This window comes from Paenibacillus piri (genome assembly GCF_004354045.1).
Classification (GTDB): domain Bacteria; phylum Bacillota; class Bacilli; order Paenibacillales; family NBRC-103111; genus Paenibacillus_S; species Paenibacillus_S piri.
In genome coordinates, this window is sequence record NZ_SMRT01000004.1 from 1 (window position 1) to 57671 (window position 57671).

A 57671-nucleotide genomic window follows, 5' to 3' on the forward strand; every position below is an offset into this window, starting at 1 on the left:
TACCATTTTTACCATTTTAACCATCGTACATGTCTTGTTAACGCGAAAACAAGAGTACGAAGAGCTTGGCTTTGATTACTTTGACAAGCGAAAGCGCGACACCTTGATAACCAATTCGGTCAAGAGATTAGAATCCCTTGGTCTTACGGTTACCATTCAAGAACAAGGCGTGTAAGTCATTTTTTAAAATTTTAAAAAAGCAATTACTGGGGTCTAGTTTCCTATTGCCAAAAACGGCTCTAATGGTACGCCGGTTCGGCGTTCTAACGATACAACGACGTATTAATTTTCAGGGCAGAATTTATATGCTTTCAGCGGAGCTGAACCATTCTGATATTGCAAGAAAAGCTACATCTAAAACACGAATGTATCTTCTTCGGAAGGGCTTCGGTCAGAAGCTTTACTTATAAGACTTCATATAATCGGTGACTTCGGCTTGCAGCAAGTCCATTACCTTTTGCGGATCCGCCTTTGGATCGTTGTGCACCGTCTCAATCGCTTTGACGATACCGGACCATATGAGCGCATCGGCCGGATGAATGCCTTCTCCCCGCAAATATTGGGTTTGATCGATGGCAACCTTAAAGTTCGGATCCTTCGTTAAGTGCTCCTTGAAATCGGGCAATTCGTAGGCTGCCTTGTGAACCGGTATATACCCCGTACGCATAGAGTTTTTGGCAGTAATATCCGGGCTCGTCAGAAAGGATACCAGCTTCCAGGCCGCTTCCTCATGAGCTTTATCGGATTTGAATATGCCCAGACCGTTGCCTCCAATGGGTACCCATCGTTCGCTTACCTTCGGCAAATACGCGACGCCAATTTCGAATTTGTCCCCGACCTGTTTTTTCAACGCGGCAAGCGATGCTCCGGAACGGAACAGCATGGCCAGCTTGCCCGCTACGAAATCCTCGCCCGATGTTTTAATTTGATTTTGCGGCATAATTTTGGTTACGTGAACGGCATCTTGAACCGATTTCAGTGTCGCAACCACTTCTTTGCTATTGACATTAGGCGTACCGTCCGGCTTGATCAATTGCCCGCCGCGATTCCATACCATAGCTTGGAAATACCACGGACTGTCGCTGTTCAAGTTTAGTCCCCAATTGCCATTACCGCTCAGCTTTTTACCTGTTTCGATCAGCTCGTCCCAAGTATCCGGCACCTTCAATCCCTGCTTGTCCAGCATCGTTTTATTATAATACATGACCGGGGTGCTGCTTTGAAAAGGAATGACCCATTTCTGGCTTTTATACGTGTACCGCTGCCAAAATCCCGGCAAGATTTGACCGATCTCTTCCTTGGACATAAAGCTCTCGATCGGCAAAAGTCTTCCGCTGTCCGCGATTTGCGGTATCGCATGCCTTTGGCCCAATTGTACGACATGAGGGAGGCTGTTGGATACGATTCCGGCTTGAACTTTTTTGGCCATTTCATCGTAATCGCCCATGAACTCGACTTCTACCTTAATATTCGGATTCGCCGCTTGGAACGCATCCATATAGCCTTTCAGCAAATCTTGTTCCGTCGACCACAGCTTGAGCGTAATAGGCCCGTTTGCAGGAGGTGATCCTTGTGCAGATCCTTGCGCAGCTTCCTGTGAGCCGGTGCCTCCCTGCCCTCCGCAGCCGGATAAAATAGCCAATAAAGCCGCCACCGTCAATACTAAGTTCTTTTTCATACTTCTCTTCCTTTCATTAATGATGTTATTATTTAATATAATTAATTATATAAAAATCATAAAATTAACCCGATCCTCCGCCTTGACTAGTTACTTCAATCCGCTCGTGACCATACCTCGAACAAAATATTTTTGCAGGAACAAGAACAGCGCCAAAATCGGCAAAATAACAAAAGTAGATGCAGCGAGCAGTTGGGGCCACTGCGTCCCTAACTCCTTGTCGATCATATATCTGAGGCCAATTTGCACCGTGCGCATCTGCGTCGTATTCGTCACGAGCAGCGGCCACAAGTAGTTATTCCACGAATGAATAAAAGCAAACAGACTGAGCGTCGCCAAAATGGTTTGAGACAAGGGCAGCACAATTCGGAACAATACCGTAAAATGCGAGCAGCCATCGATTTTGGCCGCATCGAGCAAATCCTTCGGGATCGTTAAAAAGAACTGCCTTAGCAAAAAGATGCCGAACACACTCGTCAAACCCGGTAAAATAAGCGCCAGATGCGTATTGATCAGCCCCAGAGACTTGACCACAAGATAAGAAGGAATCATAGTCGACTCGAAAGGAATCATCGTTGTAGCAATGAATACGAGAAACCAGCCATGCTTTCCTTTGAAATCGACGCACGCAAATGCGTAAGCCGCCATGCTGCATGTAATTAATTGACCCGCTACCGTAGAGACGGAGACCACTAAACTGTTTATAAAAAACCGGTCGAACGGTGCTCTGTGCCATGCTTGTACGTAATTGCTCCAGTGCCATGCGCTCGGCAAGCTCAAGAGTCCCCCGCCGAATATTTCATCCGGCTGCTTCAATGAACTGATAAACATCCAGATGAATGGAAATGCCATGACGAGCGACGCGCCAATCAGAAGCAGATGTTTAAAGATCGACGCTAAATGTCTTACGACCATGGAAGAACTGCCTTGAATGCCTTTAATTCGATTGCGGGAAGCGGATAATCGGCTTATTAGCCCGGTCGAACCATTCACTTGTTTTCCACCTCACTCGTTTATTGATAATGGACCTTGCGGCCGACTAATCTCATTTGCACCCATGTCAGTAAAAGAATAATGCCGAGCAAGACCATGGCAATGGCTGAAGCATACCCCATCTGGAACCGCTCGAACGCATAATTCCACAGATGCATGACAATAAGCTCCGTGCTTCCGGCCGGTCCGCCTTTCGTCATGACATCGATTTGAGTAAATGTCTGCAGCTGCTCAATCGTCAAATAAATAAGAAGAAAGAAAACCGTCGGCGTCAACAATGGAAGCTTGATGCTCAATAAAATGCGAGTAAGGCCGGCACCGTCCATCTTTGCCGCTTCTTCGATATCGGTCGGAATCCCTTGCAGGCCTGCCAAATAAATAACGACACAAAACCCGATATGCTTCCAAATGGCCATAATGGCCAAAGAAATCAAAGCCGTCCTGGAATCATTCAACCATCGCAGCGGCTCCAGTCCAACCCATTTCAACACTGCATTAGCCATACCGTAATCGGGGTGATAAATAAACATCCATACGACAGAAATGGCTACTGTAGAAGTGACAATTGGCGCAAAAAACAATGAGCGGTATATCGAAAGCGCCAGACGGAGTCCCTTATCGAGCAGCAGAGCGAATCCAAGCGACAAGATCATGGAGGCCGGAACCGTCATGACCGCATAAAGCAGCGTTCGAAGCAGCGAGTTATAAAAGCTTTTGTTTTGAAATAAGTTCATGTAATTATCCAATCCTATAAAAAGGGGCGACGGCCTCATCATGTCCCATGAAAACAGGCTTAAGCCTGCACTGTAAAAAATCGGAACGATTACAAACACAAGCAAAATGAGCAGCGAAGGAAGCAACAGGACGTATCCCGCCGTGTTCTCCCTCAGCTTCGCAGCAGACATATCATCACCTCAAATTTGTATAATGCTTTCTTCCATAAAGAACAAACGGCCAAAAATGCTGCGATCCGATCCATGGAGGACATAATTACAAGCAATTAATGCACTCCCGCATGTTAGCTAAGCTCCGTCGCCCTCGAGTGCGACCAAAGTTCCCATCTAACAGCCCACAACCTCTCCTATTTCCTCCGTCTCTCCTTTCACGTGAAGTATACATTTTTATTATAAGTCATTATTTCCAGACGTCGAGTTAACATTTTGTAAATGGGGAAATGTAAATATTATATGTTTAAATGTCGATTCCAGACATAAAATCATCATTTTTTAACAGTTAATTGTAAATATTTTGTTTTATTAATGCATATTGATCTCTTCAGGATAATTTTATACAATATACCTATAACATTTAATTATAGGAATGGTGAGAGCATGCAATTACGCGATATTCAGTACGCGCTAACCGTAGCCAAAGAATTAAGCTTCTCCAAAGCCGCTCAAAAGCTTTCGATCAGCCAGCCTGCATTGAGCCAGTGCATTAAAAAATTGGAACAAGAGCTGCACGCCCCCTTGTTTTTCCGGGAAAACAATACCGTCAAGCTGACAAGCGCCGGAGAGCTGTTTATGAAAGAGGGCAGCGAGATTATGAATAAAAGCATGCGCTTAACGCAGGAAATTTCCGCACTCGCCAATACGCGAGAGGAAAACTTGCGGATCGGGATTTCGCCGTTCTACAGCTACCACTATCTCCCCTGGATCATACCCGCATTCAATAAGCAGTACCCAACGGTCAAGCTGGACATTATGGAGAAGCATTCCGCCATCCTCGAGCAGCTCATCATCAACGACGAAGTGGATTTTTGTATGATTCCGCTCCCCATTTCCCATAAGGAGATTGAGTATCAGCCTATTTACCAAGAGCAAATTCTTTTTGCCATACCTAAAAGCCATGGGCTTAACGCATATTTGACCCCTGCCATGTCCGAGGGACTGCCATTTATCGATTTAAGGCTGGCACAGTATGAACCGTTTCTCTTTCTCAAAAGCGAACAAAAATTTACCCCCATGGGAATGCGCCTTTGCAGCGAAGCCGGATTTACACCGCATATCGTATTCGAGACGATGAACTGGGATACGATAAATGCCTTGGTCGCCACCGGCATGGGGGTTGGGTTTGTACCCGAGATTCTGGTTGGCTCCTCGACCCCGGGCGAACAGCCGACCTATTGCCGTATTATGGCCGAGAATACGACTCGCAGCTACGTTGCAGCTTATAAAAAAGGAAGGAAGCTTTCGAACGCCGCCAATCATTTTATACGCATTGCGAAAAATTCGCTGCACTTCAAAAAATAAAAGCCCGATTTCTCAAGCTTTCCATTCGAAAAAAACGAAAAACTGCCCGAAAAAAAATCGTCGGGCAGTCCTTTTATTAGCTGTCTTTCCGGTTGTTAGCAAAACTACAAACCCGCGCGACGCACGGGTCAAAAAAGTTGTGTCCTTTTTTGCATTATTCCACATTATGATATACCTGCTGCACATCCTCCAAATCTTCCAAAGCATCGATCAACTTATCGAATTGGGCTTGTCCTTCTTCAGGCAATGCGACATTGTTTTGAGCCAACATCGTCAGTTCAGCAATGGCAAACTCCGTAATTCCTGCCTGTTTGAACGATTCCTGAACGGCATGGAACTGCTCCGGATCGGCGTATACCATGACGACGCCGTCTTCTTCGACAATGTCGCGAACGTCCACATCCGCTTCCAGCATAATTTCCATGATATCATCGACGCTCTTGCCCTCAATACCGATGACAGCTGTTGCATCGAACATGTAAGCGACGGATCCGTTCACACCCATATTGCCGCCATTTTTACTGAAGGCTGCGCGTACGCTTGAAGCTGTACGGTTCACGTTATTCGTCAGGGTGTCCACAATGACCATCGCACCGTTAGGTCCGAAGCCCTCATAACGAAGCTCCTCATAAATTTCATCCGAGCTGCCTTTTGCTTTATCGAGAGCGCGGTCAATAATCGCTTTCGGTACATTATAAGTTTTGGCCCGTTCGAGTACAACTTTCAAAGCGCGATTCGCTTCAGGGTCCGGCTCACCCTTCCTTGCCGCTACATAAATTTCAAGTCCGAACTTAGCATAAATTCGACTTGTATTTGCATCTTTAGAGGCTTTCTTCTCTTTAATGTTATTCCACTTACGTCCCACGATTAATCCCACTTTCTATTTTTATTTCACTCTACAATATAATAACCGATTTTTTTAAATGGGAAAACTATATACAAATGACAAAATCTCCGCCAAGTCAATCGGCTAGCGGAGATTCATCAAAACTTCCTATATTCTGAGTCTAAAGTTTAAAGTTCGAATCCTCGGCCAAATTCAGCAACGTGTCGATGAACAGGTACAATTGATGAACAATGAGGGCGTTTTGGCGATCAAAATGCTCCATAGCAATCTGGCTGCCAAGCCATTCGCGATTTTGGATCGTATTATGTTTAAAATAGAGCACGCCGGTATCCTTAAACAAGCCAAACCCGCCGAGCGGAAGTTGGATGTTGATTTTAACTATTTCCGTCATCAGCTTGTTATGAGCTTCGGAAGGAACGTTGTTCTTGATCACTGCAAAAGATTGTAAAATATAAATCCCTTCCTGGGAGAACGATTCGAGACCCGGCAAAAAACAAAGCTCCAGATCAATTAGGGAGCTTCGCTCGCCAATCTCATCAAACCGTAAAATTAAAGAAGGATAAGGCGAATCTTGGGTCGGCTCGGCCCAATGGTTTACGATTTTGCGTTCATTATAGTACTGCTGAAACTGACGGAGAAAAGAGATTGGATAATCGTAAAAGGACGCCATGAAAAATACCCCCTACCGAATCTTGTGTTACGTGTGCAGTTTTTTGGCGATCAGATCTTTTCCCGGCTTTTTCTTGGCCTTATCGACCTTAAGTCCAAGACCTTCAATTACGGATTGGCACTCTTCATCCTGGCCGAGAACCCCTCCTTCATACAGCATGGAAGCGAGGTCGGTTACGAGCTGCGCGTAGCACTGGTCGACATTGTTGAAGCCCTGGGCCTCAAGCAATTGTTGCCGTACCTGCTCCTTTTTAAGTCCCGCATGTTCCGGCTTGGCCATTTCTTTATCCAGATTCAGCGCTTTATCGACAAAAGCTTCCTTACGTTTCGATTTCTTGTAAAATTTGACGAGCGCCCCGATCCCGCCGATAATCGCTGCTGCCGCCAGCAGGATAGGTCCGGCCGGCGACGCCGCTGCAGCCAACAGCACGGCGCCTCCTGCAATCATAAGAGCTCCTTTGGCGGCCGTAGTGGCGCTCTTGCTCTTATTCATCGCCTGGGTGGAGCCGCCGAGATGTGCAGCCAGACTCAGATCCCGCTGATGCTGATCCGTCTCGGATTTGGAATTGAATTTATTTTCAAGGTTATTCAGGTTCCTCTGGTTTTTGCCGCTTTCTATGTAACCTGCAACTCCGCCCGCCAAATAAGCGGCGCCTCCGATCACCCCGGCCGTGCCTGCCGCAATAGTGGCCGCTCCACTGGCAGCCATGCCGCCCAACGTTCTTGCGCTGTTCACCGTGCCTGCCGAAAATCGGGTTAGATCGGCTGCGCCCCCGGAAGCTTCGGTACCGGCCAACTGCGCTTTTTCGACTGCAGACAGGCTGGAGTCGTAATTTTGCGAAGCGTTATAAATTTGCGATATGGAAGCTACACCGCTAAGCGCGCCTGCCGCGGGTGCAACCGAATTGGCTACGCCTAAGGCTCCGCCGGCCCCCAGACCGCTGCTTATCGTGGCGCTTCCCGATACTCCGCCCGCCGCCGCGGAGGTTCCGATTGCGGTATAGGAGGCATAATCGCGCGTACCATCGGCGTTATAGTTCTTAATGTTTTTAGCTTTCGCTTCACGGCTGATTTCAGAGAACCGGTCCCAATCCAGCGTCTTAGTGAAAACACCGGTCAGCATGGTGTCTCTCACCTTCTCAATACTGGGAGAGCGCTCATTGTTGCACATAGCTTTAATCGCGAACATTTTTTCACCGGCAGAAAGATCGTCAAAATATCCGAACAGCCCGCTCTTCTTTTCCGTTTCCGCCCGGGCCTTCAGCCATTTGTAAACTACATGATAGTTGGAAAAATTGCTCAAATCCTTGGGAGACTCCGGTCGCGCCTTTGCTTCGGCAGAAGCTGCAGGAGCTGCAGGTCCCGCAGCCGCTGGTCCAGCCAATGCCGGCCCGCCAGATCCAAGTTCAACATCACCCGAAACTACGGCCGGGGCTGCCTCGGAAGCATCCGTTGTCAAAGGAGGGGCGGCGACAGCAACAGGAGCTCGTTGAATAGCTGACTTGTCCGCACGATGCGAAGGGGATAGCATTCGCTGTACAGCCTGATTGCCGATAACCCGATGCATATACAAAACGTTTTCATTGGACAATGCCATTGGCCTCATCCCTGAAGCGCTGCCCATTGCCGCCATCTCCTCGGATCGCTGCTGTTGGGCAGGGCCCCGGCCGGTCGTCGTATTTTTTGCCGTACTGTTTGTTTTGGAATGCTCGAGCATAACGATTTTTTCGCCCCCTTGGGTACACCTCATTTCATAATAGCATTTCCAGGAGAGAAAATAAGAGAATTGATGAATATTTTATGAACGAACCAGCATAGGGCAACTAAAGATTAAGTTTCCCGAAAGCAACCGCAATGTTCCATCCATCCCTGCCTCGCATTAATTGATTTGCAGCTTGGGAGCATATTCAAGCTTGACGAATTAGCCTAACGCTCTCTATCATGGAACTAACGGTTAGGGTTTTCCCTTATTTTCATTATTTTTCCATTTTCTTGCATGAAGATTGGAGTTCGGTCTGCGTTTGAAAAAAATGGCGCGATTTCGCAAAGGGAGGAATGGAGGATGGCTGAAGCCCGATATCATCGAGGAAACTACGGCATCGACGCTCCAAAAGTTGTCCGCAACCTGGCGCTCCTCGGAATTGGCTTTCTGATTATCGGCATTGCGGCGTTTTTTGTTTTTCCGGAAAGATTGCACTGGCTTGGCGCGACAATCGGCACTGTTCTGCTGATCTCGTTCCTGGTCGTAATCGTCGAATCGCTGTATATGATATGGAGCAGTAAAATTGGGAAATACCGTATGCGGGAGAAATTGCTCGACCTCGTTCAGCTTCGCGGGGACGAGTTGCTGCTTGACGTCGGTTGCGGCAGAGGCTTGGTCTTGACCGCGGCGGCACGCAGATTGCCGATGGGGAAAGCGTACGGCATCGACATCTGGAACAAACAGGACCAATCGGGCAACGACCCGGAAGCGACCAAGGAGAACGCCCGGCTGGAAGGGGTAGCCGAACGCGTTGAAGTGGTGAACGGCGACATGCGAGCCATTCCGTTTCCCGACGCCCATTTCGACGTGCTCGTTTCCTGTTTGGCTGTCCATAATATTTACAATCGTGAGGAGCGGCGTAAAGCATTAAGCGAAATGATGCGGGTATTGAAACCGGGAGGCCGGGTGGCGATCCTCGACTTCCAACATTCGCGGGAATACGCGGATGCTCTCTTTGAGCTCGGAACGTTCGATGTCCGAATATCCGGTCCATATTGGACGATGTTTCCTCCAGTGCGGATCGTTACCGGAAGCAAAAGGACGAAGCAAACATCACTGTGAGGAAAAGGAAATTTAATAGCTGTAGCGAATAATAATTTTTGAGAGGCAACTATATAAGTTGAACTAATGGTTTCGTTTCATTGGAAAGGATTTATTCCAAAGCAACGATTGAGAAAGGATGATAGGAAAAACTGCCATTGTACATCTTTTCTTCTGCTCATCAATTCGCGTGATTAAATTCCTGAGAAACTGCATGTTTTCTCCGCTTCCGCTTCTGATCGATCCATAATCCGTGAGAACACCTGCATATTTGCAGGAATTCCTTATGAACAAGTCATTTCGATAAAAAAAGCCTGCATTATTGTAGGAATTTCGTTTTACTGGAGCAAAATCATCTGCTGGATTATGTATGTTCTATTGCTTTACACGCACGTGGGTTTCTTTGGTTCAACTTATATAGAGGGTTAAATAATTAACGGAGGGAAGGTTATTTATGCTCGAAACAATTATGTTCAATAAAATCCCTGCAGAAGCCATTCAAAAGCCATTGTCTTGGTACAAGAATACATTCGGTATAACATTCAGGTTCTCACGGGTTACACCATGAAAGATATGAATTATTACGGTACTTTTATTGAAGTTGCCGAAGACTGCCCTGTCAGAGTGGCTGAGCTCCCAAAAGCAAAAGGTGACGCTAAGACCATACCTCTTTTGGAGTACGAGATGATTGCGAATCATCCCTACCAATACACGCAGGAAGATGTGCTATTTGGCGTATTTGCTCAGCGCAACAAAATAATGGAGGCGCAAAGGCAAGCCGCGCGTGAGAAGTTTTTCTCCAAAGGGCAGCCCTGTCTTCGTGCCTCGTCTTTGTGCAAGCGTTACGGTTGGGGTATTCATCATGATGCGCAGGGCAAAGTGGCGCTCTATGCAGTCGAATCAGATGAATATAAAAAATTCATGAACGACGCCAGTATAAAGCATTTAAAGGCGATGCGCTCAAGTCGCGCGTAGTTTATCCGATTACGACTTTATCGGGCTAAGACCCCCGCCTCTAAGGTGGGCCTTGAATCAGGTGGGGTAGAGTCCCCATCTGATTCCCCGATGTTCAGCAAAGCTGAACGAGTTGAATACGGGTATAATTCCCTATTTCCTTGTGACGTTCAAACCACCTTCTTTACGCCGGGAATCCGCCGAATGAGTGATGCTGCCGTATAAGAAAGCATGACTGCGGCGCAACCGACCAATACGAATTTCACGATCGGACTCCAGGCCAGAAAACGAAGCGCAAAGGCTGTATAGGTCACAAAAAACGCATGAATGATATAAACGAGAAACGCATTGGCGGCCAGCCATCCGGTTAACCTGTTTGCCGGTCCGTTCCAGCGCTCGCGAAACCACACCAACAGTGCGTAGGAAATCCCCAACCCCATCAACGGATCGATTATGGAATAAAAAGCCGCTTGCCAATGCATTCCTCCCATGAACAATGAAATATCGCCCTCCATTGCTCCTCCAAGCGCCATCCCCGCAATCATCAGGACGATCAGTATAATGGCCGTCCATTTCCATTTCCGGGCCGCGTCTGCGGTGAGCTGCTGCAGCCAGTTCCCGCGATAGGCAGCAATGCCCGCCATGAATAAGCCAATGTAGGCCGGAAAATAGGCCAATTGCAGATTCAACACTTCGGTTCCGACAGGATATACCAAGCGCACAATAAAATTCGCCGCGGTAACGGTCACAACATAACATGCTACCAGATGCGGCGTTAAGGCCAGAGGTTCGCTGCGGAGTTTGCCATTGATCAGCAGACGAAAACCGGCATATCCGGTGAAGAACAGCAGCAGTGCGACCAAGTACCACAACGGTCCGATTGCAAATTCGATTATACCCCGAAGCGGATGAAGGATAACCTCCTCTTTTATGAATTTCCCCAGCGAACCTTTATAGCCCGTGGCTACATACCGCAGAAGCGGAGCGATCACCAGCATAAAAAACAACAGCGGAATACCGAACCGAAACAGGCGCGCCTTAAGGAAACGGCTAACCCCTTGGCGATCGTAGGAAGCAGGCGTCACAAAACCGGAAATGAAAAAGAACAAACCCATAAAAAACGATTGGTTGACAGCCGTAAAGATCGTCAGCAGCGTGTTAACCGCAATATTGTCCTGATGCTCGTAATAAGACCAGCTTCCCGACCCGCCATAAATGATCGCCGTATGGTGAAGCACAACCAGCGCCGTCATGAATACTTTTAACCGATCCAGATAGATCAACCGCTTCATTTTGCATCCCCTTTTCGATCGTCATGCGTCTATCGTAACATGGCGATTGCAGGAAGCTCACCGAAAGAACGAGGAAAAACCGCGCAAAACTTTTCTTCGGTACCGAAGGATGTTTTTTCGGTCTCTCCGGGAACAGTTGCGGTGTCTCAAAACGACCGGTATGGTATAATAAAGTAATTCTCAAGGGAGTGTCATGTGGGGGAATCCGTTGTGAAACATATATTATTGGTAGACGATCACCGGACGTTTTTGGCAGGAACCGCCATCATTCTCGAAAAAAACGGCTTCCATGTGACGACCGCGTCAAGCGGAACGCAAGCGCTTGGGTGGATGGATCAATCCTCTTTCGATCTGTACGTGTATGATCTGAAACTGCCGGGGATGAATGGCTTCGAATTAACGGAAGCTACCTTGCAGCGCGACCCGGACGCGACGATCGTCATATTGACCGGCGAGGACATCTCGGAGCATTACGACCGGCTGATCGAGCTGGGGGTAACCGGCATCGTAGAGAAATCTCTCGGCGAACATGAATTCATCGTCAGTCTTCAATTGGCCCTACAGCAACTAACCGTTATTCCCGTTCATCTCGCCAGACAGTTGAGAAGCAAAGAAGGCCGCTACTTCGACCCGTACTTGGAAGCCAAGGGCGCGAACCGGACATTATCGGATAAAGAAGTCGCCGTCTTGAAGCTGATCGCTCAGGGATATAAAAATAAAGAGATTGCAGACCGGCTTTTCATGAGTCAGCGCAATGTCGAATATGTGATCTCCCATCTGTTCGAGAAACTGGGTGCGGCCTCCCGCCAGGAAGCGGTCATGAAGGGGATCGAATTGAAGTGGCTGAACCTGGATGCATAGTTCGTTAGCGTGTATGCTGAATGCTGCCGGATTGCAGCCAAACCGGCCGTTACAGCTCACGGTTCAACGCAATAGACCGGTACGGAACATCGGACCATGACCCCACGACCGGGCTCCGACTGTACCGACAGTTCCCCTCCGATCATACGGATTCGCTCCGCCATGCCTCTTAATCCGAAACGATTCGTGGACGCGAAATCGATATCGGGCTCCATGCCTTTTCCGTCATCCGAATATCGGATATGCAAAACTCCTTCCTGCTGCCCGACCTCCAATGTCACCCGGCTAGCTTCCGAATGCTTCATCGCGTTATTGATGAGTTCCTGTACGACTCTATAGATCGCCGTTGTTTGCTCGTCACTGAGAGATGCAGTTATCGGCAGAGCATGGAAATCCAACTGAAAATCGGCCCGCAGGCGAGTCTGCTCCATCAGCTTGGAAACTGCGTGCAGCACGCCTTGATCGGATAAAAAAGACGGCATCAGCTCGCGGCATGTTTCCCGGATCATGAACTCGGCGTTATCCAAACCGAGCCTTATCTGTTCCTTGTCATCCTGCGACCATTGTCCGGCCGGCGTTCGATCCAATATTCGGCGGATATGGAGCAATTCCTGCAGCGCTTCGTCATGAAGATCGGAAGCCAGCCGTTTCCTTTCTTTTTCTGCCATCTGCATAAACAGCTTGGACAGCCAGGGTGCCCGTTCCGCCTGCCTTTGCTCCATTTCCTTTAATCGGCCCTCAAGCAATTGAAAGTATTCATAAAAGATCGATACATATTTAGACATGAGCAATAAAGCGAATTTTTCTCGTTCTTCAACTAAGATCGGACCGCCATCCGCTGAATACACCGCCAAAAAAAGCCTCGTCTCATCCGTACCTCCCGCCGACCCCAATACCATGGAGGGAGTAATAATCGCCTCTCCGGAGGAAACCCGATTCCGTTTTGAACGAAGCGTCTCGCCAATGTCCTCCTCAAGGGAGACAGGTCCGTCGGCTCCTTCAAAACCGACAAAACCTTTTGCTTCGTCGTACTTCACCAATGCAAAGGTATGCGGCTGGAAATATCGTTGTCCTTCGCGGATGATGCATTTCTCCCAATCGGCGACCCGGTAGGTCCGCAGCAGCACGGACAGCAATTGATCTAAACGCTGCCGGGTATCCACTTCCTGTTCCAGGGCGGCGTTCTTCGCCCGAATTTCTTCGGAAACGGACCTATTGTCTTTAATCGTCTGGACGAACCGGCGGAAAAACAATGTTCCAAACACAGCCAACAGCGCCAGCAGCGCCCACGGGAATGTGTCCTCCAGACATTGCTCCCAATACACCATACGATAACCGAGACTGTGCCCCTCGATTTCCTCCAGCAAATCTTTCACCGGATCAGGCAGCAGAACGATCGAAAACAAGACGAACCCGGCCGCAATCCGTCCGAGTTCCGGTTGATCTTTTTTCCGGCGTAATAAAGATAAAAATTGCGTTAAGCAGAGCGCCATGTTTATGAAAACGTAACCCAGGAACAGCAGGTTTAGGACGACGAGCATGGAAACGTCAACTGCCAACAGCAAGGCTGCAAAAACTGTTGTCCAAAGCACTCCGCCCGCCCACAGGAACATACGGGTGATCGGTCTATTTGCGGTTTCCAGCAGATAAGCGATAAAGGAGAAGGCCAGAAAAGCGATACCGTACTTGATAACCAACGAGCCGTAAGGAATTTCCGGAAAAGGGCCGAATAACAACACTTTGTCCTCCCAATCCCAAAACAGCTGCAGCGATGTCAAAAACGAGATCACGCCAAGATCAAGATAACCGCGCTCCCGGGGGAGAACGGCAAACATCGCCCAGAAGACGACCGCTATGAATATAAACAACAAAATGAATACGGCATCGTCCAAATGGGAGCGAAAACGGTTGAACGTATCCGACACGCCGTCAAGCGGCTTCATCAGTGTATAGTTAATCAAACCGTTCATCCCGAAGAGGATGAGCGCTGCCACTGCTACCTTTGCCATAGTTTTCATTGTCATATAAATGTTCTCATTTCTCCTGGTCTCAAAACTGTTTAACAAGTTGTTTCCTGAACACGTCAATCGGCTGGGCATAATCAATCGGTTTATATATAAAAGTGTTGTTCCATTTATTTCTATCATTCATGTTGGCAAATTCCTTATGTATCTCTTTTGATACTAGTACAATTTCGTTCATCGTACTTATCACGCTTCGATTATTTGTAGATGTTATGATCATTTCTTTACCATTATTTAAGTAGGACTCTATCAGCCGTTCATCAATTCCTTCACTCAATAAATAGTGCCGTAATTCCTTGAAAAATATATCATTTAAATTTTTGTATTGAGTGCTTCTAATACCCGTTACCATCAGACTTAATCGCGAAAGATCATTCATAAATACGATACACTTTCTTCTATTCAGCATGAAGATGTTAGTATGCCAACTAAAAAACGGGTCAGAGATATCAATGCCGGTTGGATTTATTTTCAATTCTTTTAATAAGTTTTTTGTTGCCCGAATGACAATCACAGTATAACCCCTTCTTTATTGATGATTTTATAATTGTTAATTATTCATTTGTTTGCTTTACAGTTCCAGGTATCCCATTCTTGCTATTGTCTTTATTATAATTCAGATTCGACCCGAGTGTTAATAATTATTGTCTGTATAAGTTGAACCAATAAAGCGTGTCCATTGCATTCCAAAAGGGATGGCCTTGCAGCTTCAGGCATCTTGTTTTGAGTTTCCTTGATCTTATAGGCCTTCGGCTAGAAGAAACTCAAAGCCAAAACTCGCCTGCAAGACCATTCCCTTTTTCCATTTCATTTGGTTTATCTCGGATGTTCTTTGGTTCAACTTATATTATATAAGAAAACCTCTATCGAGGCCTTTCCACGATGAGCGACCGCGATTTAAGATAGAAAGCTTCAGCTCAGCTGAAAACTTATACTTTCATTATAAAAAAAGATCAAATCCCTTTTTGTAAGATGCGGGACTTGACCTTATTTCTCATGTTATCGTTACTTTTCAATATGCCTAAATATTGTTTCCACGGCCCAACGTCCTCCCTGTATCTCTCGGCCATTACACGAACGATTTGAGCCGTATGCGTTAAATCATGTACAACCCACGTAGAAAGCAATTCTCTAACCTTCACTGCACCAAATGCAGGGTGCACGCCCGTCAATTCAAGATGCGATTCCAGTTCAATAAGAACCTTAAGTTTGCTAATATTCTGCATTATGAGAGCTTCTGCGGGCGGAGCAGATCGATGCAGTGTTCTCTGTCTCCACTTTGGAGGAGCTGGGGGGCATAATCGGCGCGTACTTATTTCACTTATTGTCCGTGACCCGGGAATTAAGAAATTCAGGAAACAACGCCGTCGTCGAAAAAACGAAAGATTTCATTCACTCGCATTACAGCCGGAATATTACACTGGACATGATCGCCAAGGAAGTTTTCGTTTCTTCTGTGTATTTGAGCTTCCTATTCAAGCAGGTGGAGTCGATCAATTTAACCGATTACTTGACCCACGTCCGTATGGAGCAGGCCAAACGGCTCCTTCAAACCACTGCGCTTAAAACTTACGAAATCGCCGGCCAGGTCGGTTATCATGACGAGAAATATTTTAGCCGGATATTTAAGAAGAAATTCGGGCTCACACCTACGGAGTACCGGAATCAGTTTTAAGGCATGGAAACAGGGGCGATCCCAAGGTCTAAAACCTGGGGATCGCCCCTGTTGCGTCATACGACATATTTTGACAAAATCATGGCCGCAGCTTTGAATACTGCTGTAGCTGCTTGTCCGGACTCAGCCTCAAGAACCGGCATTCCTTCCCTGTTACAGCAGCGACATGGCCGTCTCTTCAGTGGTAATGAGAACATTGACGAGTTTGCCTTGCAGCGCCCCCGCAATCGCATTCGTTTTCTCGCTTCCATAGGCAATGCCAATCCGAAGCTCGATGGCCATAAAATCGGCAGGAGAAGCTCCTACCACACGTTGACTTAACCCGGGATTCGAAAATTGACCCTGACTATTATAAAAGTGAAAAATAACATCGCCTACGCTTGTTTTGGATAACTCGCTGCTGTCCAGTCCAGGCACGAGATTCGACGAGATGATGGTGGCATCCTCGCCCGTACTGCCGATTCCTACTACGGCAACGTTAACATTGCTTAGCTCCTTGAATATGTCTTGAATGTTCGGATCGCTCAAAAAATTCGCCTTGCTTTCAACGGTTGAAGCGACAGCCGGCGCCGGAAAAAACACCGCTTTGGCTCTGAGCGCCTGGGCCCACGTTTGAATAACCGAGGCTGCGGGCACCAAATCTTCTTTGGCTCCAGACCCCCCGGATAGCTGAACAATCTTCAAGGCCGGCCTGGCATCGCATAAATGCATCTGGACGCCGACATTAAACACGGTTTTTCCCCATCCTAAGCCAATCGCGCCATTGGAAGGCAGTACGGAATCCAAATATTGGCTAGTAAGGAACTCAAAAGAATTTACCGCATTGTCTTTTCGAAAGACTACGCAATCCTTCAAGCCGAATTTGGTCAGCAATTGATTTTCTATGGCCGAGCATCTATTATTGTCCAGATCGGAACGTATTTTAAACTGGATAATTCCTCTCTCCCGCGCTTCATTTAAAAAACGTGCGATAGATGAGCGGCCAAAATCCAGCTGCTCCGAAATCTCCTGTTGACTTAAGCCCAACACATAATACATGCGGGCCACACGTTCTAAAAAACTATCCTTCAGCTGTGTTTCTTCATTTGACTTTTTCGCCATAATAACCCCGCCACCGAAAAAATGTTATTTATCTGTTATTTAACATGATCCAACAGAACTGGAAAAGAGTCGGATCTATAATGAAAATTATATCAATAGGCAAGTTCGTTATCAAATTGTAGAAGCCGTCTTGATTGGACCGTTATTGTTTCACGGTTTTGTTATATTGCTGAATTTTTGACGTTATCGTTTTGGCTGTAGCATCAAGCGCTTCCTTCGGCGTTTTCTTGTTATTCAGCACTTCCTCCACCGCTCCTTCCACCAGCTGTCTTGCTTCCGGAAACACTCCCATAACTCCTCCTTGCGTTGCGAGCGTCAATTTGGTTTGATGCAGCTGATCGACAGCGGTTTGAAATTGCGGGTACTTTTTCATATTATCCTTAACGCTCTGCTCATCATAAGCCTTTACAGTGACTGGGAAATAGCCTGTGCTGATGTGCCAATAAGCCTGCTCCTTGGGGCTGGACAGAAACTTTATAAATTCCCATGCCGACTGCTGCTCGCTATCCGAGCGATTATTCATCATCCATAAGCTGGCGCCGCCTACCACGATACCTCCGCCTTCTTTGACATCGGCCGGTTTCGGTAAAAACCCGGTGCCCACTTCAAACTTGCCCGAAGCATCTTCGACGATCCCTTTCAGCGCCGCGGTCGTATCCAGCATAATGCCTACTTGACCGCTTGCAAATGCTTTTCTGGTATCGCCGGCATTACGTCCAAGGTTGATTAATGCTTTACTGTCCAGCATACTCTTCCACCAGGTCAATACTTTTAAGCCCGGTTCCGTGTTCAAGAGCGATTCTGTTGCCAGCGACTTTCTTCCGTTGCCGTTATTCACATACTCCGCATTTTGATTGGCAAAAAGCTGCTCCATAAACCATCCATTAATCTGAATGGTGATCCCGTTGGCTTTACCGGATTTGGCAATAGCTTCAGCGGCTTGCTTTACATCCTCGAATGTTTTCATAGGCTTTTCCGGGTCCAGACCAGAAGCCTTCATAATATCTTTATTGAAATACAGCAGCGGATTCGAGGTGTTGAACGGCATGGAGTAAAGTTTATTATCGATCGTATAATATCCGATTATATTAGGCTCCAATTGGGATACATCGTATTTATCCGCATCAATAAACTTTTGCATCGGCGTAATCGCTTTTGAATCGATCATGAAACGGCTTCCAATTTCATACATCTGGACAACAGTCGGACCTTCATTGGAGCCCATCGATGTCTTCAGTTTGTTAAGCAGCTCATCGTAGGTTCCCTGGTAAATAGCCTCCACCTTCACTTTGTTCTGGGAACCATTAAAATCCGCTACCATTTGATCGACAACTTTCGTATTCGCCCCGCCCATAGCGTGCCAAAAAACAACCTTTTTAGGACCTGTAGAGCTTTCCGCCTTGGCTCCTCCCTGTTCCGGAGCGGAACCTCCATTGCACGCCACTGCAAAAGCCATTACGCTTGCCAGCATCAAACTTGCGACCCCTTTTTTCCTCATCATTCCCATTCATCTCCTTCATACAATTTGTTTTTATGATAATGATAGAATCTATAAGTTTTCAGCGGAGCTGAAGGATTCTATCATTTCAAGTAAAGTTACCGCTATAACACGAATGTATCTTCGTCGAAAGGTCTTCGATCGCATGCTTTACTTATAATGATAGAATCTATAAGTTTTCAGCGGAGCTGAAGGATTCTATCATTCAAGTAAAGTTACCGCTATGACACGAATGTATCTTCGTCGAAAGGTCTTCGATCGCATGCTTTACTTATAATGATAGAATCTATAAGTTTTCAGCGGAGCTGAAGGATTCTATCATTTCAAGTAAAGTTACCGCTATAACACGAATGTATCTTCGTCGAAAAGGCTTTTATCCTTTCACAGCACCCGCTGTAATACCTCTTACCAGCTGCTTTATACCGAGTGCAAGCAGTAGAAAAGAAGGCAGCAATACTAAGGTGGTGCCTGCAAGAATCATATTCCAAGCCATGACTTCCGCATGCTGAAGCATCGCTACCCCGATTTGAACGGTTCTCATCGAAGGGCTGTTCGTAATTAAAAGCGGCCATAAATAATGATTCCAGTGGGTGAGGAAAATATACACGCCTAATGTAGACAGCGCCGGCCTTGAAAGAGGAAGGACAATCGCTGTGAATCTCCGCAAATGACCGCAGCCGTCCATTTTGGCCGCATCAAACAATTCCTGCGGCAGCTGCATTAAAAACTGACGGAGCAGGAAAATGCCGAACGCACCTGCCATAAAGGGAACAATCAAACCTTGATAGCTATCCATCCAGCCCAACGACTTGATTGTCAAGTAATTGGGAATAATCGTCACTTCCCACGGGATCATCATGGTCGCCAAAAAAAGCAGGAAAATGATGTTTTTTCCGATAAAATTCAAAAATGAAAACGCATACGCGGCCAAGCTGGAAGTAATAATCTGACTGAGCATAATTATCGAGGAAACAATAACGCTGTTCGCAATAAAGCGGATAATCGGTATCGTTTCAATCGCTTTTGCATAATTGCCCAAATAAAACTGTGACGGGATTAACGGCGGCGGAAAGCTCGCTACCTCGTTCTCGGTCATAAAGGATGAAAACACAGTGAAAATTAGCGGATACAGGACAAGGACGGCAAAAAACACAAGCAACAAATAAAGCAGAGCATCCGACATTTTTTTCAGGCTCATTGATAATGCACCTTCTTCTCCAAAACGGTAAACTGCAGCAAGGTTAAAGCCAGTATGATCGCAAACAATACCAACGCCTGGGCGCTCCCCGTACCAAATCGGAAATTAACGAACGCGTCCTGGTATATGGAATAGACGATCACGTTGGTTGAATTCATCGGGCCGCCTCTCGTCAAAATATTGATTTGGCCAAAAGCTTGAAAAGCCCCGATCACCGATACAATCAGCGAGAAAAAGAGGGTGGGCGATAACAATGGCAAAACAATTTGAATAAACGTCCGCACCGGTCCCGATCCGTCTATTTTCGCGCTGTCGTATACTTCTTCCGGGATTCCCTGCATGCCGCTGGACAACACGATGTATAGAAACCCCATATTCATCCATATAGTCATTAATGAAACCGAAATAAGCGCCCATGAAGGATCTGTCAGCCAATGGATGGCCGGAATGCGGGCCAGGCTCAAGAAGTAATTTAACATGCCGACCGTCGGGTGAAACAACAGCCCCCAAATGATGGAGCCGGTACCTACGGAAATGGCAAGCGGAAGCGAGTAAATAAATTGAAATGCCTTTGTATAGCGAAGCTTGTTATGCGTAAGCGCTGCTAACAGCAAGGACCAGAGTATAGTCGTCGGGACGGTAAGCAGTATAAATAGTAAGGTGGTCCATAAGCTCGAATAAAATTGGCTCGTTTGAAACAAATCGAAGAAATTTTCCAAGCCTACAAACTCGATGACATTTCCGCGCGGATCTGTCAGCGTCATGCTAAGGTAAATGGAACGAATCATCGGATAAAATAAAAAGCTTATGAATAAAATCAACGCAGGAGCAAGCATTCCATACGCAAGCACATTTTCGGCCAGCCTGTTCCTTCGATTAATGGCAGCTCGGTTTGAAGACAATCGGCATCGTCCTTTCCTCGGTCTTTGTTATCGGCCATTCAAATTTATTTCCAGGTTCAAGTCGCCTTGCTCGCCTTCAGCTGATGCTGTCGGCTTGAAATGACTCATCTTCCCTGTAATGAACTCTGCCTGCTGAAGCCAAGTCTCGTTCTTTACATGCAACATCGAGACTTTAAGCTTTTCATCCTTCAATTCAACCATCCGAAATGCCAAAATATCGAGGAACGCAGCGGTTTGAATGAAATGCCACCGGTCCTTCTTGACAATCGAATTCACATGATTGTGTCCGCAAAAATAATAGCCTTCTCCTTGCTTCTTGCTTAATACGGACCACAAGTCGCACTCCGGATCGATCCTATGCATCGGTTTATCCGACAATCGCGTCGTCCAGGGCAGAGGATGATGACCGAACACAAGCATCGGTTGATTGCCCGAGGCGTCAATCAGCTTCTCCAACCACTCCAATTGCTCCGTATCCACGGTTCCCCCAAAGTCCTCTACATTCATCTCTTTGGTTGTATCAAGAAATACAAGCAGCGCTTGTTCCGTCTGAATCGAGTGGGTGCGCTGCCCGGAAGTGATGGCCGTAATATCCGTTTTGGCCAGCGAGATGGTATCATGATTCCCCAGTATATGGATAAAATTTCTATGCGTTGTCGAAGCCTTTATGGCATGATAGACAGCCCGCAGCTCCTCAGGACGCCCTTCATTCGTTAAATCGCCCATTGATATATGGTAGTCGCCTTCCGCCTGCATAAACGTATCTATGATTTCTTGGAAAAAGGTATCCCGAGCCTGCTTCAGCTCTTCGTCTCCGTCGGGTAATCCCGGATAATGAAGATCGCCCATGATCACTAATTTCATATTGAGCTCATCCCGTTTCTTTATAAAGTGGTGTGCAAAGAATGAAAGGTCATATTGAAATGATGCAGTTCTACCTGGCTTTCGGTCATTTCCAGCACGGTCACTCCGGCATTGCTTTTCTTCAAGCGTCTATAATGCTGGAAGGGCATCTCTAAAATACCGGCAATAAATAAGCGAATGGCTGTGTTATGACCCACTGCCAAAACCAGCTTGTCCGGATGAAGCTGTGCCTGCTCGCGAAAGAACCGATACATGCGGTCGAACACCTCGGCCGCTGTTTCGCCTGTCCCCCCGGCTCTCACGTGGGTCGGGTCCGATAGCCACGGATTCCACAAAGATGGGAATCGCGATCCGATCTCCTTGCCCTGCACCCCTTCCCAGCAGCCGAAATCGATTTCTGTCAGCCGTTCGTCCTGCTCAATCGACTGTGAGCGGTTCATTGCAATAGGCGCGCAGGTTTGCAGCGCTCTCTGCAGCGGCGAGGAAAACAGAAGATCAAAGGTTGTATGCTGCAAATAGTCAGATACAAGCTCCGCTTGCCTCTTCCCGGTATCGGATAACGAAATATCGGACCGGCCGCAATATCGATTCCCTTCCCGGTTCCATTCCGTCTCGCCGTGCCGGACCAAATAGAATAAAGTCATATGCGTTCTCCCCCTCCTTCCGCATGCAAGTAACCTTTATCTCTAAGCTGCTGTTTAAACTGAAGATAATTGTCATCATATTGCCGGCAAATCGCCTCGCTCATCGGCTCGATCTGTTCCTCCAGCCGCAGCATTGCCTTACACGCTTCCTCCAGATTGCCGTACAGCGTTTGAGAAGCGGCCAGAACGGCGGCTCCGACAGCACCTTCCGTATATCGCATTTTATTTATCGGCCTCCTCAACACACTGCTGCGTATGCTTAACCATACCCCGCTGTTGCTCCCTCCTCCAGCCGTATAAAGATGGTTTACGCGCTCACCCGATAACGACTCAATCATTTCATAGGACAGCCGTTCCAAATAAGCGACCCCCTCCATACGCGCTGCAAACAGCTGCTCCGGAGTCAGCCCTTGCGGATCGAAGCCACGGGCAAGATCGGAGTGAAACGGAAATCGCTCCCCCTGCTGCAAGAGCGGATACGAAATCCATGGAGTTGGAATGACGGCTTCGGCAGCTGCGTTCAGCGCATTTAAATCTGCCTGGGCATAATCTGCAGCGATCCAGTCTCCTCCGGTGTTGCTGGCTCCCCCCGGCATCCAATAACCTTGAGGATGCTTATGGTTATATAATCTCCCCAGCGGATCTTCGATTGCATGTCTTGTCACTCCTTTGACGACCAGCGTCGTACCGATGGTTGTGCTCCAATCGCCGGGGCTAATTGCCCCTGAAGCGATTTGCGATGTGCAGCCGTCTGTCATGCCGGCAACAATCTTGAGCGTTCGCGGCAAACCGGTCAATGCTGCCGCAGCGGTTGAGATTGTCCCCAGAACAGTACCCGGGACTACCACTTTCGGAAACCACTCGCCCGGCAAATTCAGCTTCTCTGTAATATAACCGGGCCACTGACCATGAATGAGATCATAGCCGGATTTCAAGCTGTTGGAATAATCCGTTATCCCCCATACATCGCTTAGCTTCCCGATAATATAGTCGGCCGCATGGGCCCAAATATGGATTTTTTCGGCGAGCTGCGCATGCTGTTCAATAAACCAAACAATTTTGGGAAGTCCCGAAGACGAATTAAACGCTGTATATCCTGCGGAGTCTTCGCTCAAGGCCGCTGCCCTGCATCTTGCAGCCTCTGCCTTGGATCGTGAATCGCTGTACATAATCGCCGGGCTAAGCGGCTCCAAGTTTTTATCGAGCGCAATCATCGTGCCCGATGTGGAAGTTACCGACAAAGCTTCGACCCGGGCATGGGGATAGCGCAGCGTGATATCTCCCGCCAGTTGGTTCAGGCAGGATACCAATGCCGACCACCATTCAGCCGGCTGCTGTTCCTCCCTCGCTCCGCTCAGCGGAAACTTCGACGACCTGGACGAGACCAGCTCACCCGAATCGTTTAAAGCGATCGTACGGACCCCTTGCGTCCCTACGTCTACCCCAATTACAACGGACTGTTTATTTTGCATATGTCTTCCCCCTACCGCCGTCTTGTCCTGTTTCGAATCCTTCATGTCCCCGGTACAACGATTCGGCTTCTCCAATGAAGCCATTGGTCGTACCTGTGATACATATCGTCACGATTCATTTCATTCGAGGCTGTTGCGGCATAGCCGCTATTAACGGCTGTATCCGAGCCGAGACCCAGCGACTCCGTACACAATAAGGCAGCGCCCAGCACCGAGGATTGCTCGTAGCCCGGCTTGATCCGAATTTCTTTGCCCAACAAGGAAGCGAGCATTTTACGGTAATATATACTCTGAAAGCCGCCGCCGCAACCCCATATATAAGCAGGCTGGGCTCCTCCGGCGTCATCGATGACCTTCATTGCCGATTTGATCATACAAGCATTATCCCAAATGCAGGCCAACATAAAATGCGCTCGGCTCAGTTGCTGTGCAAGAGGAACCTTGAAAATCATTCCTCCCAGATCGGAATTGCCCCAATCGGTATCCGTTCTTATAGTCCCCATGCAGGCAATGACTTCCTGATGCTCGACCGAGTGCAGCTCCCGTTCCATAACGTCGTACGGCTCGGACGGGTAAAAAACCCGCTTTAAATGCTGGTAGTTAAGCCCGGTCACTCCGCAATTCGCCTCAAGAATCCATCGATTGGGAGTTACATGGGAATTCGTCCATGATCTATGGAGAGCGTCAGCCCGGTAAGTATCGCATATTTGAACTACCGGCGTCGTTGTTCCCGATACGATGATTACATCGTCAACCCGAGAGGACGTATGATATATGGCTGCTTGCGTATCGGCAGCGCCTACGGTGACACTAGCATCTCTCGAAATCCCTAATGCCTCGGCAACCCCCTTCCTGATTGGTCCCAGAACAGTGCCCGCTTCTTGCAGCGGAGGCAGTATATGGGACGGAAGACCAAGCAAGTCGGCCAGCTCCGTACTCCATTCATTTCTCCGCACATCATACAGCAGCGTTTCTGTTGCCTGAGAAGGCTCGTAAACAAGGCGCCCGCTCAACATATACCCGACCCAATCACTCATACTGCAGAAAGATTGAATTCGCTGCCATAAATCCGGTTGATGCTGAAATATATAAGCCAGCTTGCTGCCGGAGAACAGAGATGAGGGTGTACGCGCTGTACGCTCCTGAATAGCATGCATCACTTCCGCCGAATAGTTGTTTACTATAGATTCGGAGCGGTGATCGATATTGGGCATGCCGTAAAATGGATTTCCGGCTTGATCCATGAGCACAATACCTTGTCTCTGGCTGGTCGAAGTGACAGCAGCAATAGGCACTCCTCCTGCCTGGGCGACCGCTTTTCTCGCCAATCCCACAAGTCTCTCCCAGACAACGGCCGGTTTAAAGTATAATGACCTCGGTATAAACTGCTCTGTCTCATAAATGATATCTTCTCGTTGTACCGCATACACTTGGCCATCCGTATCCGTTACGGCAACCCGCAGATTGCCGGTTCCCAGATCAAACACAAGAATATATTTCTTCATTCGTTGGTCACCTCTCATTTGCTTCCTTAGGCATTAGCTTGAAAAATGTTTGTCGGACAGGATCGATGGATTCACTAATTGCCGTATGGAATGGTTATTCCGTATAAAAAACTCATGAACCGCTTCATTCATAATGACAGCGCCATAATGGTCTACTTCATAAGAAGCGCCGGCAATGTGCGGAGTCGCATACACATTCGGCAAGCGGATCAGCTCATAATCAGAAGCCTGTGGAGGCTCATGCCAAAATACGTCCAGTACCGCACCCGCAATCCTGCTCTCCTTTAAAACGGAATACAGTGCGTCCCTATCCACCACGGAGGCCCGTGCGCTGTTAACCAGAATGGCATCGGACTTCATAAGTCCCAGCAGTTCATGACTGATAATCTTTTCCGTTTCCTGCGTAGCAGGCAGATGGATCGATACGACATCACTTGTCGAAAACAGCTGCTCCGCTGTGCATCGCTTGTATTCCGGATCCGGGTCCTCAGTTAGATAAGGGTCGAAAAACTGGATGTTGCATGAAAATTGCTTCAATAAATGGGCAACTTTTCGACCGACACCGCCAAACCCGACAATCCCTACAGTTCTGCCGCACAATTCATGACCGCGAAAATTCAAATAGGATTCATGTGCGTCCGCCTTCCAGCTCCCCTCCTTCAACCAAAGCTCGCTTTCTCTCATTTTCCGCAAAAACACGATAATGCCGGCCGCCACCATTTCAGCAACCGCCTGCGCATTGCGCGCCGGAGTGTTAAAAACAGGAATGCCCAGACGGGTAGCTTCCGCGATATCGACATTGGATGGAGTTCCTCTGCACACGCCAATAAAGCTTAGCTTCGCTGCATTCATAACTTCAGCATCCACATGATCATGCTCCGTAATTAAGGCATCGGCTCCGGTTTCTTGAAGAAGCTGAATCAATTCCTTGGCATAATAAGCCCGTCCATGCGGTTTCCAGGGCCGAAAATGGATGTTCCCGATAGGATCGAGTCCTTTAAGCGTTGCTTCTGTATAAGGGGCTGTCACTAAAATATTCATGCATTATTCACCTTACCCTTGTTATTCAAACTACGCCGAAACGCAAGCGTGTTTATCAATTGACCTCAACCGTCCAACCCGAAAGGCTTGAAGGGCTTGCCCTCAACGACTATGGGCTTTATCATCTCGATCTCATAAATCTCCGGCATAGCCGCTACTTTATCCATAGCTATTGTCAGCAGGTCGATGCTGCTGGAACGCAGCCTCATATTTAATTCAATCGCAAGCAAGGTTCCATCCTTTTGGGGCGAGTCATCCGTTTGCGTCATTTGCACATTTTTGATTTGAATGCCAAAACTGCTCAGCTCTGCGGCAATTTGTCCGAGGATACCCGGCCGATCGACGATTTTAACTCTTATTTCCTGAGTCCGCCGGTGCAGCATCATATGCTTTTCCCACTTGTTCAGGACGAATAAGCAGATCCATACTAATGTGGTGGCAAGTACGGCAGGATAATAAAAACCGGCTCCTACGGAAAGCCCGATTGACGCTATCACCCAGATCGAAGCCGCGGTTGTCAAACCGCTTACAAAGCTGCCGGTTCGCATAATGGCGCCTGCACCCAGGAAGCCAATCCCGCTGATGACCTGGGCGGCAAGCCTCGCCGGGTCCACCCGGACATTTAATTCATTAACGAATTGATTGAACCCGTGAATCGAGAGCAGCATGATGGTTGCGGAACCGATACAAACCAAAATATGCGTGCGAAGTCCCGCAGCATGGTTATTCAATTCCCTCTCCAGACCAATAACCCCGCCCAATATCATGGATAAACATATGCGGAACGTCAGTTCCAAATGGGTAATATGCCATACGCTTTCTGCCACTTCAAACATCCTTTCACACAGAAACCGGAATAAAAGATTACCGTGTTACAGCAGTGACGGGACTGGCAATCCGTCTCTACAAAGCAATTTTTTGCAGCTGCTTTTGTCTGAAATAAACCCAATGATCGAACCCGATTTCTTTCAGCTTGCTTCGTACCTGCTCAAAATCATCGCCTACCCGCTCCGGCACATGCGCATCGGATCCGAAAGTAACGGGGACACCGAAATATAAAGCGCGCTCAAGTATCGAATCCGACGGATACCATCCGCCGCAATCTTTTGTTTTCCCCGACGTGTTAATTTCTATCGCAACCTGGCACTGTCCGATCACCTGAAGGGTTTGATCGACTGCATTCGTTGGAATGTCGGATATTTCCGGACAAAAACCTTTTAATGCATCGATGTGTCCGAGTATTTCAAACATTCCGCTTCGGGCCGATTGTGCAATCAATCCGAAATACGCCTCCTTTTGCTGCCGCAATTGTTGTTCGTCCAATCCGTCCCAACGGCTTCTGTCGAAAATGGATGTGTCGCCAAGCCAATGAATCGATCCGATCCTATAATCAAAAGGGTATTTATCGTAAACAGCTTTATAAATCTCTGCATGCTCTGCAAAGAAATCCGATTCCACGCCGAGCAAAACTTCGATTTTATCCTTATACGCTTCCTTGAGCTCCAGCACCTCCCGGATATACCGGGGAAACTCGCTTTTGGCCATCGAAATGCTCGGATGCAAATGATCGGAAGCGCTTCCGAAGAACGGAGAATGATCCGAAATCCCAATGATGGATAATCCGCTGCCGATTGCCGATTCGATATAATCCCGAATTTCCCCCTGCGCGTGACCGCACCTTGCATGATGCGTATGTAAATCAAATCGGGTCATGTTCGCCACTCCCATTTAAAGTTCGTTTTCGACAATCGATTTATATAATTCCAAATGATTGGTAGTAATGAGTGCAGAAGGGAATCTCTTGCGCACAAGCCGCATATCTTCCTCGGTATCGATGGGCCATGCAACGAGAATGCAGCCATTATCCTCCATCATTTGGTAATATTCATCGGTTATATAAGGAAGTTTCACAGACATATATTTAGCGTTGATTTGCTTCATATAATCGAATATGTAAGGCATACTGCCTATAAACGAAACGCCCAGAGCAACATCTTTGGACAATTTGCGAAAATTGTTTAAGCAAAAATGGTCTAATGACAGAAGATATACCTGATCCATCATGTCTGTTTTATGGATGGCATCAAGCACGGCCTGCTCCAGGCCACTGTAAAAATTTCCTGTTTGTTTAATGTCAATGTTTACTGCCATTTGCCCTCTGACCAAGAGCAGGGCTTCTTCCAGAGTAGGAATCGTTTCCTCGCCGATTCTAAACTGCTTAAGCTCCTTTAACGTATAATCCTTAATGTAGCCGGAACCGTCCGTCAAACGGTCGAGTGTTGCATCATGCATGAGAACAGGGATGCCATCCTTGCTTAAATGGACATCCAGCTCAAGCTGGGTAAACGAAAGGTCCAGGGCAGCCTGATAAGATTGCAGAGTATTCTCATTATATTTCGCCGGGTAACCTCGATGCGCAATCGCATTTATCTTCACTGGTTATTCTCCTTATCCATAAAAATATCAATCTATTGAATCCGACACTGTTTGTTCTACAAATGAAAGCGATATCAATTCCGTTGTAAACAGGTTTACCTTCGTCATGAACTATTAAAAATAACGGCCACCTCCCATTGTATTCGTGAACAAATGTCCATATATAAGTAATTTGCTCTCGTTTTCCATATAGTAACATGAATGTGTCTACTTTTCAACAACAATTCTAGACCGTTTCATAGTGACATTTTCACTGACGATTGACGCAACATTCTAGTGCTTAACATTCTAGTGCTTAATTACTGTGTTTTGCTTCGGATTAACCCTATGCCCGCTTCCTAATGAACAGGATCGACAACCCTAAGAGCATCAGCGGGACCGCCGCTCCCATTAAGATGTTAAGCGGCACGTATACGCGGAATAGAAAATCCCTGATCTCCTCATGGTTTCTTACGAACAGGAGCGAGCCTACCCCGACCAACCATCCACAAGGTACGACCAAATAACGATATGTCGTCAGCTTAAGCATCTGTGCGGTTCCAAGACAGAGCCCATAATAAAATATGGATATACGGAACATCAGCCCTACGGTCCAGAACAATATGGCAATAGCATCGAACCGATTCAGGATTTCGCCTATTTCAATATATCGAACCTCGGAAAATGTCGGAAACGTCATTTTGGCCGCTTCTAAAGGTCCGAATGTTGCAATGGGACCCGTAATCGGTCCGAGAAAGAAAATCAGATTGACGAAGGCTGCTGCAACGTTTACTTTGAGAAGCTTGGCAGGCTGTTGAACATAAGGAAGCACCATTCCCATGATTGCAAATTCTCCCAACCATCCCATCACCGACAACGCTCCTAAACCGACGGGTGCGGCGCCTCTGCTCATGATGGGAAGCAGATTGGAGTAATCCTTGCTGCCCATTGTCATAAATGCTACAAACATGGCCGTGACAACCAGTATAGGCAGCATGATTTGATTCATCCTCGCTATCGTCTCGAGCCCGAGGAATACGGTGTAAGCGCATAGAAGAACAATGACGACGATAAAAGCGGGCAGCGGGGTTTCCACCATGATCAGTTTATAGGTTTCCGCAAAAAGACGTACTGCCAAAACGGTCATGATCCAGAAATACAACAAGTAGATTGCGGCAGCTATTTTGCCGGGCCACGAAAAGCGGAGGCACAAAATTTCTACTATCGTAAGCCCGGGGAAGCGCTGTGACAGTCGGGTCAGCCCGATAATTCCGAGGAGTCCGAGCAGGGTACCTATTATCCCTGCAATCCAGCCGTCCTGTCTGCTCTGACTGATGACCAAGGTCAATATAATTAAATGTCCCATAATAGTAAGACTCGTAACGGTCAGCATGGCGGATTGGTTATTACTGATTTTACCGGACTCAATCATAGCTGGGCTCCTCCTACCAGGGAATCAACGATAACATGATCTTTGCGACAGATGGAACGGGAAAGCGATAAATGACGGCGACAGCCCCTGTTACCGCCAGAGCGGTAATGAGAGCTTGGGCAAGCACCGTTTTGAATTGTTTGTTTTGAATTAAAAGACGGCAATGCGTACCTGCCGAACCTGCTGCAAGTATAACAACGAATGTGCATAATACCAGTTGCATAGGTCACCTCGACTCATCCGTCTGCAGAGGGTCCGTAATCAAGCCGTAACGTCCGATAGCAGCCGAGATTTTCACATGAACCTTCATGTTTTTTAAGCCGTCTTCTCTCCAGTCAAGCTTTAGCCTGTCCCATTCCCGGGGATATTTCTTGTAGATGACGTCGCCGAATTGAAAAATATCGGCGCCCCACTCCTTTTGGCCTTTTTGCAGCGCTTTATCAATATTCTTCCTTATTTCTTGCTCCAACAAGCCGTTCCATATTTCGATCTGCTTGGAATTCAAATGAATGCCAGGGCAAGTGATTTCATCAATTTCCGCATTGGCGTTGATCGTTACGTCCATTTCCAGGCTTCCATTGACGATTTTCGGCGACTTCCGTGACAATACCTTCGTAAATTGCAGGTTGACCGTACCGGCTTCGTTTTTCGTGCAAGGGATCTCCACGATTCCTCCTTTTACTTTATCGAGTAAAAACAATACGCCGCGGGTTTCTTCCTTGTTCATCCAGCCCGCAAAACGGTTCTGTCTAAAAACGGCCGCCCCTCTTATGCTCACAGCGGGGGTTTTCTCGTTGTTTTTCCGAATTTCCACTCCTTTTTCTATGGAAGGGCTGATTTCACCCGTTATGTGATCCCTCGTCTCGCTGGACATGTCTTGAGCGAAATGCGCGACATCGTTGACGAGCGTCATCGCTGTTTTTTGACTCAATCTGATGATGCCGCGCACTTCGGCCCCCATACTTCCTTGCAGGTTAGGCTTCAATGCAATAATTTCCGACGCTTTTCCTTTGGTGACAAGCAACTCTATATTGTTGCGGAACTCGTGCTGTCTCAGCATAATATCGAGGGCTGGCACCATCTTCTCCTTTGCCGCCTCTTGCCCGACAATAATCGCCTGCAGATGCGACCAATATATTTTTTTAGGGAGGGCGCTCGATAGTTTGCGTATCGAATCGTACAGACCTTTCCCGGTTGAAGTAGCTACCAGCACAGGAGGCTCCATACGTCCGGTCCCCTGCATCCCTCCTGAGGAAACCACCGGTTGAACGATCAATGCACTCACATGAAAATTGCCGGACGCGTCAAGATCAATCCCGAGCATCGTAATGATCGCCAATTTATTGATTTCGTAGCTGCTCCAGCAGCCTGTAAGTAAACTGATGATAAGCAAGAGGGATAACAAGCCGGAGCAGGAACGAGTACGGAGCAATCGTTTGTTCATCTATTACCTCCATCTAGAGCCGCCTTTACGGCTCGGGCGGTAAAGGCGGCTCGTTATTGCTTCGCTGCAAATTATTGTCGGCCAAGACAGGGTTTCGTTTTTTCATCGACCACCAGGGGGCACGGATAAGCACGTCCTTCCAGCCTTCTTTGGCGCTAGGCGTTACCGGAGACAAATACGGAACGCCGAAAGATCGAAGACTGCACAAATGCGCCAGAAGTAGCATGAGTCCGACCAGAATGCCCATTAGACCGAAAAGTCCAGCCAATATGAGCATGGGGAAATTGCCGTAACGGAACACCTGCATAAAGGAGTAATTCGGCAGGATGAACGTAGTCAAGGCTGTGAGAGCGACGACGATAACCATCAGCGCCCCGACCAATCCCGCTTGTACGGCGGCTTGACCGATGACGAGCGTTCCGACGATCGTGACGGCGTTGCCGACCGCTTTGGGCATGCGCAACCCCGCTTCCCGCACCACCTCGAAGGTTAGCTGCATGAACAGCGCTTCTATCATAACCGGGAACGGCAGATCCTCTCTGGAGCCAGCCACGCGAATGAGCAGAGGCGTCTGCATGACATCCTGATGTATCGTCGTGACGGCGACATAAAAAGCTGGAAGCAGCATCGCGATGATAGCTCCGAATACCCGGATGAGTCGAATAATGGAAGCGGTATAGAAGCTATCGTAGTAGTCCTCGTTCGACTGAAAAAATTCTACAAAAAGAGCCGGCACAGTCAATACGAACGGAGTGCCGTCCGTTACTATGGCGACTTTGCCTTCCAGCAAGTCTCCGCAAACCCGATCCGGACGTTCGGAATTATAAATGGTCGGGAAAGGAGAATACGGTCCGTCCGCGATCAATTCTTCGATATAGTTGCTTTCGAGGATGGCGTCGATATTAATGTCGGTCAAACGCCGGCGCACTTCCTCAACGATGCTTTCCTCGGCAATATCTTCAACATAGACGATAGCCAGTCGGGTATGCGATTGCTTGCCTACCGTCAAATATTGGACTTTTAAGGAAGAAGATTGTATTCTTCGCCGCAATAACAAAATATTCGTGTCGATCCGTTCGACGAACCCTTCCCGTGGACCGCGTACGACTTGGTCCGTGTTCGGCTCTGCGATGGATCTCCCGTTGCTATTGGCTGTCGGGAACATAAAAACGGAGTGACATTCTTCCAAAAGAAGAATGGCGCAGCCCGATAAAATGCCGCTGATTACCGTCCGGGCGTCCTTGACATCGGCAACCTTGCCCAGCAAAAACCGGGTGCTTAATACGTTCAGCAGATGGGTCGGATCCGGTTTCGCCGCTGATTCCGACAACAGTTCGAACAGCACCCCCTGAACTTCTGAAAGAGCTTCATTAGAGGCTATTTCCTTCAAAAAAACAAGCGTTCCCTTACCATATCCACGGTTCAACGGCTGAAAAACGATGTCATCGCAATATTGAAACCTCTGTTTCAGCACCTCTATCGTTAAGGGCGTATCTGAGCGATTTGTCTCGATTAGCTGTCGAGTCTTTATATTTTGCGAAGCATTTCCAAACAGCGGCCATTTTTTCACGTTCGGCACACCTCCGATCCCTCATCTCGTTTGATAGCATTTCCAATTCACGAATAACTATGTAAAAAATGGACAGTCATAATCACCATAATACAAATACGCACGACCACGCTGGTTCGCTGTGGACAAATGCTATATATCGAAGTCGAACCTGCATAAATTTCACTGTAATGGGAATTTCTAAAGAAAGGAGGGGTATGCTTATGTTCAGAGGTATCCGTAATCCGTTGTCATTCCTGAAAAAAAAGAAACAAATGCCGGACGAAGCCAGATTGGATGAAAAGCTCGAAAAGATGGAGCAAATAGCAATCAGCGGCCAGCTGGAGCTTAACGTTCAAATGCTTAAAAAATCGTTGGGCAAAAGCGACGATCTTGTCATTCGCCATTTTTATATCGGGGGAGATTCGCAACACGCCGCTGCGCTAGCTTACATCGACGGATTGACCAATGCGCCCATTATCGATGAATTTATTTTAAAAGCTGCGATGTTCAACACTCGAGAAGGCAACGAGCCCGGTTCATCTCTCCAGCCAAGCGATGTTTTCGATTCCTTGAAGCAATACGGCTTGCCTATAAACGAGGTTGGAGAAACGAATACGTTGAACAAGGCGATCCGCAGCATTTTGTCGGGAGATTCCGTGCTTCTCATGGATGGAACCAGCACTACATTTCTATTAAGCACCAAGGGCTGGGAAAAACGGGGAGTAGAGGAACCGAGAACCGAATCGGTTGTCCGCGGCCCGCGAAACGGTTTTACGGAAACGCTGAGAGTCAACACGGCGCAAATAAGACTTCGTCTAAAGGATCCGGCGCTCGTTATTAAAAATATGACCGTCGGAAGGCGAAGCAACACCGATATTGCCGTTATTTACCTGGACGGCGTAGCCAACATGAAGATCGTGAACACGGTTATGCAAAGAATCGAAGCCATTGATATAGACGCCGCTATGGAAAGCGGGTATATCGAACAGCTGATCGAGGATGCCCATTGGACTCCCTTTCCTTTAATTCAAAATACGGAACGGCCGGATAAAGCCACTTCCAATATTTTGGAAGGAAAAGTGATCATATTATGCGACGGCACACCGTTCTGCCTTATTGCCCCGGCTGTATTTTCCCAGTTTTACCATAGTCCCGAGGATTATTACGAACGTTTTCTCATAGGCACTCTCATCCGCCTTATCCGGTTTTTAAGCATGACCATGGCGCTGCTGCTGCCTTCCCTGTATATCGCCTTCAGCTCCTATCATCCGGAGATGATCCCTTCCAGACTGGTCATCGCCATGGCGGCAGGCCGGTCCACCGTTCCTTTTCCCTCTATAGTCGAAGCGTTTCTAATGGAGGTAACGATGGAAATATTGCGGGAAGCCAGCGTTCGCTTGCCCGGACCTATCGGGCCGACCATCGGTATTGTCGGTGCGTTGGTGGTAGGACAAGCTGCGGTCCAGGCCGGAATCGTCAGTCCGATCATGGTTATTGTCGTAGCCTTGACGACGATTGGCTCCTTTGCAGCGCCAAGCTACAGCGCCGCCATCGCATTAAGAATGTTAAGATTCCCGGTCATGATAGCCGCCGCGATGTTCGGACTGTACGGAATCATGCTTTTCCTGATATTGATCATCATTCATTTGTGCTCGCTCAAATCGTTCGGCGTCCCCTACTTATCTCCTCTAGCGCCAAGCAAAATCTCGGACATGAAAGATACGGTCATCCGCGTTCCTTTACATTGGATGACAAAACGGCCGAAGATTTTTAAACCGAAAGATGCGAATAGAATGGGGCCCGAAGAAGGAGGAACAAAACGTTGAAGCATAATGGAGTTCAGGAAACCGATTCATCCAACACCATTACCGTACGTCAATCATCCTGGCTCACAGCAAGCACCATTATCGGCGTAGGCGTTCTCACCCTCCCTCGCAGCTCGGTCCACTTTGCACGGGAAAGCGGTTGGATCGCGACGATTATAGGTGCTTTGTTGTCTATGGCGGCGATGTATATTATTACGGTGCTCGCCAAACGTTTCCCGTATCAAAGCCTGGTCGAATACACCGCATCGATTATGGGAAGCTCCAAGCATCCGGTCATAGGCTGGATACTGAGCCTTCCGTTCCTCGTGCCGTATTATATTTATTGGGTGCTCAGCACGGCCATCATTGCGAGAATATTCGGCGAAGTGGTCGTAACTACCGTTCTTCCGAAGACGCCGCTAGAGGTTATTATAGCTTCGATGCTGCTGGTCTCCTTTGTTCTTACCTTGTATGATGTGGAAGTAGTTGCGCGAGTCAATGAAATTTTGTTTGTCATCATTGTCATCCCGGTCCTGGTTATCGCTCTCTCCTCTTACCAGAGCGCAAATTGGGATAATTTATTTCCCCTTTTTAACGTAAGCTGGTTCAACTTTTTGAAGGGAGTCGCATCGTCGGCGACCTCCTATCTCGGATTCGAGGTTATGATCATGTTTCTCGCTTTTGCCAATACGACTCAGAAAGTTATGAAAGCCAATCTTTGGGGCATAGCGATTCCGGGTATCGTTTACACCTTGATTGTCATCTCGGGCACGGCCGTATTTGGCGTAGATGAGCTGGATTTGCTTGCATGGCCTACCCTGGAGCTGGTCAAAACAACCCAGGTGCCGGGATTAATATTAGAGCGCGTGGAATCCGCTTTCCTCGGCGTGTGGGTTGCGGCCGTATTCACATCAGTAGGCAATACCTATTATGTAAGCTCTCTGCTTGTAAGACAAATGTTTCATCTTAAAGGGCACCGGCTTATCGCGTTCATCCACCTTCCCTTATATTACTGGTTGGCGCTGCGCCCCCCCAACACGGCGAAACTATTTCAATATTCCAATTACATGGGGTATTTTGGAGGCGCTATCGCCTTTATCATTCCTGCTGTGCTACTTGTGCTGGCAGTTATTCGAAAAAAAGGATCGAAGCGTAAAAACCCGCAAGCGGCGACCAGTCCGCAAATTAACTTGGGGGGCGGTAAAGAATGATATCCAGGCATCCTGTGCTCAAATTTGTTCTGATTGTTTGCCTGCTCAGCTTGCAGCTTCTTGTAACCGGCTGTTGGGATCGGCGCGAAATCGAGGAGCGCACCTCCGTCGTCGGCATCGCCATCGACAAATCGAAGAAGCACCCATCCTATTTACTCGTTACGGTGCAGATTCCTATTCCGATTAAAATAGCCGGAGCCAGCGGCGGCAGGGCGGGCGGCGGCAAACAAGCGGTCCGGGTTATGAGCTCGGAAGGAAAAACGGTAGTCGAAGGATTTCAAAACCTGCAGAAGCGTTTGAACCAGGAGCTGTTTTACGGACATACGCGGGTTATCGCCATCGGAGAAGAAGCCGCCCGGGAAGGCGTCAACCATATATTCGACCCTTTCCGCAGAGATCCGCAATTACGCCGCTTGCTTTGGCCCTTGATCGTCAAGGGCGAGGCCCGAGAGCTGCTGAAGGCAGGCCCTAATCTGGAGCAAATTCCGATCGTATACGTGATGACGCTGATTGAAAATGGAGCCAAAGCCGGCAGAATCCCGGACATGAACCTGGGAAAGTTTTATATCGATCTGACATCCAGAACGCGCGATCCATACTTGAATTACATTCAAGTGGTGGGCGACGATATCCGGTGGGAAGGAATCGCCGTTTTTCGGGGAGTGAAAATGGTCGGCGTCCTTCCGGGCCAGGATGCTTGGCAAATGCTTCGGATTCGGGAAAGGAGAGACGGAGGCAACATTACATTTCCATATCAGGACAAACCGGATCAATTGATTACCATCAATACCGAATTTATCAGGTCCCGAAACGAAATTTCATACATCAACGATCATGTCGTCGTAAAAACACGAATTTTTCTCGAAGGAAATTTGTTGGAAAAAACGTTCGGTACCAATCTTTTCAAAAGCGAAGAAATGTTCAAAATCGAAAATGATGCCGTAAAATACTTGGAGAAAGAAGCGAAAGTGGTCATTGGAAAGCTCCAGAAGCAATATCACGCGGATATACTAGGGCTTGGCAGCAAAATCCGCTCCTATCATCCGGACATCTGGAAGAAACTTGATTGGAAAAAAGATTTTTCGAAAGTGGAGATTCAAGTTAGTTACGATATGAAACTTCGGAGTTCGGGAATGGAAATGAGATAGCAGGACACGTTCCCCCGTCTTCGGACGGCATTTCCTTCATAGCAGCGTTCATAAATCATTCTACCGAGTGATGAGTGGAATTGCATGTCTATATGGTATTCTATCAGTTGCGTTTCTAGCAGATATCGGTGTGATTTTTGCCGAGAATTGTCTGACTAACGGATTCCGGATTGTGTTGTCCAGATGGAATGTTTTGGTTTTTGAACGGAGGCGTTAAATTTGGCAAAGAGAGGCGGAAACCCTAAATTGAAGGTTGCCGCTTCTTATTTTTTTACCCCTCTGCTTCATCTATTCTTCCCTGTTACAGAGCTATACTTTCAAGGATCTGTGCCGCAATAAGGCTATCATCCATAGGATTAAAGGCAAGCCGGCCATAAAAATCGGGAATAACCAGTGTGTTCCAACAACTAAAGGAAAAATGACCGAAGCCTCCACATAGTTTTTCTTTCAATCTCCGCCTCAGCAAGGCCATATTGGTTCCGATCGTTTCCGTAAATCCCTCGCGCGTTCCCCGCACGACGGACTCCGCCTTCGATTCCTCCGGACTGCGTTTTTCCCACTTGGAGAGACCGAATGCATACCCGATCGCGTGACCTTGAACGAGCAATACCGGTTCGCCGGATGTAATCTTCACTACAAGATCATTGAAGCAAGCTGCCTCGGTAATATCGGAAACGGCGAAATTATCCCTGAAGTCTGCAAGCTGAGGCTCCTCTTTCCAAACTTCCTGCAGCGGTTTCAATACGCGCAAATCGAGCTGCGCTGTATCCGTTAGCCCATGGAGATATACAATTATGGCCTGCACGGTACCGCGCACTGAAATCTCATGGAATACAGCATCGTCACAGTCGTTAAATATAGAGTGGAGAGTGGCAACATTCCTTGCAGATCGGCGGACAAGTCAGGACAACCGGCTCAATCATGAGATGCCGCTTTGTCGTCGCATACGAAAAGAACGAATCCAATCTACTATGAGATAAAGCAGCGGGATCATTTCCGTAATTAAAAGAAACGCCAATTCCCCGTTCTGCAATAAATGATCCAGCTCCACTACCGATCTCACCATGTACAAAGACAAGATGACCATCGCGGCCGTCATTAAAGTGGATAAAGGCTTATGATCCTTTAAACCGAGAATGTGAGTCAATCCGATCACAGCCGTATACAAAAACAGACTGATTTTAATAAACATGCTGTACAGCCAAAACACAATCAGCAAAGGGTCTAAATTTTGAAAAAAAGAACCGAACTTGACATACCGGATCATTTCAAGAGTAGGCATAGTGAGATTCGCCGTTAAATCGGGCCCGAAGAGCAGCAGGATCGAAACGAATCCGCACAGTGTGATGATCACTGAAGTAAAAGTCGCCCATCCCAACGATTTCATTGTTTTATTCACTTGGGCAAAATGGGGGAAAAAGAAAAGAATGACCACCATTTCTCCGAATAAGGCGGTCATCAGAATTGTGCCGTTCCAAATTCCCGGAGGATCGATATTGGTCAGCAGGGCAATAGCCATGTCCCCATTCATTTTTTTATTGACCAAAAAAGGAATAGATATCGCTGAAATCACACTAAAGAAAAAAAGGCCCTGGGCGCCGCGAAAAATAGTTCCGATTCCGGACCTGACCACTCGGGCGATACAAATTCCGAACAATGCAGCAACCGCCCATGTTGGCGTCCCCTGCAAATAAAATGCAGCCATTAATCCCAACAATTCGCGTAAAATATAGGAGGCGGAAAACAAAAAGGAAAAAACCATAATAACGGTAAGAAGAATGTGAATCGGCTTCCCCATAATGTCCTGCCCGTATTGTCCAAAAAATTGCGTCGGCCTCTTCACCGCAAGCCGATATGTCAAATATACAAGGAGCATACCCGCAATACTTCCCAAAAAGACGGAAATCCAGGCTGAAAAGCCGGCCTCCCGGGCAAGCGGGCGAATATAAAACCCTACTGTTGTCGCATAAAGAAACTGTGTAAACAGCATGTAGATCTGCAGGGGCGTAACTTTTTGCAAATGGCTACTCTCCTTTACTTCGTGCACTCATCATTTTCTGGATCGGACCAAATACCGTTTCGATTAACGCGGATAACGTCCATTGCTCCCGAAACCAGTAGATGATTTCCACGCACAGAAACAATATGACGGCGGTTCCCGCTACAAGCCGGATCGTTCGCGGTGTCCGATTATTTCGCTTTAAGTATCGCCATTCCAAATATGCCAAGCTGCCGAACAAGATAGCGATGATCATCATCTCTGCTCACCCTGGTTGGAAAGAAGTCTTTGCCCTTCCGCCTTCCTTACCGCCCCCAACCGTTTGATGGAAACATCGACATGCTCTTTCACGTTCACTTTATCGACATATAGCTCTCTCCAGCCGGGTTTGATTTCCTCCCATTTTTGGGGGAATCGCCAGCGAACATAATTGCCGAACTGGAATGCATCGGACTTCGCTTTCTTGGACTTGGCAATTGCTTGTGCCATCCGACCTTCCAGCTTTTTACCAAGCCTTTGCTCAAGCAGTTTCAGTTGATCGGGATCCTCCAAATTAATATTGGATTCATTTGCAAGCACATCTACCTCCGCTTTACATCGAATATGAATCGTTGGATCGCCTTCTACTTCCGGTTTGATTCGGGTCGTTGCTTGTGTGACCATGAAGCTGACATTTTTTCCATCGCTTGGAGAAGGGACGTTGACCTCGGCGTTTTTTAATTTGCCAAGGATCCATAAAGCTCCCCTCATTTCCATCGTATTCAGCAAACTTACCATTTTCCCGTCTTTGAATATGGCTGCTCCATCCGTTCCCATCCACTTTTCATCCGTCTTTTTCTTTACTATGCCTTCTCTGCCGAAGACGAGCATGGGGATTACAAGGTCCCCTCCGGTGTAATTCGCCATAAGAAGATCTTTCACCGTAACCTCTACCGTCACTTTCTCCTCTATGTAGCCGGATAATATATCCGTAGGGAATCTTTCAAATCCGACAAGAATGGACGCAAGCTCCACCGGCTTTCCTTCCGTGATGAATACATTGGAATTAATGTGTATTTTGGGCTCGCGGGCAATGAAATCCACCACTTGTCCAATTCCATCTTCCGCCAATTTTCTGCCAATCACAATAATCCTCAATTGTCCGAAAGAGATTTTCCGGGATAAATCCGCCTGAATGGCGCGGTAAGCTTTGGCCACATCACGATCTCTTTTCGTAACGTAAGCGAACGGTTTGCCGGACTTCCCGCCCCCTCCGCCACCGCCTCCCTCCTGACTGGGAACCATCTGGTTTGGAAGGGGAAACTCCAGTGTCATCTCGATTCCATCGTCTGACTTATCCAAAAGCATGATTTTGGCGAAAGCCTGGTCATTTAATTCGACGGTTGACCAACAGCCGGTAAGGAAAGATAGGAAGAGACAGGCACTTGTAGGGATCAAGAACCGTCTGAACCATTTCAAGGACATAGTTAATCTCCTTCCTCCGGGGGTTTTGCCCATTTTCTCGAATAAACGGGTTGTCTTTGCCTGTTGGATCCGGATAGGCCGGGACGGGTTCTCATTCTCCACCAGGGCGCCCTGACCAAAATATCCTTAAGATCGCTAAACCTCATCGGCGCAATGGGAGACAGATAAGGTACCCCAAAGGAACTCAATTCGATCAGATGCAAATAGAACAAAATTAATCCGCAGACAATTCCGAACAAACCGAAAGTACCTGCCAAAATCATCATCGGAAAGCGCAGCAGCCGAAAGGAAAGGCCAAGATCGAAATGCGGGATAATAAAAGAGGAAATGCCTGTCAACGATACGATAATAACCATCACCGCAGAAACAATTCCAGCCTGCACGGCCGCCGTACCAATAATCAGGGCGCCTATGATTGATACAGCTTGTCCAACCGATTTGGGTATGCGAACTGCAGCTTCACGAAGCGCTTCAAAAAATATTTCCATAATGAATGCCTCCACAAGAGCAGGGAACGGCACAATTTCCCTCGATGCCGCTATGGTTCTGAGCAGTCTTTCCGGAATCACTTCCGGATGAACCGTCGTGATCGCAATGTACAGGGACGGCAGCAATAATGAAGCGAATAGAAAAACGTAGCGAATCCAGCGAATCCAGCTGGCCGCAACATAGCGCTGGTAATAATCTTCGGCCGCTTGCATGAACATGAAGAAAGTAACCGGTGCAAGAATGGCATTTGGCGATCCGTCTACAATTACGGCGACGCGTCCTTCCAATAATGAAGCGACGGCCACGTCAGGCCTTTCCGTATACTGGATTTGAGGAAAAGGCGAGTATGGATTGTCTTCAATAAACTCCTCCAGGTAGCCTGTATCCAGAACGCCATCGAATTCAATAGACGACAATCGTTTCTTGATTTCATCCACCAGTTCCTGCTTACATATCCCTTGCAAATAAGCAACAACTACTTTCGTTTGGGTTTCGGTACCGATCTTCATGACTTCCGATTTGAAGGACTCGGTTTGCAGCCTTCTACGCATTAAGCTGAGATTGACATCGAGATTTTCAATAAAAGCTTCTCGCGGGCCCCTGATTACAGATTCATTCGGAGCTTCCTCGATCGATCTCTTTTCGAAGGCTGTGACTGCGATTTCAAGCATTCTTTCATCGCCGTCCACAAGCAGCAAGGCGTTCCCGCCAAGAATACCGGCCAACGCCTTATCGATGGAATGAAGTACTTTCACGTTATCGACAGGCACATGCAGTTGATCGAAAATTAGATTGGAAAAGGCTTCGGCGCTGAGCGATGAATCAAAGTTAATTATAGTCTTTAACACGTCTTGCTGGATGACTTTTCGATCGACCATGCCCTTTAAATAAATAAGCGTACACTTTATTTGCGGCCCTGCGATAAATGTGTGAATGACCGTGTCGGAGCATTGGAGAAGTTTCTGCTTAAACCACTGTAACCGCTCATCCATTTGGGCCGAAGGCTCCCCGTCATGGTCATGGCCGTTTAATCCGGGGATTGCCGAATCTGAAGTTTTTTGCGGCGTCAACAATTTCTTCTTGCGGGTATTTTTTAGCCAAGAATAGATCGACATGGAGCTTACCTCAACTATTATTTTCCTTCCCCTTTATCTTTACCTAATGTACCCAATTTACACTGTCCTATTTAAGCCGGTACCAACAATCTTTATTTTTTTATCCGTTCCACCGCTGCAATGATCGTCGGGAAGTAGATTATTTGTCACAAAATGGAAATGGGATCAGGTTCCTGTCATTGGCGTATGACAAGAACTTGATCCCATAATTTTAAAAAATCCACAGGTTACCGGCCAAAGCCCAGCGCATAATATATCACATACAACCAACTGAATAAACCGTGAATTATTGCCCAAATGACTGATTTATTGGTTGTGAATGAAATCACCATAGCTAGAGCGCTGCCGAAACTGATTCCTGTTTTGACATAGCCACCCACTCTGGTTTTTGACATATGCATCCTCCAATCCAAAATTTTATTGATATAACTTTATATTACTCTCCAAATGTAAGCCTCGAACCTAAAAAATATTCGGAATATCATAAATATTTGTCGATACGATACGATTGTATGCTAATCTGATATTGACCTAAAGGCATAGTTCGATGAAAAGGAATGAGAGGTATGGTCTTACTGTTTCTTTTTCTTGCTTCTTTTTCTGTTTACGTATGTTATCGTTACTATGAAACCGTTGAAGTTGTTTTATTTTTGCTTGGGTTTTACTCTTGTATTTTTTGGTTGATAGTAGCAGCCAAGTGGATAACCGGTTAATAAGACCGAAGCCCTTCCGACGAAGATACATTTTTGTTTTTGATGTAGCTTTTCTTGCAATATCAGAATTGTTCAGCTTCGCTGAAAACATATAAATTCTGATATTATAACAAAACCTCTATCGATGCCTATCCAAGATGAGCGACCGCGATTTAAATGTAGGTTTTCTGTTCGATGAAAGATGAGTATCAAAAGTTTCAAAACGATCTCAATACAAACCTGCGTTCGGCTAATGAGAGCTTGACCATACATATGTGGGGTACAGACGAATATAGCGGATCATTTCTTAAAAGAATGGACCCGGCGCAGGCTGAAGAATGGATAGAACAGTTTATAATGGGTATAGTGCGAGATATGTGATCTTCAATATTCATACTACAATGAAAGCTCCTGTTTCAATTGGGTCATGGCTGTTCCTCCTGTAGTAGTTGTTTTAAACGTACAAAGTTTCTATTCCAAAATTTCTCGTAAAACGATACCCAATCTTGAATTTCTCTTAACGGAGCGGCGTTGAGCCGATACCGCGTTTCCCTTCCGACTTTTCGATCAATGACCAAGCCTGCATCTTTAAGAATCGCCAAATGCTTGGAAACCGCAGTCCGCCCCATTTGAAACTGAACCGTTAGCTCATGAAGAGGCATTTCTTCAACATCGGCCAACAGGCTAAGCAGCTTGCGCCGAGTCGGATCGGCAACAGCATCATATATATCCCGCGGTTGATTATTCTCGCTCATATTCACCATACTTCCCATCTATAGCGCCTAATAGGACTCCATTAGTTGTCTGGCTAGATTATAGGACACCAAACAGTGTCCTGTCAAATTGGTATTCAATGCATTGCTAAGCTCATCTATTAACTATATAGTCGGAATCAATCCTACCTGTCTGATAGTATGGATAGTCCATTGACTTTTGTATTTGTTCAACCGTTTCTGCGTCTGTAAAGCATTCGATCAGGTATAGTCCCAGGTCGATCGATGTAGCCACTCCACCACCCGTAATCACATTTCGCCTGCTTTCTTTAACCATGAAAGAAATTCCGCGTCATTTTTCAGCTTCCTTGTTCCCCTGCCACCTGGACACCTGACCTTTCTGTTTCATAAATAAAAAAGCACTTGATCATTGATCAAATACTTTGCCCAGGCGTACGGCTTCAGTGTGCTCCCTCACGGTTCTCCGTGTTTACGCCAGTCACACACAGTATTAAGTTAAGAATAATCATACATAAAACTCCCAATATTTTCAAGATAAAAATCTGAAAACAATTCCGAATATTCCAACATAACTTTCCAGCTCCTGCAGATGATTCCGACGACTCGCCGCGGCTGTCAAAGCTTCCAATCAATCCGTTGTGAGAGTCTGTATCCTATTATATAAAACTGCTACGGGTATCAAAAATGAGTGGATCCAATTTACCCCAAGGAGTAAAGGTAGTCGTTAATTGGAAACGTTGACCGGATTCCGCAGATCGATATGCTCCGAACATAATCTCGTGTACGTGCAGCTGTTGTTTACACGTCTGTACGGGTTGCTCGCCGGTTCTGACACAGTGAACAAAATGGGCAATAACACTCTCATTTCTTTGGTTCGAAATCTTTCCATGCGGGATATAACAACTCTCCATCCCACGCCAATTGACTTGCTCTGCATCGGGTATAATCTGTCCTAATGTATGAACAACCAATGGATACCCGCTGTCATTTAGACCTATGGTCCCGTTACGTCCATATATAATTGTATTGTTCTGCTTGAACGACAACCCCCATAATGAACGAATAACGGCATGTTGTCCTCCGGCGAATTGGACGATTATCGTCACATTGTCATCCACATCACTACAAACTTGTTTTCCATCACCGACAATACGATTTGGAATCAATGTGTTTACTTCTGCGATGACGCTTATAGCCGGTCCCATCAAACCGACAAGTCGGCTAATCGGGTATACCAAACAATCAAGCACTGCACCTCCATGGGCTATCGATTTATCGTAGTACCAGTTGTCACGCCATGGTCCGGGAAGGGAAAGTTGTGCCTCGGCGCCTGTTATCTTTCCGATGTATCGCTCATCCACATATTCGGATGCAGCCAGGAAAGCGGGATTTAAATCAAACGGTAAGCTCATGAAGATGATGCTCTTCTCCTCTGCAAGGGATACCATACGTTTACAATCCTCAAATGTTGTAGCCATTGGCTTCTCGTTTAGAACGTTCAACCCTCGTTCCAGCGCAGCTAGCACCGGCTCCGTGTGCATCGAATGGGGTGTGGTGACGACTACAGCATCAAGCTCCTCTCTGTCCATCATGACCCGATAGTCGTCGTACCATCTTGGGACTCCAAAGGCAGACGCCTTCTTCTCCGCATTTTCCAAATGTTTTGAGCAGGTTGCAACAAAACGTACTCCTTCTAATTGGGCTGCCTGGTCAAAATATCGATTGCTTACATGGCCGCTTCCAATCATGCCCAAATTAATAAGTTTCATTGGGATCCCCTTAATATAAATTTATCGACGCTTATTTCGTTCTTATATTTCGTTTTGTGAAGTTCCTTATTCAGCTGAAAATATTTTCAAAAGATCTTTATTATTTTTTATAAGAATAGTCTTCTCTTTATAAATTAACAGCATATTGAGTATCTCAACTTTATTTACCCTTTCAAATTTATGATTCCATTTTATCATTTTAATAAGATCTTTTAAACGTTGTTTATAATTCGAAGGTTCTAACTTTAATCTAGTTCTGATAAATCTTATAATAATTCTATAGTCTCTTAAAAAGACATTGGGATCCAAAAAAACTATTAAATCTGCAGACTCTAAACTATTCCTAATCCACTTATGATAAACTCCCTCTAAAACCCATGAATCGCCTTTAAGTATTTCATTAATATTGCAAATCTCTGGCTTCTTCAGGTAATCTTCCGCCTATTTCGTCTCTTCTCCATACAATGTTATCTAAATCATGATGTCTAATACCAAACCTTAGTGCCATTTGCCTAGATATAAATGTTTTTCCGCTCCCTGTTGAACCAATAATATGTATTTTCTTCACATCTTTGACCCGCTTTCAATAGATTGCCAATTAATTTCGAATAACGTTTGCGTTTTATTGACCATGGGTTAATAGGATATCTTGTACTCAAAAGTTTTATAAAATCCAAAGTAAAAGTGGGTATCCCTTATTGTCTGCATAATTCTGAAAACAGCACCAATATGAAATATATCGCTTTTGGGCGCATCCGTTTGATTGCTTCCTTCAGGTTGTTTCGGCCATTCTCTTTTCATAAACTGGCAAGGAATATAAAACCGTTTTTTTAGAGAAACTGAATACTAGGAGGTGTTTACTGTGCTCATTAATAAAATACTGCTTTTAGCGATAATTTCCTGCTCTAACCTATTGCCCGGTTCAGAGACAGAAAATTCTAAAAAACACCGATCACTGCTTCATCAGCTAAATGTAGACAGCGGGAGCACTTTAAACGTTCAATGGAACGCGGCTACTAATACGCCGGAGCTGATGACAGGTCGATTGACATCACCGACCAAACATTCCCCCGGGTGGATCTCTTATGCTTTTCTGAATAAGGTAAAGTCCCTATATGGCTTAAAAAGAGTAAATGAAGATATGAAAATCATAAATATTGACAATAACGACGACCCCACATATTTTAAGGTATATTTACAGCGTCTTCTTTTTCAAAAACCTGTATGCGGAGAACAACTGGTTATCACGATTGATCGTTCCGGGGTGGTCCTTCGGGTCGAGGGAAGCCTTCATTCCGATTTAGAGAAAAAACGGCTAGGACGTCCCATGTATCCGGCTGTGACACAGGAGAAAGCAATAAAGATTGCCTCAACTTACGTTTCACTTCATTCATGGAAATTAGCCAGTGTGCAGTCCTGTTATCTACCTGCACGCGAGGGAGTCCCCCTTATACATATGGTTACTTTCAACCAAATGAACGATTCGATTACGCTAAAAATTCATTCACTTACGGGACGTCTTGTCGAATAACTACAAAAAACGGAGCAGCTCCCGCAACAATGGAGTGCTCCACTTAATTGATTGTTGCTTTCATTAGGACTGCCACTCAACAGATTGCAGCAGCCGGTGTTTCATAAGTTCCAGCACAAAGTCCGTATAGTAATCACTTCGTACAATAACCCGATATTGATGATTAACATTGGCGTAAAACAAAACATCTGTAATAATGTCGTTATGATCGAAATAATGCTGCACCTTCTTAAATTGTTCCAAATAACGTTCTTCCTGCAGGATATAGATATTAAATTCAATATCAGCTTCGTTTGCAATCTCATCAATTTTAATAATATGCTCGTCGTAAGTATAAGTCAGCATAGCTCATTCTCCTTTATATTAGATAGCGAAGAAATACGTACACACTTGATATAATTATCGAAAGCAGCATCAACGGGAAACCATATTTTATAAACGAAATAAACCGTATCGGATGTCCTTCTTTTCCTGACATTCCTGCAACAATTAAATTTGCGCTCGCGCCAATCAGTGATCCGTTTCCACCTAAGCATGCACCTAGTGCAAGGCTCCACCAGAGTGGTTCCAGGTTGCTGACGCCCATATTGCCCATCTCTTGAATCATCGGTATCATGGTTGCGACAAACGGTATATTGTCGAGGAAAGCAGAAGCAATAGCACTTATCCATAATATTAACATAGAAGTAGCTATCAAATTCCCACCTGTCAGTTCAATTGCTTTCGCAGCCAATTGGGCTATGACACCGGTCTCTACGAGTCCCGACACGAGTACGAATAAACCGACGAAGAAAAAGATTGTCATCCACTCTACCTTGGTAAACGCATCTTCCATTTTGTGCTCGCCTGTCAACAGCAGCAGAAGAAATGCGCCGGCCAATGCAACCGTTGCCGATTCTAGATGCAGCATTTGATGCATAAAGAAACCGATAATGGTCAGGCCCAAAATAATCAGGCATTTATTGAGGAGATTCCGATCCGTCAGTACTTCACGTTCATCCAATTCCATGATGCTGCGCTGTAGCTCAGGCGTCGTTTGAACTTGCTTACTGAATAACCAGATAAAAATAGGAATATGGATAGCCATAATGATTACTGCGACCGGTGCCAGATTCACGATGAATGACATAAAAGTTAATTCCTTCACTGCACTGCCGATCATAATATTCGGCGGATCTCCAATCAATGTTGCAGTTCCTCCAATATTTGAGGCAAAAATTTGTGTGATCAGAAAAGGTACCGGGTTTACCTTTAGTTGTCTTGTAATACTGAATGTGACGGGCACCATAAGCAGTACGGTCGTGACATTATCCAAAAAAGCCGATCCAACAGCAGTGATAACTGCTAGAGATATCATAATCCGTACCGGATCGCCGTGTGCTTTTTTTGCGGATAAGACAGCAATATACTTAAACAATCCAGTCTCCGCAGTTATGCTGACAATAATCATCATACCGATCAGAAGTCCTAATGTGTTGAAATCAATATGATGCAAAGCGGTCTCCTGGTCAATTATACCCAGGACTACCATCAGTAAACCACCGATCATGGCCACAATAGTACGATGAATCTTCTCCGAAATGATTAATCCGTAAATGACAAGAAAAATAGTGATTGCCCAAATGGCGTGTTGTTCCATAGTGCCTCCCATAAATTGTTATTCGTTAGTTTATCCCATAAATCCGTGAAATATCGCTTGAAGCGCCTCCCATCAAAATAAAATCATGTGTGAGGTCCCCTGACCAAAAAAAGGCAAAAAAAGCCTACCTAATGGCAGACTCCTCCTGTAACACACAACATTTTATTTATCGACATTATACGTTGCTTCCTTGAAAAAGTAAACAAGTCTTTACATAGTTTGTCGTTGTGCTGTGATAATTAATAGAATATGAGCTTCCCGCTTTAAGCCGCCCACCTGATGGCCAATGCCATTGTCGCGAGAATTCGTTGCGATTTCCATCCTTCTTTCGCTATCCTGATTAATCCGGTTAATAGGACTATCATTCCCGGTTTAACTTACTGTGGAAATTTACTCGCCGATCGTAAATGCCTTCTCCAGCAGCCGTTGAACGATTGCCGCCGTTTCCGCTCTTGTGATGTTGCTGGCCGGGAGCAATCCCGCGTCGGAGCCGTTGACCAGACCGATTGAAACGACCGCGGCTGCCGCTTGCTTGGCCCAGGCGTGAACTGCCGAGCTATCCGTAAATTTGGATAGTATTGCATCCGTGCTACTTGAGCTAATATTCGTTTCCAGTCCCGCAAGCTTCATCGCCTGTGCGATCATCACCATGGCTTCTTGGCGAGAGATCGTCTTCATCGGGCGGAACGTTTGGTCCTCGTACCCTTCTATGATCCCATACTCCTGCGCTTTCGCAACCGCACCGACGTACCAATCGCTGGACTTCACATCCGTGAAACCGGCAGTTTTCCCGCTATCGGCTAATCCCAGCGCCCGCACGATGATTGCCGCGAACTCCGCGCGGGTAATGTCCCCATCCGGTTGGTATCGATTCTCATCGACTCCGTTAACCACCATCCGTGACGCCATATCATTCACCGCAAGTTTCGCCCAATGCCCCTCTACATCTGCAAAAGTCATGGGATGCCAAATAAGGGAATACGTACTGTTCGTCAAGCTGTGGATGACCGCATAATACTTCCCGTCCCGTAATGTAACGTATGTCGGCGCATGGCGGGTTATTCCTTCTGCCTCCAACACGACGGCCGTCGTCATTTTGCTCGGGTCTGCACCGTCCGGAAGCGGAATTTCACGTTTTACATACGAGTTGAACTTGTCGGCGTACACCGTTTTGCCGCTATAAGAGGCGGCCACCGTGAAATCAACCGGCCGAGCGACGATAGTAAAACGTCCTTTTTCAGCCGCATTCTCCATCAGCTTAACTTTTGCGGAATCGCTCTTTGCAATGTCTATACCGACGATGATATCCGACAATTTCAAATACTCTCCTAGCTGCTTCGAAAAGGAATCGATCCGGATTTCCGCTGCAGGCAGCTTGTAGCTCCCGTTAGTCGTCCTAATATCCAGCGTAGCCTGCTTGTTTTCCAGCGCTTTCACTGCGTCTCCGGCCAAAATCACCGTCACTTTGTCCGCGCTTGCCGAGACGGGAATAACGATCATCGGCCGGTCTCCCGCTTTGGCAAGCAGCTCCGACAATTGAGCCGTATCTATCGTCACCGTAAATATCGTTCTATCTCCCTCTTCCGATACGGCGGCTGTGGCGATTTGCTCAACCTCCTTGCCGTCAACGATGATTCGGAACGGCGTCGTGCCGTTGGAGACATTGCCCGTACCGCCGCCGGATGAACCGGATCCGCCGCGGGACGAAGCCGCCGCACGAGTTACGGTTACCGTATACACCTTCGAAGCTCCGTCCTGCGCGGTTACAGCTACCTTAATCGTATTGCTGCCGACGCTCAGCGGAAGCGACGGAGACGCTGCGCCGCTCGTTAAAGTGAACGGCCCGCCCGCCAGCACGCCGGAGACGTTGTACACGCTAGCCGTCACACTGGCATAGGTAGCATTGTATACCGACGCCGTTACCGTCAGTGACGGCACGCCGTTCGCCACGCTAGCCGAATAGCTTGTCGTGCCGGAGGCAAACGCAGGGCTCAGCATACCGTCCGAAAGCAGCAAAGCGCTCAAGTCCGCCGCGTAGCTGCTTGCCGTCCACTTAGCGTAAAGCGCGGTATCCCCGGCAATCACGGTTGTGAAATCAAACGCCGCTGTCAATCCGCTGTCGATGAACCAGCCTGCGAAGCTAAAACCGGATTTGGTCGGATCGGCTGGCTTGGCTGCCGTACTCCCCTTGCTTACCGTTTGACTGCTCACCGGCGAACCGCCGTTGCTGTTGAAGGTCACGGTATAATTGGCATGTTCCGTTGACGGCTCGGCAATCGTAAACATTATTGTTTGGGCAAATACATTTCCGGCATGATCGGCGACCGTAAAATCAACGGTATGCGGGCCCGGCGCACTTACAAGGAAAGAACCGCTGCTGCCGCTTGCTTGCTGCAAATCGCCATGATCCACTTGATAGGTTATAGATCGAACGCCCGATTCATCGTCGGACGCGCTGAATTGTATGGTAACGGGTTGCGTATATGCTGCTCCATAGGTCGCACCGCTTACCGAGAGGCTTGGCGGAACCTTGTCCGTAGGAGTTAATCCTACGTGCAAATCCGTTACCGGGGGCGGAACATCAACGACACGGCTAACAGCGCTTTGAAATCCGGGACGGCTGACAGTCACCCGATATTGCCCTGCCGCAGTATCCCAAGCATACCGGCCGTCTTCGCCGGTAATTTGAGGATTGGTGATCGGCTCTAATCTCCCCGGGTAGTCTTCATCGCTCATATCGACCCATTTGCTTAACGCAGGATCATAGTATTGCAAAACAACCTTAGCGCCTGGCAGCGGCCAAACCTTCTCATCTCCGCGCGCCACATTGTATACAATACCGCTCGGATCGATTAATTCTATATTGAATTGTATCGGATCGAGACAATCTGCAACAATCTCAACGGTGATCGGCGAAGCCGTTAACCCCACTTGAGACGGACTAAATGAAGCTGCGCTTGTGAATTGATTTTGAACTACATATTTATGTCCGGCAGCATCCGTTGCAATTAACCTGACATTCTGGCACGGAATAAAAACGTTCATATTGAACATAAGCTGGGCTGATCTGCTCGCAACCGGAGTGCCGTCACGCTGATACCCGCTTATCCCCCCCAAATTAACATTCGGCGGTACAACAGGCGGTAATGCTTCGAATTGATAAGAAGCTGTGGCAAACGGCGAGGCTTCTCCATCCCGATAAGCGTTCACAGTTGCTTGATGGGTACCTTCTGCAACCGGCTTCACTCTCCATGTTGTTGCAGCCGTCGTTCCAGCAGCGATTGTATCGATCACATGAACAGCGTCGCCGTCAACAAGGCTCAACCCGGGACTTGGTATAATTTTAAACGTTATATTGGCAAGCCCCTCTCCCGGATTATTTAAATAAGCAGTTAAATGGGCAGGATCGGTTGACCATTCCGGATAAAACAAACGCTGTTTCCCTATAAGCGCCAAGGTTGGATTGGTTGCGGTTACGCTGAATCCCCCAACCGGATAAGGAATACTGGAAGGCGCGTTATAATTAGGATCCTGAGGAGTTGACGTATCGTATCCGAGCTGGCGATAATAGTTGTTTCCCCACATCCATACGCTTCCGTCCTCCTTTACGGCCATCGAATGATTCCATCCTGATCCAATAGAAACGAAATTACCGTTCAAATCGGGCTTCATTGCAAGTGAACGTCCCTGAGACGTTCTGTCTCCGAGTTGACCGTCATCGTTTTTTCCCCACGTCCGTACCGTTCCGTCGTTTAACAGGGCCATCGTATGCTCTCCTGTTGCCGCAATTGAGACGACACCACTAAGCTCTTGCTTAGGATTAAGGCTAATCAGTACTTTCACCGGAGAGAGACCGGAGGTCGTTGTTCCGTCTCCGAGCTGCCCGCTGCCGTTGCTTCCCCACGCCCATACCGCTCCATCGTTTTTCAGGACAACGGCATGAATGGCTCCTAATGCAATTGAATCTACCCCGCTCACATCAGGTACCTGCTCGGGTGTATAGTTTGGAGTGTTGTTGTACCTATTCGTGCCGTATCCGAGTTGGGCATATCTGTTGGATCCCCACGTCCATACGGTTCCGTCATTTTTCAAGGCGGCTGTATACCCGGAAGTATCACCGACCCCGAATCCTGCTGCAATGGCTTTTACATCAATAAGTCCGCTCACTTGCAAAGGTTTAGGATTGTACCCTACGGTTCCGTTGGCCGGGTTGGTTTTGTAGCCGAGTTCTCCACTGTAGTTGTTTCCCCACGTCCATACCGTTCCATCGTTTTTCAGGGCTACGGTATGAAATGATCCTGCTGCAATGGCGGCAACTTCGCTCAGAGCGTTCACTTGCACAGGGACAAAACTTGCCGTATTGGTTCCGTTTCCGAGCTGGCCATACTGATTGTTCCCCCAAATCCACACCGTTCCGTCATTTTTCAATGCAGCGTTATGCCACCATCCTGCTGTAATGGCGACAACTCCGCACAAACCGCTCACTTGTACAGGAGAAGCACGATTAATATTTGAACCGTCTCCGAGTTTGCCGGAGTAGTTATTCCCCCATGCCCACACTGTTCCGTCGCTTTTCAGGGCAACAGTATGGTCGCCTCCTCCGGCAACCATCGGCTTGGTTGTAAAATTGGAAGTACAAGCAGGATCTTGGGCAAATACGAAATTCGGAAAATAAGAGAAGATCACATATAAAAGGATAGCTAGTGAAATGGCGATGTGCATCGGTTTTGGAATACGTGCATTCATTACAACACCTCCGATTGATACAATTTGTAACATAAAGGGCGCACCTCCCCTTCTTCAGAACCATTCTAAAGAAAGGAGCGCTTCAAAAGCGTTTCAAAATTTTAGTTTTTCTACGGTTTTTCAAATGGCTGTAATATTGTGAATACGCCGGTTAATTTATCTGTTTCAGCATGTTCATGATCGCGGTTGCCGACTCGGCACGGGTCGACCATTCGTCCGGCTTGAATTTGTTGTCGGTAATGTACCCGAGGATGCCGTACCGTTCGGCTGCCGCGGCACTGCTTTTGGCAAAATCCGGAATATCCGCGTTATCCAGGTACCCGGTCGCTGCCCCGTCCGCGGTCGGCAAGTTCGCCGCCCTGACAACCATGGTGATCATCTCGGCGTGGCTGATGGTTTTGTCGGGCTGAAATGTGCCGTCGGGATAACCATTTATAATGCCAAGCTCTACGCACTGCGCGATCTCCTTGACTGCCCATGAGCCGATTGCATCCTTGTCTTCGAAGGTTAGCGCCGCGCCTTTGCCGGAAGGCTTCAGCGCGTTCATCAGCAGTACGGCTAACTCGGCGCGGCTGACGTTGTGATCCGGTTTGAAGGTGCCGTCGGGATAGCCGTTCACGATTCCTCTATCCACCGCCTGGACGATGCTTGCTTTCGCCCAGTGCCCGTCGATGTCTGAAAGGGGGAGGTTAGTCGCGGGCGCGTTGCCGGGCACGGGCGCATCTCCGGGCGCAGGTGCATCTCCGGGCGCTGGCACATTGCCGGGCGCGGGCGCATTGCCGGGCACGCCTGCATCCCCGGGCACGGCTGCGTTGCCGGGCACGGGCGCATCTCCGGGCGCAGGTGCATCTCCGGGCGCTGGCACATTGCCGGGCGCGGGCGCATTGCCGGGCACGCCTGCATCCCCGGGCACGGCTGCGTTGCCGGGCACGGGCACGGGCGCATCTCCGGGTGCGGGCGCATTGCCGGGCGCTGGCGCATTACCGGGCGCAGGTGCATTGTTCGCTGCGGTTACGGTCACGACGCATTGTTTGTAGTATCCTCCGCTCTCCGCAGTTGCCGTTATCGTAGCCTTCCCCGGCGAGATGCCCGTCACTTTGCCGGTATTGTCGACCGAAGCGATGCCGCCGTCGCTGCTGGACCACGCTATGTCTTTGAATGTAGCGTTATCAGGCTTAACTGTCGCCTGAAGCGCCTCGCTTTGTCCTGCTTGTAATGTAAGTGCGGTTTTATTAAGGCTTACTTCGCTTACGAAAACCGCTCCGACAGCGTAAATTTTATTGTCAAACGATCCTATATACACGGCTCCATCAGGACCGATTACCGGAGAAGATCTGTGCAATTCCCCTCCTGTTGCGAACTCCCATTTCTTCGTGCCGTTCGGCTTGATCGCATACAGCTTCTTGTCATAAGAACCGACATAGATGGTGCCATCCACAGCAATCGCCGGTGTCGCTTCAATAAAACTGCCGGTTAAAAATTCCCATTTCTTCGTACCGTCCGGTTTGATCGCGTACAGCTTCTTATCGATAGAACTGAGATAGATGGTGCCGTCTGCGCCGATCACCGGTTTGGAGAGGATAAATTCTCCCGTTTCGAACTCCCATTTCTTCGTGCCGTCCGGCTTGATCGCGTACAGCTTTCCGTCAAGAGCACCAATATAAATGGTACCGTCTGCACCGATCCCAGCTGATGAACGGTGGACACCTGCTCTAATTGCAAAAAGCCATTTTTGTGTTCCGTCCGGCCTGATCGCATGCAGCCCGCTGCCGGAACCGATATAGATGGTGCCATCCGGACCGATCGCCGGTGCGGAGAATGTATACTCGCCTGTTGCAAACTCCCATTTCTTAATGCCGTCGGGCTTGATCGCATACAGCATATTTATAGGACTGGAACCGAAATAGATGGTACCGTCTGCACCGATCGCTGGGGTGGTTGGCAGATAGCCTCCTGATACGAACTCCCATTTCTTCGCGCCGTCCGGCTTGACCGCATAAAGCTTGGAATCTTCTGAGCCGAAATAAATGGTACCGTCCGGACCGATCACCGGAGAGGCCTCCACATTGCCTCCTGTTACGAACTCCCACTTTTTCGTTGGTTTTTTCGTGCCATCCGGCTGGAGCGCGTAGAGCTTCCTATCGTTAGATCCGACATAGACGGTACCGTCTGCGCCGATCGCCGGGGTGGAGTTTATACTTCCTTCTGCTGCAAACTCCCATCTTTTCACGCCATTTGAGCTTGGTATTAGATTGTAAATATCCGGGTTTACCTTAATATCAGGGATCAAATTAATTTCTTTGTTTAAATCAACAGCAATCGCCGTCGCGGAATGGAGCGGAAACAGACCGGTCAGCAACAAAACAAAAAAGAACAAAGCATGACGCGATTTCTTGTACTTCATAAGCAAGTTCCCTTCTATTCAAATTTGACCCGCAGAACCAATTTGTTCCTACATCGCGTTATTCGCCCCGTTCAGAATGTCGAAACTATTGATTGCTGTGAAGACAAAAAAAATCCCTTCTTCAGAACCATTCTAAAGAAGGGAGCGCTTCAAAAGCGTTTCAAGTTGTTACCGGCTCAAATATTGATCGATTTCATCCAAAATTTTCGGGGAGATTTTATTGGACTGCGCGATTTCCACCGCAAGCTGTGGCAGCGGACGCGCCGCGTAGGCCGGGCAGAAGCCGTTAAGCTCGCCGCACCGGTCGAAATATTGTTTTTTGCCCGACTTGAGGTAAAGCTCTCTATTCAATAATAGAGCAGCTGACCGATGCTCCTGCGATTGGGGATTCAGCTTCCACATCGCGTAGCGAAGGGCTGCCTGTTCTTGTTGACCGGGATATTGTTCCAGCATCCGCTGCAGCTGATCCGCGGCTTCGACGGAACTTATCCATCCCAAGTCCGTCCTCAAATACGATAGCTGCACAAGGAGGTTGATCCGCATATCTTTCCGTTTGAGCCGATTGGCGATGTCCAGCGCTTCTTCCGCAGTCTTCACAGCGTTTTCGTATTGATTCTGGCACTGCCTCAGCAAGCTCATGAAATAGAGCGTTTCGCATGCGAAGTAAGGGGTGCGCAGTTGATTGAACAGACGAATCGAGCGGTCGATCATAAGGTCGGCTTCATCTAACCGCTGCTGCGCCAGCAGGTTGCGCCCCTCGTAGCTTAGCATGATGGCCGCGACTCGCCAATCCTTGACCACAACGGCTTCTTCGAGACAATAGATGATGCATGGCGCCGCACGCTCATGATGTCCGAGATACCAATAGTACTTGCCCAACATACCATGAGCATTAGCGAAGCCCATCCGGTCACCGATCGAGCGGCTGATCTTCAACTTATCGGCGATGAAGCCAAAAGCCTGATCCATTTCATCCAAGTCCATATAAACCATCGCCAATATGCCCATGGCTTGCTCGATAGTATACCTGTCCCGGCTCTCTATAGCGAGCCCGATTTGCTTCTTGATCCAATGAATCGCTTGATCGTATTCGCATTGATCATAAAACAGATGACCTATAATACCGAAAACCCGGCAATCCTCCTGGGCCTGATTTCCGGCATGGGGCAATTCCGTCCTTTTCTTCAAATAATACAGCGCTTTCTCGTAATATCCCCGATAGTAATGCAAGACGCCAAGCGTTACATAGACGGAACTCAGTCCGGAATGGTCCTCCATCAGCTCATAGCAGCGCAGCGCCCGCTCCAAATGAAAACCGGCTTCCTCATATTTGCCCTGCAATCGTAAACAATTGCCCAACGCTACGTCACAAAGAGATCGTTCCCGGACGCTAGCGGAGTTTTCAGAATGTTCGAGCCATTGTCTGTAAGTCCTCTCCGCTTCGTTCCAATCTCCCGCTATGATCAAAGCATCGCCGAGCTTCATGAGGACAGGCAGGATTTGTTCGGGAGAAAGCAAGGCGCACAGCTTCTGATAATATTTGATCCGCGTATCATTGGCGTAGATCTTCTCTGCCGCCAATGCGGCCATTTCATAATAGACGATGGCTTCCTTCTCCATACCTGCAAGCTCGTAATGCAAGGCGATTTCTGCGGCAACGGCTTCAGGCTGTCCATGATGAAACTCGCTCAAACTGCGTGCAATTTGCCGATGACATTGGCGGCGCCTGCTGTCGTTTTTCAATTTGTAGGCGACTTCTCTTACAATGTCATGCGTAAAATCGTATTGCCCCTCCCCAACCTCCAGTAT

General features: G+C 47.5%; 48 protein-coding genes, 1 pseudogene and 1 riboswitch (1 of these 50 running past the window's edge). Of the genes and pseudogenes, 9 read left to right on the top strand and 40 right to left on the bottom strand.

Features of this window, described 5'->3' with window-relative positions; genetic code table 11:
- Positions 1-400: 400 nt before the first annotated feature.
- The 3 genes from E1757_RS10520 to E1757_RS10530 form a co-directional block, all read right to left on the bottom strand.
- Positions 401-1678, bottom strand: a complete 1278-nt coding sequence (locus E1757_RS10520; RefSeq protein ID WP_133227564.1) for an ABC transporter substrate-binding protein — start codon at positions 1676-1678, stop codon at positions 401-403.
- Positions 1679-1768: 90 nt separating this feature from the next.
- Positions 1769-2671, bottom strand: a complete 903-nt coding sequence (locus E1757_RS10525) for a carbohydrate ABC transporter permease (protein WP_133227566.1) — start codon at positions 2669-2671, stop codon at positions 1769-1771.
- A gap of 20 nt (positions 2672-2691) precedes the next feature.
- The gene (locus E1757_RS10530; RefSeq protein WP_133227568.1) at positions 2692-3576 is read right to left on the bottom strand and encodes a carbohydrate ABC transporter permease; all 885 of its coding nucleotides are present in this window, start codon (positions 3574-3576) and stop codon (positions 2692-2694) included.
- Positions 3577-4002: 426 nt separating this feature from the next.
- Here E1757_RS10530 and E1757_RS10535 point away from each other — a divergent pair, with 426 nt between their 5' ends.
- Positions 4003-4923: a LysR family transcriptional regulator gene (locus E1757_RS10535; RefSeq protein WP_165972060.1), complete on the top strand. Its 921-nt coding sequence runs from the start codon at positions 4003-4005 to the stop codon at positions 4921-4923.
- Between the two features lie 154 nt (positions 4924-5077).
- Here E1757_RS10535 and E1757_RS10540 read toward each other — a convergent pair whose 3' ends face one another.
- From E1757_RS10540 to E1757_RS10550, 3 genes are all read right to left on the bottom strand, one after another.
- Complete coding sequence (locus E1757_RS10540; RefSeq protein WP_133227572.1) at positions 5078-5788, bottom strand: YebC/PmpR family DNA-binding transcriptional regulator; 711 nt, start codon at positions 5786-5788, stop codon at positions 5078-5080.
- Between the two features lie 142 nt (positions 5789-5930).
- On the bottom strand, positions 5931-6440 hold the full coding sequence (locus E1757_RS10545) for a hypothetical protein (RefSeq protein ID WP_133227574.1): 510 nt from the start codon (positions 6438-6440) through the stop codon (positions 5931-5933).
- Positions 6441-6467: 27 nt separating this feature from the next.
- Positions 6468-8156, bottom strand: coding sequence for a hypothetical protein (locus E1757_RS10550; RefSeq protein ID WP_133227576.1), 1689 nt, complete (start codon positions 8154-8156; stop codon positions 6468-6470).
- A 345-nt stretch (positions 8157-8501) separates the two neighbouring features.
- On the opposite strand from E1757_RS10550, the gene E1757_RS10555 reads away from it, so the two are divergent.
- Together E1757_RS10555 and E1757_RS10560 are read left to right on the top strand one after the other, a co-directional pair.
- A complete protein-coding gene (locus tag E1757_RS10555; RefSeq protein WP_133227578.1) occupies positions 8502-9263 on the top strand; it encodes a class I SAM-dependent methyltransferase in 762 nt (253 codons plus the stop codon).
- Positions 9264-9806: 543 nt separating this feature from the next.
- Positions 9807-10217, top strand: coding sequence for a DUF6157 family protein (locus E1757_RS10560; RefSeq protein WP_133227580.1), 411 nt, complete (start codon positions 9807-9809; stop codon positions 10215-10217).
- A 149-nt stretch (positions 10218-10366) separates the two neighbouring features.
- On the opposite strand, the gene E1757_RS10565 is transcribed toward E1757_RS10560, so the two are convergent.
- Complete coding sequence (locus tag E1757_RS10565; RefSeq protein ID WP_133227582.1) at positions 10367-11488, bottom strand: acyltransferase family protein; 1122 nt, start codon at positions 11486-11488, stop codon at positions 10367-10369.
- Positions 11489-11698: 210 nt separating this feature from the next.
- On the opposite strand from E1757_RS10565, the gene E1757_RS10570 reads away from it, so the two are divergent.
- Positions 11699-12349, top strand: coding sequence for a response regulator transcription factor (locus E1757_RS10570; protein WP_165972061.1), 651 nt, complete (start codon positions 11699-11701; stop codon positions 12347-12349).
- A gap of 56 nt (positions 12350-12405) precedes the next feature.
- Here E1757_RS10570 and E1757_RS10575 read toward each other — a convergent pair whose 3' ends face one another.
- The 3 genes and pseudogenes from E1757_RS10575 to E1757_RS10580 all read right to left on the bottom strand — a co-directional run.
- Positions 12406-14373: a sensor histidine kinase gene (locus E1757_RS10575; protein WP_165972062.1), complete on the bottom strand. Its 1968-nt coding sequence runs from the start codon at positions 14371-14373 to the stop codon at positions 12406-12408.
- Positions 14374-14398: 25 nt separating this feature from the next.
- Positions 14399-14887 carry a DUF6933 domain-containing protein gene (locus E1757_RS35735; protein ID WP_165972063.1) on the bottom strand — a complete coding sequence of 163 codons (489 nt, stop codon included), beginning with the start codon at positions 14885-14887 and terminating at the stop codon, positions 14399-14401.
- 439 nt (positions 14888-15326) lie between these two features.
- A pseudogene (locus E1757_RS10580) lies at positions 15327-15611 on the bottom strand (hypothetical protein); the annotation flags it as partial.
- Between the two features lie 23 nt (positions 15612-15634).
- Between E1757_RS10580 and E1757_RS10585 the strand changes: the two are divergent.
- On the top strand, positions 15635-16048 hold the full coding sequence (locus E1757_RS10585) for a helix-turn-helix transcriptional regulator (protein WP_133227588.1): 414 nt from the start codon (positions 15635-15637) through the stop codon (positions 16046-16048).
- Positions 16049-16201: 153 nt separating this feature from the next.
- Here E1757_RS10585 and E1757_RS10590 read toward each other — a convergent pair whose 3' ends face one another.
- From E1757_RS10590 to E1757_RS10665, 16 genes are all read right to left on the bottom strand, one after another.
- Positions 16202-17149 carry a sugar-binding transcriptional regulator gene (locus tag E1757_RS10590; RefSeq protein WP_133227590.1) on the bottom strand — a complete coding sequence of 316 codons (948 nt, stop codon included), beginning with the start codon at positions 17147-17149 and terminating at the stop codon, positions 16202-16204.
- Between the two features lie 142 nt (positions 17150-17291).
- Positions 17292-18656 carry an ABC transporter substrate-binding protein gene (locus tag E1757_RS10595; protein ID WP_425464834.1) on the bottom strand — a complete coding sequence of 455 codons (1365 nt, stop codon included), beginning with the start codon at positions 18654-18656 and terminating at the stop codon, positions 17292-17294.
- A gap of 364 nt (positions 18657-19020) precedes the next feature.
- A complete protein-coding gene (locus E1757_RS10600; RefSeq protein WP_133227592.1) occupies positions 19021-19845 on the bottom strand; it encodes a carbohydrate ABC transporter permease in 825 nt (274 codons plus the stop codon).
- Positions 19842-20747 carry a carbohydrate ABC transporter permease gene (locus E1757_RS10605; protein WP_246079128.1) on the bottom strand — a complete coding sequence of 302 codons (906 nt, stop codon included), beginning with the start codon at positions 20745-20747 and terminating at the stop codon, positions 19842-19844. The genes E1757_RS10600 and E1757_RS10605 overlap by 4 nt, the downstream gene beginning before the upstream one ends.
- A gap of 27 nt (positions 20748-20774) precedes the next feature.
- Positions 20775-21611, bottom strand: coding sequence for a metallophosphoesterase family protein (locus E1757_RS10610; protein ID WP_133227594.1), 837 nt, complete (start codon positions 21609-21611; stop codon positions 20775-20777).
- A 20-nt stretch (positions 21612-21631) separates the two neighbouring features.
- Positions 21632-22255 carry a histidine phosphatase family protein gene (locus tag E1757_RS10615; RefSeq protein ID WP_133227596.1) on the bottom strand — a complete coding sequence of 208 codons (624 nt, stop codon included), beginning with the start codon at positions 22253-22255 and terminating at the stop codon, positions 21632-21634.
- Positions 22252-23727 carry an FGGY-family carbohydrate kinase gene (locus tag E1757_RS10620; RefSeq protein ID WP_133227598.1) on the bottom strand — a complete coding sequence of 492 codons (1476 nt, stop codon included), beginning with the start codon at positions 23725-23727 and terminating at the stop codon, positions 22252-22254. The genes E1757_RS10615 and E1757_RS10620 overlap by 4 nt, the downstream gene beginning before the upstream one ends.
- A gap of 41 nt (positions 23728-23768) precedes the next feature.
- Positions 23769-25232 carry an FGGY-family carbohydrate kinase gene (locus E1757_RS10625; protein WP_165972064.1) on the bottom strand — a complete coding sequence of 488 codons (1464 nt, stop codon included), beginning with the start codon at positions 25230-25232 and terminating at the stop codon, positions 23769-23771.
- Between the two features lie 33 nt (positions 25233-25265).
- The gene (locus E1757_RS10630) at positions 25266-26273 is read right to left on the bottom strand and encodes an NAD(P)-dependent oxidoreductase (protein WP_133227602.1); all 1008 of its coding nucleotides are present in this window, start codon (positions 26271-26273) and stop codon (positions 25266-25268) included.
- Positions 26274-26338: 65 nt separating this feature from the next.
- The gene (locus E1757_RS10635) at positions 26339-27109 is read right to left on the bottom strand and encodes an MgtC/SapB family protein (RefSeq protein WP_133227604.1); all 771 of its coding nucleotides are present in this window, start codon (positions 27107-27109) and stop codon (positions 26339-26341) included.
- 67 nt (positions 27110-27176) lie between these two features.
- Complete coding sequence (locus tag E1757_RS10640; RefSeq protein WP_133227606.1) at positions 27177-27986, bottom strand: histidinol-phosphatase; 810 nt, start codon at positions 27984-27986, stop codon at positions 27177-27179.
- Positions 27987-28001: 15 nt separating this feature from the next.
- Positions 28002-28709 (bottom strand): glycerophosphodiester phosphodiesterase, encoded by a 708-nt coding sequence (locus E1757_RS10645; protein ID WP_133227608.1) that lies wholly within the window; start codon positions 28707-28709, stop codon positions 28002-28004.
- A 325-nt stretch (positions 28710-29034) separates the two neighbouring features.
- Entirely contained in the window at positions 29035-30120 is a 1086-nt protein-coding gene (locus tag E1757_RS10650; RefSeq protein WP_133227610.1) for a GerAB/ArcD/ProY family transporter, read from the bottom strand.
- 13 nt (positions 30121-30133) lie between these two features.
- Entirely contained in the window at positions 30134-30343 is a 210-nt protein-coding gene (locus tag E1757_RS10655) for a hypothetical protein (protein ID WP_133227612.1), read from the bottom strand.
- A 3-nt stretch (positions 30344-30346) separates the two neighbouring features.
- Entirely contained in the window at positions 30347-31564 is a 1218-nt protein-coding gene (locus E1757_RS10660; protein WP_133227614.1) for a Ger(x)C family spore germination protein, read from the bottom strand.
- Positions 31565-31589: 25 nt separating this feature from the next.
- The gene (locus E1757_RS10665; protein ID WP_342774557.1) at positions 31590-33143 is read right to left on the bottom strand and encodes a spore germination protein; all 1554 of its coding nucleotides are present in this window, start codon (positions 33141-33143) and stop codon (positions 31590-31592) included.
- A 194-nt stretch (positions 33144-33337) separates the two neighbouring features.
- Between E1757_RS10665 and E1757_RS10670 the strand changes: the two genes are divergently transcribed.
- Genes E1757_RS10670 through E1757_RS10680 form a run of 3 tightly spaced genes read left to right on the top strand, consistent with a single transcriptional unit; the run spans position 33338 to position 37280 of the window.
- Positions 33338-34942, top strand: coding sequence for a spore germination protein (locus tag E1757_RS10670; RefSeq protein WP_425464835.1), 1605 nt, complete (start codon positions 33338-33340; stop codon positions 34940-34942).
- On the top strand, positions 34939-36132 hold the full coding sequence (locus E1757_RS10675; RefSeq protein ID WP_133227620.1) for a GerAB/ArcD/ProY family transporter: 1194 nt from the start codon (positions 34939-34941) through the stop codon (positions 36130-36132). The genes E1757_RS10670 and E1757_RS10675 overlap by 4 nt, the downstream gene beginning before the upstream one ends.
- On the top strand, positions 36129-37280 hold the full coding sequence (locus E1757_RS10680; protein ID WP_133227622.1) for a Ger(x)C family spore germination protein: 1152 nt from the start codon (positions 36129-36131) through the stop codon (positions 37278-37280). The genes E1757_RS10675 and E1757_RS10680 overlap by 4 nt, the downstream gene beginning before the upstream one ends.
- 301 nt (positions 37281-37581) lie before the next feature.
- Here the strand turns inward: E1757_RS10680 and E1757_RS10685 are convergent, their stop codons facing one another.
- The 9 genes from E1757_RS10685 to E1757_RS10720 form a co-directional block, all read right to left on the bottom strand.
- Positions 37582-38139, bottom strand: a complete 558-nt coding sequence (locus E1757_RS10685) for a spore germination protein (RefSeq protein ID WP_133227624.1) — start codon at positions 38137-38139, stop codon at positions 37582-37584.
- A gap of 60 nt (positions 38140-38199) precedes the next feature.
- A complete protein-coding gene (locus E1757_RS10690) occupies positions 38200-39300 on the bottom strand; it encodes a GerAB/ArcD/ProY family transporter (protein ID WP_133227626.1) in 1101 nt (366 codons plus the stop codon).
- Positions 39301-39304: 4 nt separating this feature from the next.
- Positions 39305-39538: a hypothetical protein gene (locus E1757_RS10695; protein WP_133227628.1), complete on the bottom strand. Its 234-nt coding sequence runs from the start codon at positions 39536-39538 to the stop codon at positions 39305-39307.
- Positions 39535-40776: a Ger(x)C family spore germination protein gene (locus E1757_RS10700; protein ID WP_342774559.1), complete on the bottom strand. Its 1242-nt coding sequence runs from the start codon at positions 40774-40776 to the stop codon at positions 39535-39537. Before E1757_RS10700 ends, E1757_RS10695 begins: the two co-directional genes overlap by 4 nt.
- A complete protein-coding gene (locus tag E1757_RS10705; RefSeq protein ID WP_246079130.1) occupies positions 40746-42224 on the bottom strand; it encodes a spore germination protein in 1479 nt (492 codons plus the stop codon). Before E1757_RS10705 ends, E1757_RS10700 begins: the two co-directional genes overlap by 31 nt.
- A 350-nt stretch (positions 42225-42574) precedes the next feature.
- Positions 42575-42742, bottom strand: coding sequence for a hypothetical protein (locus E1757_RS35740; protein ID WP_165972059.1), 168 nt, complete (start codon positions 42740-42742; stop codon positions 42575-42577).
- Between the two features lie 722 nt (positions 42743-43464).
- Positions 43465-43794: an ArsR/SmtB family transcription factor gene (locus E1757_RS10710; protein WP_133227634.1), complete on the bottom strand. Its 330-nt coding sequence runs from the start codon at positions 43792-43794 to the stop codon at positions 43465-43467.
- A 396-nt stretch (positions 43795-44190) separates the two neighbouring features.
- A riboswitch (ZMP/ZTP riboswitch) is annotated at positions 44191-44265 on the bottom strand.
- A gap of 164 nt (positions 44266-44429) precedes the next feature.
- A complete protein-coding gene (locus E1757_RS10715; protein ID WP_133227636.1) occupies positions 44430-45542 on the bottom strand; it encodes a Gfo/Idh/MocA family protein in 1113 nt (370 codons plus the stop codon).
- 400 nt (positions 45543-45942) lie between these two features.
- The gene (locus tag E1757_RS10720) at positions 45943-46110 is read right to left on the bottom strand and encodes a P-loop NTPase family protein (protein WP_133227638.1); all 168 of its coding nucleotides are present in this window, start codon (positions 46108-46110) and stop codon (positions 45943-45945) included.
- A gap of 294 nt (positions 46111-46404) precedes the next feature.
- Between E1757_RS10720 and E1757_RS10725 the strand changes: the two genes are divergently transcribed.
- Positions 46405-47073 carry a hypothetical protein gene (locus tag E1757_RS10725; RefSeq protein WP_133227640.1) on the top strand — a complete coding sequence of 223 codons (669 nt, stop codon included), beginning with the start codon at positions 46405-46407 and terminating at the stop codon, positions 47071-47073.
- A 63-nt stretch (positions 47074-47136) separates the two neighbouring features.
- Here E1757_RS10725 and E1757_RS10730 read toward each other — a convergent pair whose 3' ends face one another.
- From E1757_RS10730 to E1757_RS10750, 5 genes are all read right to left on the bottom strand, one after another.
- The gene (locus E1757_RS10730; RefSeq protein ID WP_133227642.1) at positions 47137-47418 is read right to left on the bottom strand and encodes a hypothetical protein; all 282 of its coding nucleotides are present in this window, start codon (positions 47416-47418) and stop codon (positions 47137-47139) included.
- 13 nt (positions 47419-47431) lie between these two features.
- On the bottom strand, positions 47432-48712 hold the full coding sequence (locus tag E1757_RS10735) for an ArsB/NhaD family transporter (RefSeq protein WP_133227644.1): 1281 nt from the start codon (positions 48710-48712) through the stop codon (positions 47432-47434).
- A 390-nt stretch (positions 48713-49102) separates the two neighbouring features.
- Positions 49103-53458 (bottom strand): RCC1 domain-containing protein, encoded by a 4356-nt coding sequence (locus E1757_RS10740; RefSeq protein WP_165972067.1) that lies wholly within the window; start codon positions 53456-53458, stop codon positions 49103-49105.
- A gap of 151 nt (positions 53459-53609) precedes the next feature.
- Positions 53610-55862, bottom strand: a complete 2253-nt coding sequence (locus E1757_RS10745) for an S-layer homology domain-containing protein (RefSeq protein ID WP_133227648.1) — start codon at positions 55860-55862, stop codon at positions 53610-53612.
- A gap of 168 nt (positions 55863-56030) precedes the next feature.
- Positions 56031-57671, bottom strand: the 3' end of a protein-coding gene (locus E1757_RS10750) for a tetratricopeptide repeat protein (protein WP_133227650.1). Its footprint extends 1695 nt past the window's final position; 1641 of the gene's 3336 nt are visible here — the last part of the coding sequence; its start codon lies off the right edge, out of view; the stop codon is at positions 56031-56033.

Coding starts and splice junctions, on each gene's coding strand:
- E1757_RS10650 (WP_133227610.1), bottom strand. CDS start 30,120: ATGATTGAGTCCGGTAAAATCAGTAATAACCAATCCGCCATGCTGACC.
- E1757_RS10590 (WP_133227590.1), bottom strand. CDS start 17,149: ATGGCGAAAAAGTCAAATGAAGAAACACAGCTGAAGGATAGTTTTTTA.
- E1757_RS35740 (WP_165972059.1), bottom strand. CDS start 42,742: ATGTCAAAAACCAGAGTGGGTGGCTATGTCAAAACAGGAATCAGTTTC.
- E1757_RS10545 (WP_133227574.1), bottom strand. CDS start 6,440: ATGGCGTCCTTTTACGATTATCCAATCTCTTTTCTCCGTCAGTTTCAG.
- E1757_RS10610 (WP_133227594.1), bottom strand. CDS start 21,611: ATGAAATTAGTGATCATGGGCGATCTTCATTATCCGGGATTACCCGAC.
- E1757_RS10700 (WP_342774559.1), bottom strand. CDS start 40,776: ATGGGCAAAACCCCCGGAGGAAGGAGATTAACTATGTCCTTGAAATGG.
- E1757_RS10565 (WP_133227582.1), bottom strand. CDS start 11,488: ATGAAGCGGTTGATCTATCTGGATCGGTTAAAAGTATTCATGACGGCG.
- E1757_RS10560 (WP_133227580.1), top strand. CDS start 9,807: ATGAAAGATATGAATTATTACGGTACTTTTATTGAAGTTGCCGAAGAC.
- E1757_RS10535 (WP_165972060.1), top strand. CDS start 4,003: ATGCAATTACGCGATATTCAGTACGCGCTAACCGTAGCCAAAGAATTA.
- E1757_RS10625 (WP_165972064.1), bottom strand. CDS start 25,232: ATGAAGAAATATATTCTTGTGTTTGATCTGGGAACCGGCAATCTGCGG.
- E1757_RS10655 (WP_133227612.1), bottom strand. CDS start 30,343: ATGCAACTGGTATTATGCACATTCGTTGTTATACTTGCAGCAGGTTCG.
- E1757_RS10520 (WP_133227564.1), bottom strand. CDS start 1,678: ATGAAAAAGAACTTAGTATTGACGGTGGCGGCTTTATTGGCTATTTTA.
- E1757_RS10710 (WP_133227634.1), bottom strand. CDS start 43,794: ATGAGCGAGAATAATCAACCGCGGGATATATATGATGCTGTTGCCGAT.
- E1757_RS10660 (WP_133227614.1), bottom strand. CDS start 31,564: ATGAACAAACGATTGCTCCGTACTCGTTCCTGCTCCGGCTTGTTATCC.
- E1757_RS10600 (WP_133227592.1), bottom strand. CDS start 19,845: ATGAGCCTGAAAAAAATGTCGGATGCTCTGCTTTATTTGTTGCTTGTG.
- E1757_RS10595 (WP_425464834.1), bottom strand. CDS start 18,656: ATGGGAATGATGAGGAAAAAAGGGGTCGCAAGTTTGATGCTGGCAAGC.
- E1757_RS10705 (WP_246079130.1), bottom strand. CDS start 42,224: ATGGATGAGCGGTTACAGTGGTTTAAGCAGAAACTTCTCCAATGCTCC.
- E1757_RS10680 (WP_133227622.1), top strand. CDS start 36,129: ATGATATCCAGGCATCCTGTGCTCAAATTTGTTCTGATTGTTTGCCTG.
- E1757_RS10670 (WP_425464835.1), top strand. CDS start 33,338: ATGTTCAGAGGTATCCGTAATCCGTTGTCATTCCTGAAAAAAAAGAAA.
- E1757_RS10640 (WP_133227606.1), bottom strand. CDS start 27,986: ATGACCCGATTTGATTTACATACGCATCATGCAAGGTGCGGTCACGCG.
- E1757_RS10735 (WP_133227644.1), bottom strand. CDS start 48,712: ATGGAACAACACGCCATTTGGGCAATCACTATTTTTCTTGTCATTTAC.
- E1757_RS10635 (WP_133227604.1), bottom strand. CDS start 27,109: ATGTTTGAAGTGGCAGAAAGCGTATGGCATATTACCCATTTGGAACTG.
- E1757_RS10715 (WP_133227636.1), bottom strand. CDS start 45,542: ATGAAACTTATTAATTTGGGCATGATTGGAAGCGGCCATGTAAGCAAT.
- E1757_RS10555 (WP_133227578.1), top strand. CDS start 8,502: ATGGCTGAAGCCCGATATCATCGAGGAAACTACGGCATCGACGCTCCA.
- E1757_RS10695 (WP_133227628.1), bottom strand. CDS start 39,538: ATGATGATCATCGCTATCTTGTTCGGCAGCTTGGCATATTTGGAATGG.
- E1757_RS10745 (WP_133227648.1), bottom strand. CDS start 55,862: ATGAAGTACAAGAAATCGCGTCATGCTTTGTTCTTTTTTGTTTTGTTG.
- E1757_RS10620 (WP_133227598.1), bottom strand. CDS start 23,727: ATGCAAAATAAACAGTCCGTTGTAATTGGGGTAGACGTAGGGACGCAA.
- E1757_RS10550 (WP_133227576.1), bottom strand. CDS start 8,156: ATGCTCGAGCATTCCAAAACAAACAGTACGGCAAAAAATACGACGACC.
- E1757_RS10530 (WP_133227568.1), bottom strand. CDS start 3,576: ATGTCTGCTGCGAAGCTGAGGGAGAACACGGCGGGATACGTCCTGTTG.
- E1757_RS10740 (WP_165972067.1), bottom strand. CDS start 53,458: ATGAATGCACGTATTCCAAAACCGATGCACATCGCCATTTCACTAGCT.
- E1757_RS10615 (WP_133227596.1), bottom strand. CDS start 22,255: ATGACTTTATTCTATTTGGTCCGGCACGGCGAGACGGAATGGAACCGG.
- E1757_RS10630 (WP_133227602.1), bottom strand. CDS start 26,273: ATGAATATTTTAGTGACAGCCCCTTATACAGAAGCAACGCTTAAAGGA.
- E1757_RS10575 (WP_165972062.1), bottom strand. CDS start 14,373: ATGACAATGAAAACTATGGCAAAGGTAGCAGTGGCAGCGCTCATCCTC.
- E1757_RS10730 (WP_133227642.1), bottom strand. CDS start 47,418: ATGCTGACTTATACTTACGACGAGCATATTATTAAAATTGATGAGATT.